Origin of the sequence: Duganella sp. Root336D2 (genome assembly GCF_001425005.1) — a bacterium.
Classification (GTDB): Bacteria; Pseudomonadota; Gammaproteobacteria; order Burkholderiales; family Burkholderiaceae_D; genus Rugamonas.
In genome coordinates, this window is record NZ_LMDB01000037.1 from 280,427 (window position 1) to 338,097 (window position 57,671).

At 63.7% G+C, this 57,671-nt stretch carries 47 protein-coding genes and 1 tRNA gene (2 of these 48 running past the window's edge); 44 read left to right on the forward strand and 4 right to left on the reverse strand.

Translation table 11 applies throughout. The features are described 5' to 3' along the window. Nucleotides 1–2,271, forward strand: the 3' portion of a protein-coding gene (locus ASD07_RS25710) for a TonB-dependent receptor (protein WP_055937182.1). 579 nt of this gene lie to the left of the window's left edge; the window shows 2,271 of its 2,850 coding nt (coding positions 580–2,850); its start codon lies beyond the left edge, outside the window; it ends in the stop codon at nucleotides 2,269–2,271. A gap of 24 nt (nucleotides 2,272–2,295) precedes the next feature. Here the strand turns inward: ASD07_RS25710 and ASD07_RS25715 are convergent, their stop codons facing one another. After that, on the reverse strand, nucleotides 2,296–3,279 hold the full coding sequence (locus ASD07_RS25715; protein ID WP_055937185.1) for a LysR family transcriptional regulator: 984 nt from the start codon (nucleotides 3,277–3,279) through the stop codon (nucleotides 2,296–2,298). 106 nt (nucleotides 3,280–3,385) lie between these two features. On the opposite strand from ASD07_RS25715, the gene ASD07_RS25720 reads away from it, so the two are divergent. Further along, a complete protein-coding gene (locus ASD07_RS25720; RefSeq protein WP_055937188.1) occupies nucleotides 3,386–4,411 on the forward strand; it encodes an NAD(P)-dependent alcohol dehydrogenase in 1,026 nt (341 codons plus the stop codon). A gap of 225 nt (nucleotides 4,412–4,636) precedes the next feature. On the opposite strand, the gene sodB is transcribed toward ASD07_RS25720, so the two are convergent. Both sodB and xseA read right to left on the reverse strand, forming a co-directional pair. Beyond that, complete coding sequence (gene sodB / locus ASD07_RS25725; RefSeq protein ID WP_055937191.1) at nucleotides 4,637–5,215, reverse strand: superoxide dismutase [Fe]; 579 nt, start codon at nucleotides 5,213–5,215, stop codon at nucleotides 4,637–4,639. A gap of 67 nt (nucleotides 5,216–5,282) precedes the next feature. Then, on the reverse strand, nucleotides 5,283–6,626 hold the full coding sequence (gene xseA, locus ASD07_RS25730) for an exodeoxyribonuclease VII large subunit (protein WP_055937195.1): 1,344 nt from the start codon (nucleotides 6,624–6,626) through the stop codon (nucleotides 5,283–5,285). A 905-nt stretch (nucleotides 6,627–7,531) separates the two neighbouring features. On the opposite strand from xseA, the gene ASD07_RS25735 reads away from it, so the two are divergent. The 21 genes from ASD07_RS25735 to ASD07_RS25830 all read left to right on the forward strand — a co-directional run bounded on the left by ASD07_RS25735 (nucleotide 7,532) and on the right by ASD07_RS25830 (nucleotide 31,605). Next, entirely contained in the window at nucleotides 7,532–8,137 is a 606-nt protein-coding gene (locus ASD07_RS25735; RefSeq protein ID WP_055937198.1) for a MotA/TolQ/ExbB proton channel family protein, read from the forward strand. A gap of 21 nt (nucleotides 8,138–8,158) precedes the next feature. Then, nucleotides 8,159–8,578, forward strand: a complete 420-nt coding sequence (locus tag ASD07_RS25740; protein WP_055937552.1) for a biopolymer transporter ExbD — start codon at nucleotides 8,159–8,161, stop codon at nucleotides 8,576–8,578. Further along, a complete protein-coding gene (lpxK, locus tag ASD07_RS25745) occupies nucleotides 8,578–9,633 on the forward strand; it encodes a tetraacyldisaccharide 4'-kinase (RefSeq protein ID WP_055937201.1) in 1,056 nt (351 codons plus the stop codon). Before ASD07_RS25740 ends, lpxK begins: the two co-directional genes overlap by 1 nt. Then, nucleotides 9,614–9,790, forward strand: coding sequence for a Trm112 family protein (locus tag ASD07_RS30460; protein ID WP_082507565.1), 177 nt, complete (start codon nucleotides 9,614–9,616; stop codon nucleotides 9,788–9,790). Before lpxK ends, ASD07_RS30460 begins: the two co-directional genes overlap by 20 nt. Before the next feature lie 3 nt (nucleotides 9,791–9,793). Further along, the gene (kdsB, locus tag ASD07_RS25750) at nucleotides 9,794–10,552 is read left to right on the forward strand and encodes a 3-deoxy-manno-octulosonate cytidylyltransferase (RefSeq protein WP_055937203.1); all 759 of its coding nucleotides are present in this window, start codon (nucleotides 9,794–9,796) and stop codon (nucleotides 10,550–10,552) included. A 78-nt stretch (nucleotides 10,553–10,630) separates the two neighbouring features. Then, the gene (gene adk / locus ASD07_RS25755; RefSeq protein ID WP_055937206.1) at nucleotides 10,631–11,287 is read left to right on the forward strand and encodes an adenylate kinase; all 657 of its coding nucleotides are present in this window, start codon (nucleotides 10,631–10,633) and stop codon (nucleotides 11,285–11,287) included. Between the two features lie 157 nt (nucleotides 11,288–11,444). Further along, on the forward strand, nucleotides 11,445–13,652 hold the full coding sequence (locus tag ASD07_RS25760) for a sodium-translocating pyrophosphatase (RefSeq protein WP_055937209.1): 2,208 nt from the start codon (nucleotides 11,445–11,447) through the stop codon (nucleotides 13,650–13,652). A gap of 56 nt (nucleotides 13,653–13,708) precedes the next feature. Further along, entirely contained in the window at nucleotides 13,709–14,197 is a 489-nt protein-coding gene (locus tag ASD07_RS25765) for a hypothetical protein (RefSeq protein ID WP_055937214.1), read from the forward strand. Between the two features lie 63 nt (nucleotides 14,198–14,260). Further along, nucleotides 14,261–15,022, forward strand: coding sequence for a 3-hydroxyacyl-CoA dehydrogenase (locus tag ASD07_RS25770; RefSeq protein ID WP_055937216.1), 762 nt, complete (start codon nucleotides 14,261–14,263; stop codon nucleotides 15,020–15,022). A gap of 39 nt (nucleotides 15,023–15,061) precedes the next feature. Further along, on the forward strand, nucleotides 15,062–16,810 hold the full coding sequence (ggt, locus tag ASD07_RS25775; protein ID WP_055937218.1) for a gamma-glutamyltransferase: 1,749 nt from the start codon (nucleotides 15,062–15,064) through the stop codon (nucleotides 16,808–16,810). Nucleotides 16,811–16,885: 75 nt separating this feature from the next. Continuing rightward, on the forward strand, nucleotides 16,886–18,055 hold the full coding sequence (locus tag ASD07_RS25780; protein ID WP_055937221.1) for a patatin-like phospholipase family protein: 1,170 nt from the start codon (nucleotides 16,886–16,888) through the stop codon (nucleotides 18,053–18,055). A gap of 58 nt (nucleotides 18,056–18,113) precedes the next feature. Next, on the forward strand, nucleotides 18,114–22,292 hold the full coding sequence (locus ASD07_RS25785; protein ID WP_229207288.1) for a hybrid sensor histidine kinase/response regulator: 4,179 nt from the start codon (nucleotides 18,114–18,116) through the stop codon (nucleotides 22,290–22,292). A gap of 18 nt (nucleotides 22,293–22,310) precedes the next feature. Then, complete coding sequence (locus ASD07_RS25790) at nucleotides 22,311–23,018, forward strand: response regulator (protein WP_055937224.1); 708 nt, start codon at nucleotides 22,311–22,313, stop codon at nucleotides 23,016–23,018. Nucleotides 23,019–23,106: 88 nt separating this feature from the next. Beyond that, nucleotides 23,107–24,750 (forward strand): AMP-binding protein, encoded by a 1,644-nt coding sequence (locus tag ASD07_RS25795; protein WP_055937227.1) that lies wholly within the window; start codon nucleotides 23,107–23,109, stop codon nucleotides 24,748–24,750. Nucleotides 24,751–24,758: 8 nt separating this feature from the next. Next, nucleotides 24,759–27,140 carry a bifunctional salicylyl-CoA 5-hydroxylase/oxidoreductase gene (locus tag ASD07_RS25800; RefSeq protein WP_055937230.1) on the forward strand — a complete coding sequence of 794 codons (2,382 nt, stop codon included), beginning with the start codon at nucleotides 24,759–24,761 and terminating at the stop codon, nucleotides 27,138–27,140. Nucleotides 27,141–27,143: 3 nt separating this feature from the next. After that, the gene (locus ASD07_RS25805; protein WP_055937233.1) at nucleotides 27,144–27,923 is read left to right on the forward strand and encodes an SDR family NAD(P)-dependent oxidoreductase; all 780 of its coding nucleotides are present in this window, start codon (nucleotides 27,144–27,146) and stop codon (nucleotides 27,921–27,923) included. Between the two features lie 13 nt (nucleotides 27,924–27,936). Further along, entirely contained in the window at nucleotides 27,937–28,422 is a 486-nt protein-coding gene (locus ASD07_RS25810) for a MarR family winged helix-turn-helix transcriptional regulator (protein ID WP_055937236.1), read from the forward strand. Continuing rightward, a complete protein-coding gene (locus tag ASD07_RS25815; RefSeq protein ID WP_055937239.1) occupies nucleotides 28,419–29,273 on the forward strand; it encodes an enoyl-CoA hydratase family protein in 855 nt (284 codons plus the stop codon). The genes ASD07_RS25810 and ASD07_RS25815 overlap by 4 nt, the downstream gene beginning before the upstream one ends. Before the next feature lies 1 nt (nucleotide 29,274). Further along, nucleotides 29,275–30,435: an acyl-CoA dehydrogenase family protein gene (locus ASD07_RS25820; RefSeq protein ID WP_055937242.1), complete on the forward strand. Its 1,161-nt coding sequence runs from the start codon at nucleotides 29,275–29,277 to the stop codon at nucleotides 30,433–30,435. Between the two features lie 9 nt (nucleotides 30,436–30,444). Beyond that, nucleotides 30,445–30,837, forward strand: a complete 393-nt coding sequence (locus ASD07_RS25825) for a RidA family protein (protein ID WP_055937246.1) — start codon at nucleotides 30,445–30,447, stop codon at nucleotides 30,835–30,837. A gap of 42 nt (nucleotides 30,838–30,879) precedes the next feature. Next, nucleotides 30,880–31,605 carry a PEP_CTERM-anchored TLD domain-containing protein gene (locus tag ASD07_RS25830; RefSeq protein WP_055937249.1) on the forward strand — a complete coding sequence of 242 codons (726 nt, stop codon included), beginning with the start codon at nucleotides 30,880–30,882 and terminating at the stop codon, nucleotides 31,603–31,605. A gap of 61 nt (nucleotides 31,606–31,666) precedes the next feature. Here the strand turns inward: ASD07_RS25830 and ASD07_RS25835 are convergent. Next, nucleotides 31,667–31,741: transfer RNA gene (locus tag ASD07_RS25835), tRNA-Arg, on the reverse strand. 79 nt (nucleotides 31,742–31,820) lie between these two features. Between ASD07_RS25835 and ASD07_RS25840 the strand changes: the two genes are divergently transcribed. The 21 genes from ASD07_RS25840 to ASD07_RS25940 all read left to right on the forward strand — a co-directional run. After that, entirely contained in the window at nucleotides 31,821–33,734 is a 1,914-nt protein-coding gene (locus tag ASD07_RS25840) for an ATP-binding cassette domain-containing protein (RefSeq protein ID WP_055937252.1), read from the forward strand. Nucleotides 33,735–33,862: 128 nt separating this feature from the next. Continuing rightward, nucleotides 33,863–34,606, forward strand: a complete 744-nt coding sequence (locus ASD07_RS25845; protein WP_229207289.1) for a CAAX prenyl protease-related protein — start codon at nucleotides 33,863–33,865, stop codon at nucleotides 34,604–34,606. Nucleotides 34,607–34,629: 23 nt separating this feature from the next. Further along, nucleotides 34,630–35,817 (forward strand): XrtB/PEP-CTERM-associated polysaccharide biosynthesis outer membrane protein EpsL, encoded by a 1,188-nt coding sequence (gene epsL / locus ASD07_RS25850; protein ID WP_055937255.1) that lies wholly within the window; start codon nucleotides 34,630–34,632, stop codon nucleotides 35,815–35,817. A gap of 15 nt (nucleotides 35,818–35,832) precedes the next feature. Next, nucleotides 35,833–37,215 (forward strand): undecaprenyl-phosphate glucose phosphotransferase, encoded by a 1,383-nt coding sequence (locus tag ASD07_RS25855; protein WP_055937259.1) that lies wholly within the window; start codon nucleotides 35,833–35,835, stop codon nucleotides 37,213–37,215. Between the two features lie 60 nt (nucleotides 37,216–37,275). Next, the gene (locus ASD07_RS25860; RefSeq protein ID WP_229207290.1) at nucleotides 37,276–38,157 is read left to right on the forward strand and encodes an EpsD family peptidyl-prolyl cis-trans isomerase; all 882 of its coding nucleotides are present in this window, start codon (nucleotides 37,276–37,278) and stop codon (nucleotides 38,155–38,157) included. A gap of 21 nt (nucleotides 38,158–38,178) precedes the next feature. Then, nucleotides 38,179–38,970, forward strand: a complete 792-nt coding sequence (gene epsE / locus ASD07_RS25865; RefSeq protein WP_055937262.1) for a polysaccharide export protein EpsE — start codon at nucleotides 38,179–38,181, stop codon at nucleotides 38,968–38,970. 9 nt (nucleotides 38,971–38,979) lie between these two features. Beyond that, complete coding sequence (gene epsF, locus ASD07_RS25870) at nucleotides 38,980–40,386, forward strand: chain length determinant protein EpsF (protein WP_055937264.1); 1,407 nt, start codon at nucleotides 38,980–38,982, stop codon at nucleotides 40,384–40,386. Nucleotides 40,387–40,397: 11 nt separating this feature from the next. Further along, a complete protein-coding gene (gene epsG / locus ASD07_RS25875; protein ID WP_055937267.1) occupies nucleotides 40,398–41,270 on the forward strand; it encodes a chain length determinant protein tyrosine kinase EpsG in 873 nt (290 codons plus the stop codon). Between the two features lies 1 nt (nucleotide 41,271). Next, entirely contained in the window at nucleotides 41,272–42,156 is an 885-nt protein-coding gene (gene xrtB / locus ASD07_RS25880) for an exosortase B (RefSeq protein ID WP_055937270.1), read from the forward strand. Further along, nucleotides 42,153–42,839 carry an exosortase-associated protein EpsI, B-type gene (epsI, locus tag ASD07_RS25885; protein ID WP_055937273.1) on the forward strand — a complete coding sequence of 229 codons (687 nt, stop codon included), beginning with the start codon at nucleotides 42,153–42,155 and terminating at the stop codon, nucleotides 42,837–42,839. Before xrtB ends, epsI begins: the two co-directional genes overlap by 4 nt. Nucleotides 42,840–42,849: 10 nt before the next feature. Further along, the gene (locus ASD07_RS25890; RefSeq protein WP_055937276.1) at nucleotides 42,850–44,382 is read left to right on the forward strand and encodes a hypothetical protein; all 1,533 of its coding nucleotides are present in this window, start codon (nucleotides 42,850–42,852) and stop codon (nucleotides 44,380–44,382) included. A 152-nt stretch (nucleotides 44,383–44,534) separates the two neighbouring features. After that, complete coding sequence (locus tag ASD07_RS25895) at nucleotides 44,535–46,910, forward strand: heparinase II/III family protein (protein ID WP_229207291.1); 2,376 nt, start codon at nucleotides 44,535–44,537, stop codon at nucleotides 46,908–46,910. 25 nt (nucleotides 46,911–46,935) lie between these two features. Continuing rightward, nucleotides 46,936–48,444, forward strand: a complete 1,509-nt coding sequence (locus tag ASD07_RS25900; protein ID WP_055937280.1) for a lipopolysaccharide biosynthesis protein — start codon at nucleotides 46,936–46,938, stop codon at nucleotides 48,442–48,444. Continuing rightward, nucleotides 48,441–49,562: a glycosyltransferase gene (locus ASD07_RS25905; protein WP_055937283.1), complete on the forward strand. Its 1,122-nt coding sequence runs from the start codon at nucleotides 48,441–48,443 to the stop codon at nucleotides 49,560–49,562. The genes ASD07_RS25900 and ASD07_RS25905 overlap by 4 nt, the downstream gene beginning before the upstream one ends. Further along, nucleotides 49,559–50,533, forward strand: a complete 975-nt coding sequence (locus tag ASD07_RS25910; protein WP_055937286.1) for a glycosyltransferase — start codon at nucleotides 49,559–49,561, stop codon at nucleotides 50,531–50,533. The genes ASD07_RS25905 and ASD07_RS25910 overlap by 4 nt, the downstream gene beginning before the upstream one ends. A 3-nt stretch (nucleotides 50,534–50,536) precedes the next feature. Then, the gene (locus ASD07_RS25915; RefSeq protein ID WP_055937289.1) at nucleotides 50,537–51,790 is read left to right on the forward strand and encodes a glycosyltransferase; all 1,254 of its coding nucleotides are present in this window, start codon (nucleotides 50,537–50,539) and stop codon (nucleotides 51,788–51,790) included. Then, nucleotides 51,771–53,117, forward strand: a complete 1,347-nt coding sequence (locus ASD07_RS25920; RefSeq protein ID WP_055937292.1) for a phenylacetate--CoA ligase family protein — start codon at nucleotides 51,771–51,773, stop codon at nucleotides 53,115–53,117. The genes ASD07_RS25915 and ASD07_RS25920 overlap by 20 nt, the downstream gene beginning before the upstream one ends. Next, entirely contained in the window at nucleotides 53,114–54,181 is a 1,068-nt protein-coding gene (locus ASD07_RS25925; protein WP_055937295.1) for a glycosyltransferase family 4 protein, read from the forward strand. The genes ASD07_RS25920 and ASD07_RS25925 overlap by 4 nt, the downstream gene beginning before the upstream one ends. Beyond that, nucleotides 54,178–56,136, forward strand: a complete 1,959-nt coding sequence (locus ASD07_RS25930) for an alginate lyase family protein (RefSeq protein WP_055937298.1) — start codon at nucleotides 54,178–54,180, stop codon at nucleotides 56,134–56,136. The genes ASD07_RS25925 and ASD07_RS25930 overlap by 4 nt, the downstream gene beginning before the upstream one ends. Continuing rightward, nucleotides 56,133–57,443 (forward strand): nucleotide sugar dehydrogenase, encoded by a 1,311-nt coding sequence (locus ASD07_RS25935; RefSeq protein ID WP_055937302.1) that lies wholly within the window; start codon nucleotides 56,133–56,135, stop codon nucleotides 57,441–57,443. The genes ASD07_RS25930 and ASD07_RS25935 overlap by 4 nt, the downstream gene beginning before the upstream one ends. Then, nucleotides 57,427–57,671, forward strand: partial view of a glycosyltransferase family 4 protein gene (locus tag ASD07_RS25940; RefSeq protein WP_055937305.1) — the beginning only. It continues 997 nt past the right edge of the window; 245 of the gene's 1,242 nt are visible here — the first part of the coding sequence; it begins with the start codon at nucleotides 57,427–57,429; the stop codon falls past the right edge of the window. Before ASD07_RS25935 ends, ASD07_RS25940 begins: the two co-directional genes overlap by 17 nt.

Consider the following 57,671-nt stretch of genomic DNA (forward strand, 5'->3'; position numbering starts at 1 on the left):
CAGCTCAGCGCCATGTTAAGCAACCGCTGGCAAACCGGCGTCGGCGAATTCGGCGCCCTGGTCAATCTGGCGGCTACCAGGACGAAATACCGCAATGAAAGCGTGACGCCGGGTGCCATGGTGCCGTTTACCAGCCCGAATGCCGCTGAAGTTCCCGCCGGTTACACGCCCTTGCAGCGCATCTTCGACAACAAAATCTGGACGCCTGGAACCCATGCAGGCTTGCCGATGGCAGAAGGTTCAACGCTGGATTTCGACGGCAAAGCCTATCCTTATTACCTGGCGCGCGACGCCGTTTTCCAGAGCGACGTGCAGGGCGAGCGCAAGCGTCCCGCCGCCAATATCGCCTTGCAGTGGAAACCGGACAGTGATTCGGTCTACACCTTCGAATCGATGTACAACGGTTATCGCAACAAATCCTTCAACCGGCTGCTGTTCAGCTTTGTTGACTGGTGGGGGGACCTCGGCAGCAATCCGGCGGGGACGATCACGACGTTCCCGGGAACGAACGTGATCAAGAGCCGTCATGTGAATAACGTCTACGGCTTCAACAGCGGCGACTACACCACGTCGGCAACCGATTCCCGCGTTTATGCCGTGAACGGCAAGTGGAACCTTGGCGACCGCCTGAAGCTCGATGGTGACCTGTCGTACCAATCGAGCAGCTATCACTCGGAATTCACCGCCACCCGGATTGATCGCGTTGCACCGTCTATCGACGTCGACTTCAATGCCGGCGGCAGCAACACGGCATTCCACTTCAATAACGATGCCGACCTGGCCGACCCGGCCAAGTGGAATGTTGCGCAGTTCTTCGATACCGCCAACCGCAATAAGGGCAGCGCTGCGACGGCAAACCTGTCGGGCGTCTACGATGCCAACTGGGGGGCGCTGGAGACGATCCAGTTCGGCGTGCGCTTCGACGACCGCAAGGCGTCCGAGGCTAACCGGACCCAATCGGGCACACTGAACCGCAACCTGGCCTCGCTGGGTCCGGAGTATTCCTCCACCAACTCGAACTTCGGCAGCGACATCTCGGATGTTCCGCGCACATGGGTCGAGCCCAACGCCTACTACATCCGCGACCATATCGACGACTGGCGCAAGCTCATGAATTCGGCCGATACGAACTTCCAGACGACGGACAAGCTGGGCCTGCAGAAGACGTTCGAGATCGATGAAAAGACGCGCAACCTCTTCCTGATGGGGAATACCCAAAACGAGCTGTTCGGCCATCGCCTGCGCGGCAATTTCGGCGTGCGCTACGTCAAGGTCGATACCGACATGACCTTCTATAAGGTGGATGCCAGCACCAAGGCGGTCACCTCGTCCAGTGCCAGCAAGTCGACCAGCAAGCTCCTGCCCAGCATGACGCTGATTTACGACGCGTCCAGGGACGTCGTGCTGCGTACCAACTACGGTGAAACCCTGCGCCGCCCGAACTTCGGTGACCTGAATCCGGTCCTGCAGCTCGCTGACGACGTTTCAAAGGTGGGATATGGCTCGGGCAGCGGCGGCAATCCGGACCTGAAACCGACGCGCTCCAAGAACCTTGACCTGACGGCCGAGTGGTATTTCCAGAAGGACAGCGCACTCTACGGTACTGTGTTCAAGCGCAAGATCGACGGCCTGGTCGTGAACTTGCGTCACAAGGTTCACGTCGATCCGGCGAACGACCCGTTCCGCAACTCGACCTCGGGCGGCGACCATACGAACGGCTATGACTACGTCATCAATTCGCCGGTCAATGCCTCCAACGGCACGATCAAGGGCGCCGAGCTGGGCTTGATCTACTTCCCGAAAGGACTGCCGAGCCTGCTCGACGGCCTGGGCTTCCAGGGCAGCTATACGCGACTCAGCTCGTCGCAGAACGTCCCCGACGCCAATGACGCCGGGGTCATCGTCGCCCAGCTCGAGACACCGTTCTTCGGCGTTTCCAGGAGCTCCTACAACGCCACCCTGGCATACGAAAAGGGCCCGGTCAGCGCGCGCTTGTCTTATGTCTGGCGCTCCGGCTTCCTGGCCAGCAACGAAGCCGCCTTGTTTGCCAATCCGATCGGCATCTGGCGTCATCCGGAAAAGAGCGTGGACTTCCAGATCTCCTACAAAATCAACGAGAACATGTCGTTCGATATCAGTGGGGTCAACCTGACCAACGAATTGCAGCAGCAGTACTACCACTTCGGCAATGCGGGTAACGCGCAGGTGAGCAATTTCGGTACGGTCCAGACCGGTCGTTCGGTCTCGGCTGGCTTGCACTGGAAGATGTAAGCCCGGCCGGCCAGGAGGATCCCGCTAGCCAGGCGGGGTCTTGGAGCGCGTGTTCGGCTTGTCCTTGCGCTGGCGTATGTGGGGCAGGGCCGGGTTCTGCTCTGCGCTTGCCAGATAGATTGGCGTGACCTCAAGCAGCGTGTCAATCGCGACGCGCAGCTTGGCGGGCATGTAAGGGGTATGGGGCCACACCAGATGCATCTGTGAGGCTTCCATTTCCCCGCAATCGAACAGCACTTTCAACTCGCCCCGTTTCACGTACGGGGCCACCAGCCAGCAGGGCAGCCAGGCGAGTCCCATGCCGCGCGCCGTCGCATCGGCAATCACCTGCAGGTCATCCAGCAGCATGCGCTGCCGCGGCAGCAGGTCGTGCGTGCGGCCATCCGGCGTCGACACCGTCCACTCCTTCACCACGCGCCCGCGCGAGTACAGGATGCCGACGTGCCCGGCCACCTCCTGCAGGCTCTTTGGCTCGCCGTGCTGCTCCAGGTAAGAAGGAGCGGCGCAGATCAGCATGCGCTGCTGGCCCAGGTGGCGCGCGGCCAGGCTGCCGCTGTTCGGCAGCGGGCCGACGCGCAGGCCAAGGTCGAAGCCTTCGTCCAGCAGGTCCACCACCCGGTCGTTGAATGAGATATCGATGGTCAGTTGCGGGTAGCGCTGGGCCAGGTCCATCATCAGCGGCGCCACGAACTGGCGGCCGAACAGCACCGGCACGCTGATGCGCAGGCGCCCGGTCGGTTCGCTGCGGCCGGTGCCGATGCAGGCCTCGCCCGCATCCAGTTCGGCCAGGGCACGCACGCAACGCTCGTAATAAGACTGGCCGGCTTCGGTCAGGTTCTGGCTGCGCGTGGTGCGGTGGAACAGGCGCACCCCAAGCCGCTCTTCCAGCCGCGCGATGGACTTGGCCACAGCGGAGCGGGTCTGGTGCAGCCGGGTCGCGGCAGCGGAGAAGCTGCCGGCCTCCACCGCCTGCACGAAGACGTTGATGCCATTCAGGCGTTCATTCATATTGTTTCCATTTAGTCGACAATATGTCGAGAAAACTCCACCACTGTGGAGTGTAGGGAAACTATATAGTTCTTCTCACTTAACCACAACCTGCAAGGAGCTCCAAATGCATGCTTACCAAATCACCCCTGGCGGCGGGATCGACAGCCTGGAAGCGATCAAGCTGCCTAAACGCGCACTGCAATTCCATGAAGTGCGCGTCAAAGTGCACGCCGTTTCGCTGAACTATCGCGACCTGATGGTGGCCCAGGGCACCTATCCGACCAGCGGCGAAGGTCCCGTCGTGCCCGGTTCCGACGCGGCCGGCGAGGTAATTGAAGTCGGCCCGGGCGCGGAGCGCTTCCGCGTCGGCGACCGTGTAGCGAGCACTTTCTTCCCTGATTGGGAAGAGGGCAAGGTCACTCCCGGCAAGACGGCGGTGACGCTGGGTGCGGGCGGCAACGGCGTGCTGGCGGAAGAACTGGTGATGCACGAAGGCGGCCTGGCTGCCGTCCCGGCGCACCTGAGTTATGAAGAAGCGGCCACGCTGACCTGCGCCGGCGTCACGGCCTGGAATGCGCTGTTCGTGGAAGGCGGCCTGAAAGCGGGCGAGACCGTGCTGCTGCTTGGCACTGGCGGCGTGTCGGTCTGGGCACTGCAACTGGCCAAGGCCGCAGGCGTACGCGTCATCGTCACCTCGTCCAGCGACACCAAGCTGGAACGGGCACGGGCAATGGGCGCCGACGTATTGATCAACTACCGCAAGACTCCCGAGTGGCAGGAAGAAGTGCTGCGCGCCACCGATGGCGAGGGCGTCGACCTGGTGCTGGAAGTGGGCGGCCAGGACACTGTGGCGCGCTCGATCGCATCGGCCAGCATGGGTGGCAAGCTGGCGGTGATTGGCGGCCTGGGTGGCGGCTTCGAAACCAGCCTGCAATTGCTCGGGATCGTCATCGGCGGCAAGAGCATGAGCGGCATCTATGTGGGTAGCCGCAAAATGCAGGAAGACTTGTCGCGCCTGGTCACCCAGCGCAACATCAAGCCGGTGGTAGACCGTGTGTTCGACATCCACCAGGCGCGCGAAGCCTACCAGCACCTCGCCTCCGGCAACCACTTCGGTAAAGTCGTGATCAGCGTCAAGCCGCGCTATTGAATAAATTCGGTGCCAGGTCTGTCATTCGGACACGCGAGCGGTTTCTTTGACAAATCTCAATACGCAATTTCGGTGGAATTCGCGTATTGAGAAGTATCAAATGGGAGCGCTGTCTGTCCAATTGACAGACCTGGCACCGAATCTTGGCACCGAATCTTTGGCACCGAATCGGGCGAAAAAAAAGCTCGCCTATCGCGAGCTTTTTTTGTTGGCGAAGAACCGCGATTAAGCGAAGTTCTGGGCCACGAAGTTCCAGTTCACCAGGTTCCAGAAGGTTTCCACGTACTTTGGACGTGCGTTGCGGTAGTCAACGTAGTAAGCGTGTTCCCATACGTCGCAGGTCAGCAGCGGCTTGTCGGCGCCGGTCAGCGGGGTAGCTGCGTTGGAGGTGTTGGCGATCTCGACGGAGCCGTCAGCCTTTTTCACCAGCCAGGTCCAGCCGGAACCGAAGTTGCCGACGCAGGACTTGGTGAATTCAGCCTTGAAGTTGTCGAAGGAACCGAACTTGGCATTGATGGCGTCAGCCAGGGCACCGGTAGGTGCGCCGCCGGCGTTGGGAGCCATGCAGTTCCAGTAGAAGGTGTGGTTCCAAACCTGGGCTGCGTTGTTGAACACGCCGCCGGAAGACTTCTTCACGATCTCTTCCAGGGACAGGTTTTCGAACTCGGTGCCCTTGATCAGGTTGTTCAGGTTGGTGACATAAGCCTGGTGATGCTTACCGTAGTGGAATTCCAGGGTTTCCTTGGAGATGTGCGGCTGCAGCGCGTCCATTGCATACGGCAGTGGTGGCAGGGTATGTTCCATGAATGTTTCCTTTTGATTGAGACGAAAAGTTATTTTTGCCGAAACGGCGACTATTGTAATACGAACGCTAGGTAAGCGTTGGCTGCACGGTGGCGACGCCGATTTCGGCGCCGCCCTCGGCCAGCCGGACGCCCAGCGATTGTCCCGGCTTGATATGCGCCGGGTCGCGCAAGACGGCTCCGGCGGCGTCGGTGACGATGGCGTAGCCGCGTTCCAGCGTGCGCTGGGGATTCAATAATTCGAGTTGTGCCGACAGCGCGTTCAGCGCATCGCGCCGCTGCAGCAGTTGCGAACGCATGCTGGCGCCGGCGCGGTGCTGCAGGGCTTCCATCGCTGCCCGCGCTTTGCTGGCGTCGGGCTTGCGCGCAGCCAGGCGGCCGGCCAGCCGGTCGAGCGTGAAGCGGGCTTGCTGCAGCGGGTTGCGCGTGGCGTGCATCATGGCGGTGGACAGGCTTTGCAGCTGCAGGCGCTGCTGTGCGATGCGGGCTGTCGGGCTGAGCAGGCGGCGCTGCAGGTTGTCCAGGGTCTGGGTGGCATCGCTGAGGGCGCGGCGCATGGCGCGGCGCAGGTCGGTGGCGTCGGCACGCAGGGAACCGAGCCAGTCGGCGCGCGGCGTCGCGGCAAGTTCGGCGGCGGCGGTCGGCGTCGCGGCGCGTACGTCGGCGGCAAAATCGCAGATGGTGAAGTCGGTCTCGTGGCCAACGCCGGACACCACCGGCATATTGCAGTTGGCCACGGCGTAAGCGACCACTTCTTCGTTGAAGCACCACAGGTCTTCCATGCTGCCGCCGCCGCGCACCACCAGCAGCACATCGCATTCCGCCCGGCGCGAGGCGGCCTCAATGGCGGCCGCAATCTGGGCGCCGGCCTGCTGGCCCTGCACCAGGGTAGGGTAGAGCACCACGTTGACGTGCGGCGCGCGCCGGCGCAGGGCGATCAGCACGTCGCGCAGGGCCGCCGCCTGCGGGCTGGTGACGATGCCGATGGTGCGCGGGAACAGGGGCAGGGCGCGTTTGCGTTCGGTATCGAACAAGCCGGCTGCGGCCAGGCGCTCTTTCAGGCGCTGGAAGGCTTCAAACAAGGAACCTACGCCGGCCCGGCGGATTGCCTCCACATTGATCTGGTAGTCGCCGCGCGGCCCGTACAGGGTGACCAGGGCCCGCACCTCAACCTTGTCGCCTTCGCGCGGCACGAAACCGGCGTACTGGGCGCGGCCGCGGAACATGACGGCGCGCACCTGGGCGGCGTCATCCTTGAGCGTGAAATACCAATGGCCCGAGCTTGCTCGAGTGAAATTCGAGATTTCCCCAGATATCCACTGCAAGGGGAAAGAGCGCTCCAGCAGGCGTGCGACGGCCTGGTTGAGGGCGCTGACTGAAATAACCTGGTTGGGTTCGGGGCTGTTGATCATTGACCTGTCCACACTTTTTGAAAGCGGTCATGCTTATGTCATATATCACTTCATATCGCAAGTATTTTTTGTAAACACCTGATTATTAAGGGTAAACGTCAATGCTTCATAAGCGGGCAATTTGCGAATTTCCTTATAGATCAAGGACTTTGCGATAGCGAACGGCTGTTACGCACAAAGATATCCACAGAATGTGTGAGGAACTTTTCGCCGTCAGAACTTGCGTGATGAAAATGTTTGCAGGGTAACTTTCATTTTAGAAATCAAGGACTTGGCACTCCAGTCTGTCCCTTGCTAACAATTTTATCCACAGAAGCTGTGGGGAAAGTTGCTGCCTCAAAATTGAGCGCAGCGTGATTGTCGTTGCATATCAAAGACTTGCATCACCTCCTGCGGCCTTGCTCACACTTTTGTCCACAGAATTTGTGCAGAAGCGGCAAAAATGTCCACTTCGGGGTCAGGAACGAATCCGGACATGACAATGCGAAATTTTTACGCATGGCAAGAAAGTCCTTATGGATCAAGTACTTCACCCCTCAAGCATAGCCTTGCTAACAATCTTATCAACAGAATATGTGAAGAAGTGCACAGCTGGGGATAAGCAGGAAAAGTGCCACTGCGCATTTTTTGTGCTTGAGAATAATTCGCTTTGCGATCAAAGGCTTAGCATATAAAAGCCGCCATTCCCCACAATTTTGTCCACAGAATATGTGTAGAACTGCCCCTTCCAGAGCTGATGAAAATTTTTGCATTAGAAAAAATCATAATCAAATCATGGGGTTAACGCAAAATAGTTGGATTGCCAACAATGTTGTCCACAGAAAATGTGAAGAATGCGCACACTTGCCTGATAGCTCTCGACACGCTACATTGCGCGTTTAGGTTTTCTTTCTTAGGAGTATGTCTTGCTCGCAATTTTCCAGGCCGCCGGCTGGCCAATCTGGCCTCTGCTGATCGCTTCCATTGTTGCCCTTGCGTTGATCGTCGAACGCCTGATGTATCTGCGCCGTTCGCGCATCATTCCGAAGACACTGCTGGACGAGGTTGTGCGCGTCTATCGCAGCGGAAACATCAACAATGAAATTATCGCCAAGCTGGAAAAATCGTCCCAGCTCGGTGTTGTTCTTTCGGCAGCGTTGCGTAATGTCAACGCCCCACGCGATGTCATGAAGGAATCGATCGAAGAGGTGGGCGGTGCAGTAGCGCACGAACTGGAGCGCTTCCTGACCACCCTCGGCACCATTGCTACCCTGGCACCGCTGATGGGCCTGTTTGGTACCGTGGTCGGCATGATCGAGATCTTCGGCTCGCAGAATTCTGCCGGCGCCAACCCGGCGCAACTGGCGCACGGTATTTCGGTGGCGCTGTACAACACCGGTTTCGGCCTGGCGATCGCGATGCCGACCCTGGTGTTCTATCGCCACTTCCGCGCACTGGTTGACTCCTTCGTCATCGACATGGAGCAGCAGGCGGTCAAGTTCGTGGACGTCGTCCACAACACCCGCAAATAAGCGGGGGACCAGTTTATGGCGATGAATTTCCGCCGCGGCCAGAAGCGCGAAGATCCCGAGATCAACCTGATCCCGTTTATCGACGTGCTGCTGGTGATCCTGATCTTCCTGATGATCACCACCACTTACAGCAAGTTCACCGAGCTGAAAATCACTTTGCCGACCGCCGAGGCGGAAAAGACGGTGGAGCAGCCGAATGACCTGAACGTGACGGTGGATGCCAAGGGCAACTACACCATCAACGGCACGCCGGTGGCGTTCCATGACGTAGCCGGCCTGGCCGAGCAGATGAAGACCGCTGCCAAGGACGCCAACCCGATCGTCAAGATCAACGCCGACCAGTTCGCGATGCACCAGATGGTGATCAACGTGATGGAAGCGGCGCGGGTGGCTGGCTTTGAGCGCGTGACCTTCGAGGCGCAGACGGCCCAGGCCAGGTAATGGCCACTTCCCTCGAGACGACCTTTTCGCGCGAGTGGCTGCGGCGGGGCGCTCTGGCATGCGCGCTCTGGCCCTTGTCCCTGCTGTTCCGGGGACTGGCTGCCCTGCGCCGCGGTCTGTATGCGGTTGGCGTCTCGCACGCCGAGCGCTTGCCGGTACCGGTCGTCGTCGTGGGAAATATCTTTATTGGCGGCACGGGCAAGACGCCGCTGACCATCTGGCTGGTGGATGCACTGCGCGCAGCCGGTTTCCGGCCGGGCGTTGTTTCGCGCGGGTTTGGCAGCAAGGATGCCGCGCCGCGCGAAGTGAGCGCCGGGTCGACGCCTGCCGAGGTGGGCGACGAGCCGGTCCTGATTGCAGCCCGTAGCGGCTGCCCGGTCTTCGTTGGCCGTGCACGTGCGGCGGCGGGCAAGGCGCTGCTTGCGGCCCATCCCGAAGTCAACGTTATCGTCACGGACGACGGCTTGCAGCATTACGCGTTGGTGCGCGACGTCGAAATCGTGCTGTTTGACGGCCGTGGCGCCGGTAATGGCTGGACCTTGCCGGCAGGGCCGCTGCGCGAAGCGCCGTCCCGCAAACGCGATTTCACCGTGGTCAATGCACCGGAATTGCCGGCGCAGCTGTGCGCCGACGTCGCGCCTTCGGGCGTGCAGGCGGGGTCTCCGTGGCAGATGCGCCTTGCGGGCGACGTTGCCGAGCGGCTCACCGAGCGCAGCGAGCGCATGACTCTGGCCGAGCTGGCGCAACGCACCGAAGCGCGCGTGGCCGCTGCGGCAGGCATCGGCAATCCTGGCCGATTCTTCGCCATGCTGCGCAGCGCAGGACTCAAGCCGCAGGAGCTGCCGCTGCCCGACCATCACGACTTTAAAGACCGTCCTTTCGCCAAAATCGAGGCCGACTTTATCCTGGTGACGGAGAAGGATGCAGTAAAATGCTGGCAAATTGAAGAATTACGCAACGATCCAAGAATCTGGGTCGTTCCAGTCAGCGCCCGTATCGACGCGGCGCTGGCCGATCAAATTGTGGAGAAACTACGTGGACGCACGCCTGCTTGATATCCTGGTCTGCCCTGTGTGCAAGGGCCCTCTGGAGTACGACAAAAAAGCCCAGGAAATGATTTGCAAAGGCGATCGCCTGGCATACCCGATTCGCGACGGCATCCCGATCATGTGGGCCGACGAGGCGCGCTCCCTGCCAGACACCACGGAGTAAACGGTGTCCTTTATCGTCATCATCCCGGCCCGCCTGGCCTCGACCCGCCTGCCCAACAAGCCCCTGGCCGACCTGGGCGGCAAGCCGATGGTGGTGCGCGTCGCCGAACGCGCCAGGGAAGCCGGTGCTGCCCGCATCGTGGTGGCTACCGATCACACCTCTATTAAAGGCGCCTGCGAACAGCACGGCATCGAAGCCTTCATGACCCGCGCCGACCACCCGTCGGGCACCGACCGCATCGCCGAAGTCGCGCGTGCCATGAATTTGCCGATGGATGCCGTAGTGGTCAACCTGCAGGGCGACGAGCCCCTGATCGACCCGCAACTGCTGCAAGCTGCAGCTGCCCGCATCGGCGTTGACGTGCCGATGTCTACCTGCGCCCACCCGCTGCACGATGCAGCCGACGCCTTCAACCCGAACGTGGTGAAGGTGGTGCTGGACAAGCAGGGCCGCGCACTGTATTTCAGCCGTGCCACCATCCCGTGGCACCGCGATGCCTTCGCCCAGGACAAGTCGGCCCTGCCGGCCGGCTACGTCCCGCTGCGCCATATCGGCCTTTACGCCTATCGAAACGACTTCCTGCAAGCCTACCCGGCGCTGGAAGTGTCGCCGCTGGAGGGGATTGAAGCCCTGGAGCAGCTGCGCGTGCTGTGGCATGGATACCCCATTGCCGTACACGTGACCGATTCCGCCCCGGCCGCTGGCGTGGATACCCCGGAAGACCTGGCGCGTGTGCAGGCACTCTACAAAAGTGGCGGATAAGCCAACTTTTGTGGTAAGTTTCTAGCAAGGTGGCTAAGGCATCATCAAAAATTATTATTAAATCGTTTAGGAACATTCATGCGTCTCATTCTGTTAGGAGCTCCAGGAGCCGGTAAGGGCACCCAGGCCAACTTCATCAAGGAAAAGTACAACATCCCGCAGATTTCCACCGGCGACATGCTGCGTGCCGCAATCAAGGAAGGTACTGAAATGGGCCTGGCCGCCAAGAAAGTAATGGACGCGGGCCAGCTGGTTTCCGACGACATCATCATCGGCCTGGTGAAAGACCGCCTGAAAGCAGCGGATTGCGCCAACGGCTACCTGTTTGACGGCTTCCCGCGCACCACCGCGCAAGCCGACGCGATGAAGGACGCAGGCGTCAAAATCGACTACGTCCTCGAGATCGCCGTGCCGGACGACCAGATCGTCGAACGCATGAGCGGCCGCCGCAGCCACCCGGCTTCGGGCCGTGTGTACCACGTCAAATTCAATCCACCTAAAGTCGAAGGCAAGGACGATGTCACCGGCGAAGACCTGGTGCAGCGTGACGACGACAAGGAAGAAACCGTCAAGAAACGCCTGGACGTCTACCACAACCAGACCGAAGTCCTGCTCGGCTACTACGGCGAGTGGGCCAAATCGGGCCAGCCTGGTGCGCCTAAATATCGCAAGATCGAAGGCGTTGGTCCAGTTGACGAGATCCGCGACCGTGCGTTCGCGGCCCTGAACAGCTAAAACTCAATGAAAAGCGGGCCAAGTGCCCGCTTTTTTGAACCGGCTTGCCGGTTTAGCGGCCCCCTGGCCGTGAAGTGTCAAAGTTTCGCAGTACGTAGTTCGGTCGTACCGAGTTCGTTTTGTAGCTTTTGATTCTAATAACGTAAGGGGGCTATTTATGGCAGCAAGTTTGTGGTTCGCGATTGCGTGTGGCGTGCTCGCGGTTGTGTATGGGCTGTGGGCGCGCAGCTGGATTCTTCGGCAGGACGCGGGCAATGCCCGCATGCAGGAAATCGCGACAGCCATCCAGCAGGGTGCTGCGGCCTACCTGGCCCGCCAGTACCGCACCATCGCCATTGTCGGCGTTGTCCTGCTGGTAGCCATCGGGGCGGCGATCGACATGAAGACCGCCATCGGCTTCCTTCTTGGCGCCGTGCTTTCCGGCGCTTGCGGCTTTATCGGCATGAACGTGTCGGTACGGGCCAATGTGCGTACCGCGCAGGCTGCGTCGGTGGGCATGAACGAGGCGCTGAATGTCGCCTTCAAGGGCGGCGCCATCACCGGCATGCTGGTGGTCGGCCTGGGCCTGCTGGGCGTGGCCGGTTTCTACTGGGTCCTCACCGTGATGGGCGCTCCGTCTGCGCCTGCCCCGTCGCTCAATGTGCATGAAGTGCTGAAGCCGATGATCGGCCTGGCCTTCGGTGCTTCCCTGATCTCTATCTTCGCCCGCCTGGGCGGCGGCATCTTCACCAAGGGCGCCGACGTCGGCGCCGACCTGGTGGGCAAGGTGGAGGCGGGCATTCCCGAGGATGATCCGCGCAATCCCGCGGTGATCGCCGACAACGTGGGCGACAACGTGGGCGACTGCGCCGGCATGGCGGCCGACCTGTTCGAAACCTATGTGGTGACCCTGATCGCGACCATGCTGCTTGGTGCGCTGATGATCACCAGCGCGCCGGCGCAGGCGGCTATCTATCCGATGCTGCTTGGTGCGGTGTCCATCATCGGTTCCATCATCGGCTGCTCGATGGTCAAGGCGAAGCCGGGCAAGAAGATCATGTCCGCGCTGTACACCGGCTTGTGGTGGGCTGCCGGCCTGTCCCTGATCGGCTTCGTGGTCGTGACCTGGATGGTGTGGCCTGACGACGACATGCGCTACAAGATGCTGGGCGCGACCGTGGTGGGCATCGTGCTGACCGGGCTGATGGTCTATATCACGGAGTTCTATACCGGCACCGAATTTACGCCGGTGCGCCATATCGCGGAAGCTTCCACCACGGGCCACGGCACCAATATCATCGCGGGCCTGGGCGTGTCGATGAAGTCCACCGCCTGGCCGGTGCTGGCCGTCTGCGTGGCGATCCTGGTTTCCTTCAAACTGGCCGGCCTGTACGGCATTGCGATTGCAGCGACCTCCATGCTGTCGATGGCCGGCATCGTGGTGGCGCTGGACGCCTACGGTCCGATCACCGACAACGCCGGCGGCATCGCCGAAATGTCGGGCATGCCCGATTCCGTGCGCGCCATCACCGACCCGCTGGATGCGGTGGGCAATACCACCAAGGCCGTGACCAAGGGCTATGCGATCGGTTCCGCCGGCCTGGCGGCGCTGGTGCTGTTCGCCGACTATACCCACGCGCTGGAGTCGCGCAACATGTCGATGACGTTCGACCTGTCCGACCCGATGGTGATCGTGGGCCTGTTCATCGGCGGCCTGATTCCCTACCTGTTCGGCGCCATGGCAATGGAGGCGGTAGGCCGCGCCGCCGGTGCGGTGGTGGTGGAAGTGCGCCGCCAGTTCCGCGACATCAAGGGCATCATGGACGGCAGCGGCAAGCCGCAGTACGACAAGGCGGTCGACATGCTGACCGCTTCCGCCATCAAGGAAATGATCGCGCCTTCGCTGCTCCCGGTGCTGGTGCCGATCCTGGTCGGCATGCTGCTCGGCCCGCGCGCGCTGGGCGGCCTGCTGATGGGTACCATCATCACCGGCCTGTTCGTGGCAATCTCGATGACCACCGGCGGCGGCGCCTGGGATAACGCGAAAAAGTATATCGAGGACGGCAACCACGGCGGCAAGGGCTCCGACGCGCACAAGGCGGCGGTGACCGGCGATACCGTGGGCGACCCGTACAAGGATACCGCCGGCCCGGCCGTCAACCCGCTGATCAAGATCATCAACATCGTGGCGCTGCTGCTGGTGCCGCTGCTGCCGGCCACGGGCATCCTGTCGGTGACCATGGCGCCGATGCAGGCGCAGCAACAGGTGGTGGCCCCGGCTTCGGCTGCGGCGCCGCAGGTTGCGGCGCCGGTTGTGGCGCCGATTGTGGCGCCAGCGGCGGCCGAGGTACCGGCGCAAGCGGGCGAGGCCCCGGCGGCCAGGTAAGCCGCGCCGCTTCCGCCTTGCGCGGCGTATGATGGCTGTACGCTGCGGAGGGCATCATGAATTTTCCACTCCTGCTGGCGCTGGCCGCCGGGCTGTCCGGCCCGGCCGCTGGCACCGAATCCCTTGAAGACTACCGGCGTTTGCCGGAGTGCCGGCTCAGCGCCGACGGCAAGCACCTGCTGCGGGAGCCTTGCCGTACCGCGCCTGCCCGCAAGAATATGCCGCGCCGGCCGGTGCCGATGACAGTCACGCCCACCCCGCGCATCGCGCCGGCGCCCGACCCCTCCCTGACCTGGGCGCCCATGCTCAGCAAACGCGATCCGCATGCGCCTCCAACAGCCATCGCTCAACTGCCGCGGGCAGGCCAGCCCTCACTGCCGCCGGCGACGCCGCTGCCCGGTCCCAGCATGCCGATCCCGGTGCAGTGCGATGCCGGCGGCTGCCGCGACGCCAGCGGCACCTATTACCACGGGCCGCCGGGGCAGGTCATCAGCCCGGGCGGAAAAGTGTGTTCCCAGAGCGGCGGATGGATGACTTGCTACTGAATTCGGCTACAATACGCCTCGATTGACGTTTACGTAACGTAAAGTGAATAGGGGAGACAAAGCATGCAAATCAAGGACCAAGTATTCATCATTACCGGCGGCGCATCGGGCCTGGGCGCGGCGACCGCGCGCATGATCGTCGACAACGGCGGCAAAGTCGTGCTGGCGGACGTGCAGGTGGAAGCGGGCGAAAAGCTGGCCGCTGAACTGGGCGCAGCCAAATTCGTCAAATGCGACGTCACGTCGGAAGCGGACGGCCTGGCCGTGGTGGCTGCGGCGACCGCCATGGGCACCTTGCGCGGCCTGGTCAACTGCGCCGGCGTGGCGCCTGCCATCAAGACTGTGGGCAAGGATGGCCCGCATCCGCTGGACTCCTTCGCGCGCACCGTCAGCATCAACCTGATCGGCACCTTCAATATGTGCCGCCTGGCTGCCGACGCCATGGGCAAGACCGAGGCGGCGGAGTGGGGCGAGCGCGGTGTGATCATCAATACCGCGTCGGTGGCCGCATTTGATGGCCAGATCGGCCAGGCGGCCTATGGCGCGTCCAAGGCCGGTGTGGCGGGCATGACGCTGCCGATGGCGCGCGACCTGTCGCGTTCCGGCATTCGTGTGATGACCATTGCGCCGGGTATCTTCGAGACCCCGATGCTGCTGGGCATGCCGCAGGAAGTGCAGGATGCGCTGGGCAAGATGGTGCCGTTCCCGCCGCGCCTGGGCAAGCCGTTCGAATATGCTTCGCTGGCGAAGTCCATTATCGAAAATACCATGCTGAATGGTGAGACGATCCGCCTGGATGGGGCGATCCGCATGCAGCCGAAGTAAGCTCGGCAAGGCGAGGGCGAATTGGTGTAGCATTTAGAAATGAAAGCCATTGCCCTCGCCCTCGCAGCGCTCTGCTGCACCAGTCTCCCGCTCCACGCCCAAGACAACCGCGCTCCTGAAATTGCCACCGGCTGGCAGGAGAAAGCCGGGTGGTCCGCGCAAAAATTCATGGTCGCCGCAGCCAACCCGCTGGCCACCGAAGCCGGCTACCAGATGCTGAAACAGGGCGGCTCCGCCGTCGACGCCGCCATCGCCACCCAGCTGGTACTGACCCTGGTCGAGCCGCAATCCTCCGGCATCGGCGGCGGCGCCTTCATGATGCATTGGGACGGCAAGAAAGTCCGCTCCTTCGACGGCCGCGAAACCGCGCCCGCAGTCGCCACCGAAACGCTGTTCCAGGACGCCAGCGGCAAGCCGTTGCCGCGCGCGGATGGCGTCGTCGGCGGCCGTTCGGTCGGCGCGCCCGGTGTGCTGCGCATGCTGGAACTGGCGCACAAGGAGTATGGCAAGCTGGCCTGGCCCAAGCTGTTCGCGCCTGCCATCAAGCTGGCCGAGGACGGCTTTGCAGTCAGCCCGCGCCTGAACGCTTTGCTGACCAGCGAACGCTACCTGCAGCGCGACCCGGTCGCTGCCGCCTATTTCTTCGATAAGGACAAGAAGCCCTGGCCCGTCGGCCACGTCCTGAAAAATCCGGCCCTGGCCAAGACGCTGCGTGAGATTGCCGCTGAAGGCGCCGATGCTTTCTACCGCGGCCACATCGCACGCGACATCGCCGCCAAAGTGCAGGGCCATCCGAGCAATCCCGGCGGCCTGACGGCAGCCGATATCGCCGGCTACAAGGCGAAGGAACGCGAGCCGCTGTGCGCCGACTACCGCGTCTACACGGTTTGCGGCATGCCGCCGCCATCGTCCGGCGGCGTGGCGATCGCACAGATCCTCGGCATCCTGGAAAACAGCAGGATCGGCGACTACGCGCCGGTCAACGGCGTGATCACGGCCGACGCCATCCACCTGATGTCGGAAGCCGAGCGCCTGGCCTACGCGGACCGCAACCGCTACGTGGCCGACACCGACTTCGTGCCGCTGCCCGGCAAGGGCGCCAGCGGCCTGCTGGATAAATCCTACCTGCGCCAGCGCGCCACCCTGATCGGCGAGCGGTCGATGGGCCGCGCCCGCGCCGGCGTGCCGGCCGAAGTCAAAGTGGCCTGGGGCGACGATACCGCGCTGGACAAACCATCCACCTCGCACCTGGTGGTGGTGGACGGCTTTGGCAACGGTATCTCGATGACGACATCGGTGGAAGACGCCTTCGGCTCGCGCCAGATGGTGGACGGCTTCCTGCTGAACAACCAGCTGACCGATTTCTCGTGGGATTCGGCCGATGAAAACGGCCCGGTCGCCAACCGCGTGCAGCCGGGCAAGCGCCCGCGCAGTTCGATGTCGCCGACCCTGGTGTTCGACAAACAGACGGGGAAACTGGTGCTGGCTGCCGGTTCGCCGGGCGGCTCGACCATCATCAACTACGTGGCCAAGGTGCTGGTCGGCACGCTGGATTGGAAACTGAACGTGCAGCAGTCCATCAGCCTGCCCAATTTCGGCAGCCGCAATGGCCCGACCGAGGTTGAAGCGGGCAGGGTGCCGGCTGAAGTGGTGGAGCAGCTGAAAGCGCGCGGCCACGAAGTGCGCCAGGTCGAAATGAACTCGGGCCTGCAAGGCTTGCAGCGCACGCCGGCGGGCTGGTTCGGCGGCGCCGATCCGCGCCGCGAAGGCATCGTGCGCGGCGAGTGACGGGCGCGCGACAGGCTAAGGGCGGGCGGGGCGCCAGGCATTCCCGCCCCGCAGCCAGCATGTTACCCTTGATAAATGGGCATGAAAAAGAAAACGGGCTTGATCCTGACGGGCGGCGGCGCCCGTGCGGCTTACCAGATTGGTGTTTTGCAGGCGATCTCCGAAATCCTGTGGGAAGAGGGATGGCCGCCGGCACGTAATCCCTTCCAGATCATCTGCGGCACTTCGGCTGGCGCCATCAACGCTACCGCCCTGGCCTGCCGTGCCGACAACTTCGGCGAAGGCGTGCAGAAGCTGCTCGATGTGTGGAGCAATTTCGAAGCGAACCAGGTCTACCGCGCCGACTCGCTGGGCGTGCTGCGTTCCGGTGCGCGCTGGTTGTCGCTGCTCTCATTCGGCTGGCTGTTGCGAAAATGGCGGGCGACGCCGCCGCAGTCGCTGCTCGATAACACGCCGCTGGTGAATCTGCTGCACCGGATGCTGGACCTGCCGCGCCTCGACAACTGCCTGCAGGAGGGCCTGCTGCACGCGGTTGCCGTCACCGCCTCGTCCTACACCGGCGGCCAGCACATCACCTTCTACCAGACCGCCGCTGAAATCGCGCCCTGGGTGCGGATGCAGCGCGTGGCCATGCAGGACCAGATCGGCGTCGAGCATTTGCTGGCGTCGTCGGCGATTCCCTTCATCTTCCCGGCCACGCCGCTGTACATGGGCGGCCACCTGGAATTTTGCGGCGACGGTTCGATGCGCCAGCTGGCGCCGATTTCGCCGGCCATCCATCTTGGCGCGCAGAAGGTACTGGTAGTCGGTGCCGGCCGCCTGACCGAACCGCCGCGCCAGATGACGGAAACGCCGCGCTACCCAAGCCTGGCGCAGATTGCCGGCCACGCCATGTCCTCCATCTTCCTGGACGGGCTGGCGGTCGACATCGAGCGCCTGAACCGCGTCAACCAGACCCTGTCCGTGCTGCCGGAGGAGTTGCTGGCCAAGACCCCGCTGCGGCCAGTGGAACTGCTGGTGATTGCACCGTCGGAACGGCTGGACGACCTGGCGGCGCGCCATATCGGCAGCCTGCCGGCGCCGATCCGCACCATGCTGTCCGGGATCGGCGCCACCGAAGCGCGTGGCTCGGCGCTGGCGTCCTACCTGCTGTTTGAATCGAGCTACACCCAGGAGCTGATCCGCCTTGGCCAGCGCGATACCCAGGCGCGGCGAGCCGACGTCCTGGCATTTTTCGGGTCGTGATGGCGACAAATAGTAAAATGGCAGCTTTTGCCCCGCTTCTTCCTGGTTATTGACCCCTGTGGCTGGAAATGTACGTCGACTGATCACGCGCCTGGCCGCACTGGCACTGGCTTGCACGCTCGCCCTCCCGGCGCTGGCGGCGCCGCCGCGCACCCTGCGTTTCGAGCAGCTGGACGTGGACGACGGCCTGGCGCAGGAATCGGTGTTGGCGATTATGCAAGACCGCCAGGGCTTCATGTGGTTCGGCAGCCAGGCAGGCCTGAGCCGCTTCGACGGCTACAAGGTCACGGTCTACCGCAATATCGTGGGCGACCAGCGCAGCCTGGCCGAGAACTGGGTTGGCGTGCTGCACCTCGATCCGCGCGGGCGCATGTGGGTGGGCACCGACGGCGGTCTTGACCTGTTCGATCCCAAGACCCAGGCATTCACCCACCACCTGCCGCGCGAGCCGGAAAAGCGCGGCAGCGGCAACCGCCATATCAAGGCCATCATCGACGACGGCCGCGATGGCCTGTGGATCGGCACCGCCGACGGCCTGCAGCACTTCGATCCGGCTTCGGGCAAGTTCGTCATTTACCATCATGAACGCACCGAAGCGGACAGCCTGGGGCATGACCAGGTCAACGCGCTGGCGCGCGACAAGCAGGGCAGGCTGTGGGTTGCCACCTCGGCCGGCGTCGACATGCTGGAGGCCGGCGCGCGCAATTTCATCCACTATCCGCTGAAGGCAGCCGGCGCACGCGGCGCGCAGTCCTTGCTGGTGGACCGCGACCAGGTGCTATGGGTCGGCACGCAGAACGGCATCGAGCGCTGGACGCTGGACGGCAAGTATCCGCAGCGGCGCGTGCTGGGGGCGGCGGAAGGCCTGCCGCAGAGTACCGTCAAGCGCATCTACCAGGACCAGGACGGCACGCTATGGGTCGGCAGCCAGACCGGCGGCCTGTTCCGCTGGCGCCAGTCGGACGACCGTTTCGTGCAATACCGCCACCAGCAGGGCGACCCGCACAGCATTGCGGACAACTATGTGTTTTCGCTATTCCGCGACAACGTCGGCACCTTGTGGGTCGGCACCTGGTATCGCGGCGTCAGCCGGGTCGACCTGGGCAGCGGCGGCTTTGCGCGCCTGGTCAAGGATCCGGGCCAGCCGTTTACGCTGACTGACAACAAGGTGCGCGCCTTGCTCGACGCCGGCGACGGCAAGATCTGGGTCGGCAATAGCGATGGCCTGAATTACTACGACCCGGTGACCGGCAAGACCGTGCTGTATCGCACCGGTACCGGCAGCGACAGCATTGAGTTCCAGGTCACGGCCCTGATGCATGACCCGCGCGACCGTAACGTGCTGTGGGTCGGCAGCCGCAACGGCGTGCGCCGCTTCGATATCAAGGCGCGCCGCTTTGGTCCGCTGATGCTGTCGCACGGCGATCCGGAGAACGACGTGATCCGCTTCCTGTTCGGCGATCGCGAAGGCATGGTCTGGGCGTCCGCCCGCAACGGCCTGCACCGCATCGACCCGTCCAGCAATGGCGTGCTGACCTTCCGTCACGATCCGGCCGACGTCCACAGCCTGGCCGACAGCGTCTCGCGCCCGGTGCTGGAAGACCGGCGCGGCAATCTGTGGATCGGCACCTTCAATGGCCTTGACCTGCTGGACCGCAAGACCGGCCGCTTCACGCACTTCCGCAACAACCCGAACGACGCGGGCAGCTTGAGCCACAACGAGGTGCACTACCTGTTCGAGGACGACGACGGCATGCTGTGGATCGGCACCGCGGCAGGCTTGAACCGCATGGAGCGGCGCCCGGACGGCAGCGTGCACTTCCGCCGCTTCCTGCGCAAGGACGGCCTGGCCGACGATGCGATCGCCGGCATCCTGCCGGACCGTGGAAAGTACCTGTGGCTGTCCACCAATACCGGCATTTCCCGCCTCGACATGGGTAATGGCCAGGTGCGCAATTATTCGGGCGTGGACGGCACTATCGAGGGCGCCTATTTCGACGGCTCCGCCTTGCGCGCGGCCGATGGCACGCTGTACTTCGGCGGCTTTAACGGCATCACCGCATTCGATCCGCAGGAAGTGCGGGAAAACAGTTCGGCGCCGACCGCGGTGATCACCGATTTCCAGATCTTCAACAAGCCGGTGCGCCCGGGCCAGGGCGGCGCCAACAGGGGCGTGCTGCAGCAGGCCATCGAATACACCAGTTCCTTGTCGCTGCGCGAAGGCGACTCCGTATTCTCGCTGGAATTCGCGGCGCTGCACTACGCCGCGCCGCAGCGCAACCGCTTTGCCTACCAGCTGGTCGGCTTCGACAAGGACTGGGTGGTGACCGATGCGGGCAAGCGCTTCGCGACCTATACCAACCTCGACCCCGGCACCTACCAGTTCCGCGTCAAGGCAGCCAACAAGGACGGCATCTGGAACGACAATGCCGCCACGCTGGAAATCAATATCGCGCCGCCGTACTGGAAAACCTGGTGGTTCCGGCTTTGCATGCTGGTGGTGGCGATGGGCGGCGCCTGGGCCGCCTACCATATGCGCGTGCGTGCGCTGCGCAGCCAGCAGCTGCAGCTGGAAAAACAGGTCAGCTTGCGCACGGCCGAGGTGGAACTGAAAAACCAGCTGCTGCAGGAGCAGAAGCGCGAGCTGGAGCAGCGCGACAAGCACCTGTCGCTGGCCAAACAGCGGGCGGAAGACGCTACCCGCCAGAAGTCCGAATTCCTGGCCAATATGAGCCATGAAATGCGCACCCCGCTGGCCGGCGTGATCGGCATGCTGGGCTTCGCGCTGCGCGACAACGCGCTGGCCGAGCGCACGCGCGAACAGATCGAGCGCGGCCAGGGCAATGCGCAGTCGCTGCTGGGGATCATCAATGACCTGCTGGATTTCTCCAAGATCGAAGCCGGCAAGCTGCATATCGAAACGATCGACTTCGCGCTGGCCAGCATGGTGGAAAACGTGGTCAGCCTGTTCGCTGAACAGACCATGTCCAATATGGTCGGCTTCGAAGTCGACTTCGCGCCGGATCTGCCGGAATTCGTGGTCGGCGACCCGACCCGCCTGCGCCAGGTGCTGGTCAACCTGGTCGGCAACGCCTTCAAGTTCACTGAGCGCGGCAAGGTGTCGCTGCGGGTGGAGCGCGAGAGCAGCGGGCCGGAAGGGCACCGCATCCGCTTTGTGGTGGAAGATACCGGCATCGGCATTCCGCCGGACGCCTTGCCGCGCCTGTTCCAGAAGTTCGAACAGGGCGACACCACCACCACCCGCCGCTACGGCGGCACCGGCCTTGGTTTGGCGATCAGCAGCCAGCTGGTGGAATTGATGGGCGGCTCGATCGATGTGGTCAGTGCCCCGGGCGCCGGTTCCAGCTTCGCCTTTACCGTTCCGCTGCGCAACGGCGTGGCGCCGCCGCTGGCGCCGCATGTCGCGCGCGAGCCGCACTCGCATCAGCTGCGCGTGCTGTGTGCGGAAGACTTCCCGACCAACCAGATCATCGTACGCATGATGCTGGAAGACCTGGGGCATAAGGTCGATATCGCCGGCAACGGCGCGCTGGCGCTGGCCGCCTGCGCCCAGCAGCGCTATGACCTGATCCTGATGGACGGCCGCATGCCGGAAATGGACGGCTCCACTGCCACGCGCCTGATCCGTTCCGGCGGCCCGCGCGAAGCGCCGGTGCTGGATCCGCACCTGATGATCGTGGCCCTGACGGCCAACGCCAGCGACGAGGACCGCAGCCGCTACCTGGCGGCCGGCATGGATGATTTCCTGACCAAGCCGATCGACGAAGGCGCGCTGCACATGCAGCTCGAACGCGCTATCGAACGCCAGCTTGCGCGCGGCATGAAGCTGCCGCGGATGCGGGCCAGCAATGAAGAACGCCCTTCGGTGGCGGAGCTCGATGCCATGTTCGGCGTGTGCGACCTGCCGCCGCCGGCGCCGATGCCGGGCCAGGCCGGGCAAGCCCTCAAGCTGCGCCTGCGCGATGCCTTCATCGCCGACTTGCCGGGTCGCCTGCGCGAAATGGACCAGGCACTGGCTTCAGCCGATGCCGATGCGGCCGGGCGCCTGTTCCATGGCATGAAGGGCAGCGCCGCCTATCTGGACGAGGCCGAGCTGCATGCGCTGTGCGGTGAACTGGAACGCGCTGCGGATCGCGCCATGTGGCCGGCGATCCGCGAAAAGCTGCCGCGCCTGCGGCTGCTGCTGGAACACGTCGTATCCCCAACGCGTCACTAAAATAAAAGCGGAGAGAGAATGAAAGTATTGGTAGTCGACGACGATGTAGTCTCACGCATGGTGCTGATGCACCTGATCGATGGTTGCGGCAAGTTCGAAATCGTCGAAGCGGAGGATGGCGCCGACGCCTGGCAGCAACTGGAGGAAGGCGTGCGCCCGGGCATCGTCTTCTGCGACCTGCGCATGCCGCGCCTGTCCGGCATCGAGCTGCTGCAGCGCGTGCGCGGCCATGGCGACCTTGCCGAAGTGCCCTTCGTGCTGGTGTCTTCCGCCACCGACAAGGAAACAGTGCAGCAGGCCACCCTGGCCGGCGCCACCGGCTATATCGTCAAGCCGTTCCAGTCGGAGCAGGTGCGCGCCCACCTTGGCGCCTTCCTCGACCAGGCGGCCAACGGCTACGAGCACCGGGCGGAGGAGCCGGCAGCCACCCTGGTGCGGCTGGGGATTGCCGCCGACCGCCTGCTGGTCTACCTGACCGGTTTCCAGAACCAGCTGACTGCGGCCGGCAACGAGATCAATGCACTGCTGGCGCACGACGAGCAGGCCGAGGTTCGCGTGCGGCTGGAGCGCCTGCATACCGGCTGCGCCACGCTGGGCCTGTACGGCGCTGCAGCATCGCTGAAGCCGTTGATGGGCGGCCACACCAGCAACGAAGCCGTGCAGGCGGCGCTGACGGACGTGATCCGGGCGGTGCTGCACCAATCCTCGCTGGTACGCCAAAGCTGAACAAGCAGGCCTTGCGGTAAATATAGTTTAAGTTTAAAGTAGTCTGCACCGCAGGCTGTACTTTCAACTGAACCTTACCCAGGCGACCATGAACAGACCCACTGCAGCAGAACCGAGCGCGCATCTCGACCAGTTCGCGCGCCAGCACCTTCCCCCGGCTGACCAATGGCCGGACCTGGTGTTCGACCTCCCCGAGTTGCAGTATCCGGCGCGCCTGAACTGCGTGGCCGAGATCCTCGATAAGGCCGTCGCTGCCGGCGGCGGCGCGCGCCTGGCCCTGCGCGGCGACGGCATCAACTGGAGTTATGCGCAACTGCAGCAGCAGGTCGACCGTATCGTCAATGTGCTGCGCGGCCCAATGGGGCTGGTGCCCGGCAACCGGGTGCTGCTGCGCGGCGCCAACCACCCGGTGATGGCTGCTGCCGTGCTGGCGGTGCTCAAGGCCGGACTGATCGCCGTTCCCACCATGCCGCTGCTGCGCGCGCGTGAACTGGGCGTCATCATGCAGAAGTCGCAGGTGCAGGCGGTGCTGTGCGCCCATGCCCTGCGCGAAGAGATTGAAGCGGTGCCAAACCGTCCCGAACGTACCCTGTGGTTCAATGTGCCGGCCGATGCGCAGGCCGGCCTTGCGCCGGAACGCTCGCTTGATGCGCTGATGGCAGTGCAGCCTGCGAGCGCAGCGGCGTGTGACACCGCGGCCGACGACATCTGCCTGATCAGCTTCACCTCCGGCACCACCGGCGTCCCCAAAGGCACCATCCATTTCCAGCGCGACGTGCTGGCCATTTGCGACTGCTTCCCGCGCCATATCCTCAAGTCGGGCGCCGCTGACCTTTTCATCGGCACGCCGCCGCTGGCCTTTACCTTTGGGCTTGGGGGCCTGCTGCTATTCCCGCTGCGCGTGGGCGCCGCGGCTGTGCTGCTGGAAAAGCTGACGCCGGAAACGCTGCTGCAGGCGATCGAAAAATACAGTGCCACCATCTGTTTTACCGCGCCCACTTTCTACCGCCAGATGGCGGCCCTGGCCGGCAAGTACGACTTGTCCAGCCTGAAGAAGTCTGTCTCGGCCGGCGAAGCCTTGCCGGTGGCGACGCGCGAAGCCTGGCAGCAAGCCACAGGGCTGCGCATGATCGACGGCATTGGCGCGACAGAGATGCTGCATATCTTCATTTCCGCTGCCGGCGACGATATTCACCCGGGCGCCACCGGCAAGCCGATTCCCGGCTATCGCGCCTGCGTGCTCGATAACCAGGGCGCGCCGGTTGGCCCCGGCATCGTCGGCCGCCTGGCTGTGAAAGGGCCGACCGGCTGCCGCTACCTGGACGATCCGCGCCAGCGCGACTATGTCCTGAATGGCTGGAACCTGACCGGCGACGCCTATGAAATGGATGCGGACGGCTATTTTTTCTACCGCTCGCGCACCGACGACATGATCATCTCCGCAGGCTACAACATTGCCGGCCCCGAAGTGGAAGACGTCCTGCTGCGCCATGCTGCCGTGGCGGAATGCGGCGTGGTTGGCAAGCCCGATGAGGAGCGCGGGCAGATCGTGGAAGCGCATGTCGTGCTGAAGCCCGGTTTTGAAGCGTCGGCCGAAATGGCGGCGCAGCTGCAGGACTTCGTGAAGGAACAGATCGCACCGTACAAATACCCGCGTTCGATCCGCTTCCTGTCGTCGCTGCCGCGCACTGAAACCGGCAAGCTGCAGCGCTTCAAACTCCGTAGCACCTGAGGAATCGCATGAATATCGTTTGTATTGGCGGCGGCCCTGCCGGCCTGTATTTCGCCCTGCTGATGAAGAAGCAGGATCCGACGCACCGCATCGTCGTGGTGGAGCGCAACCGGCCTTACGATACTTTCGGCTGGGGCGTGGTGTTTTCCGACCAGACGCTGGGCAACCTGGTGGCGGCCGACGAGAAGACGGCGCGCGAGATCCTGCAGTCCTTCAACCATTGGGACGATATCGACGTATTCTTCAAAGGGCAGAAGGTCACTTCGGGCGGCCACGGTTTCTGCGGCATCGGCCGCAAACGCCTGCTGAATATCCTGCAGCAGCGCTGCGAAGAGCTGGGCGTGGAACTGGTGTTCGAGACCGATGTGCAGGACGACCAGGAGCTGGCGGCGCACTATGACGCCGACCTGGTGATTGCCTCGGACGGCCTGAATTCGCGCGTACGCACCCGCTACGAAGCGGCGTTCCAGCCGGTGATCGAAGCACGCCAGTGCCGCTTCGTGTGGCTGGGAACGACCCGGAAATTCGATGCCTTCACCTTCGACTTCCAGCAAACAGAGCACGGCTGGTTCCAGGCGCATATCTACCAGTACGACGGCGAGACCTCGACCTTCATCATCGAGACGCCGGAATCGGTGTGGCGCGCAGCCGGGCTGGATGACATGTCGCAGGAAGAAGCGCTGGCCTGGTGCGAGAAACTGTTCGCCGAGCGGCTGGACGGGCACAAGCTGATGTGCAATGCGGCCCACTTGCGCGGCTCGAACGTGTGGATCAAATTCCCGCGTATCGTGTGCCGGAACTGGGTGCACTGGAATGACGGCGTGCCGGTGGTCCTGATGGGCGATGCCGCGCACACCGCGCATTTCTCGATCGGATCCGGCACCAAACTGGCGCTGGAAGATGCGATCGAACTGGCGCGCTGCTTCGACACGCGCGGCAGCGTACGCGAGGCGCTGGACACCTACCAGGAGGTGCGAGCTGTCGAAGTGCTGAAGATCCAGAGCGCGGCCCGCAATTCGATGGAGTGGTTCGAGAACGTGCAGCGCTACACCGCCATGGAAGCGCCGCAGTTTGCTTACTCGATGCTGACCCGCAGCCAGCGCCTGTCGCATGAAAACCTGCGCGTGCGCGACAAGGGCTACGTGGCCGGCTTCGAGCGCTGGCAGGCCGAACGCGCTTTTGCGCAAGCCGGGCTTGCGGCGCCCGTGCTGCCTGCGGGGCGCTCGATTCCGCCCATGTTCACCCCCTACAAAGTGCGTGGCCTGGTCTTGAAGAATCGCATCATGGTGTCGCCGATGGCGCAGTACAGCGCTGTCGACGGCTGTGTCGGCGACTGGCACATGGCCCACCTGGGTGCGCGCGCGATGGGTGGCGCAGCACTGGTGATGGCGGAAATGACCTGCGTCTCCGCCGACGCCCGCATCACGCCATCCTGCCCCGGCATGTATGCTCCGGCCCACACGATGGCCTGGAAGCGTATCGTTGATTTCATCCACCAAAGCACGGACGCCAGGATTGGCCTGCAGCTTGGCCACGCCGGCGCCAAGGGCTCGACCCGCGCCATGTGGGACGGCATCGACCTGCCGCTGGATACAGGCAACTGGCCGCTGGTGGCGGCTTCGCAGCAGCAATACCTGGCAGGCGTGTCGCAAGTGGCGCGCACCGCGAGCGGGGAAGACATGCGCCGCATCGAAGCCGATTTCGTGCGCGCAACGCTGGCCGCGGAGGAGGCCGGATTCGACTGGCTTGAGCTGCACTGCGCGCACGGCTACCTGCTGTCATCCTTCATTTCGCCGCTGACCAATGAGCGCGGGGACGAGTACGGCGGCTCGCTGGAGAACCGCTGCCGCTTCCCTTTGCGTGTGTTTAAGGCCATGCGGGCTGCATGGCCGGCGCATAAGCCGATGAGCGTGCGCATTTCGGCGCATGACTGGGTGGAAGGCGGCATTACGCCGGATGATGCGGTACGGATTGCGCGCCTGTTCAAGCAGGCTGGCGCCGACATGATCGACTGTTCGTCGGGGCAGGTCAGCAAGCTCGAAAAGCCGGTTTTCGGCCGCATGTTCCAGACGCCGTTTGCGGACCGCGTGCGCAATGAAGCGGGGATTCCAACGATTGCGGTGGGCTCGATCTTCGAGGCCGACCATGCCAACGGCATCATCGCCGCAGGCCGTGCGGATCTTTGCGCGGTAGGGCGGCCGCATCTCGCGAATCCCGCCTGGACGCTGGGCGAGGCGGCCAGGCTTGGCTACACGCCCGTGACCTGGCCGAAGCAGTACCTGGCCGGCAAGCAGCAGCTTGAGCGCAACCTTGAACGGGAACGCCAGCAGGCAGCCGCCAGCGCCGGGCTGTCGCCGCAGCAGGTGGCGGCCAAATTGCTGGAGGGTTGAGTGATGCAGCTCACCGGCCACCACGCTTTCATTACCGGCGGCAGTCGCGGCATCGGCCTCGCCTGCGCGCGGGCGCTGCTGGCACAGGGCGCCAGCGTGACCATCGCCGGCCGCGATGGCGCTTCGCTCGCCGCCGCCGCAGCGGCGCTCGCGGCACAAATCGATGCGTCGAGGGTGGCAACGTGCGTGCTGGACGTGACTGATGAAGCAGCCGTCCACACAGCAATCGCCGCAGCCGCGCAGCAGCTCGGCCCCATCACCATCCTGTTGAACAATGCAGGACAGGCGCAGCCCGCGCCGTTCGCGAAAACCAGCAGCCGGCATTGGCAGCAAATGCTCGACGTGAACCTGACCGGCGCCTTCCACTGCACGCAGGCGGTATTGCCGCAGATGCTGGAAAAAGGCTGGGGCAGGATCATCAACATCGCCTCCACCGCCGGCCTGAAAGGCTACAAGTATGTCAGCGCCTATGTCGCCGCGAAACATGGTCTGGTCGGCCTGACCAAGGCACTGGCGCTGGAACTGGCGACCAGGAACATCACGGTGAACGCCGTCTGCCCCGGCTACACCGAAACCGACATCGTGCAGGATGCCGTCGCCAACATCATGCAGAAAACCGGCCGCAGCGAAGAGCAGGCGCGCGCCGAACTGGCGGCCGGCAACCCGCAGCAGAAACTGGTGCAGGTCGAAGAAGTCGCCAGTGCCGTGGCCTGGCTCTGCCAGCCGGCCTCCAGCGCAATGACCGGCCAATCCATCGCCGTCGCCGGCGGTGAAGTCATGTAAGGAAACCAGAACGATGCAATTAGACCTGGAAAGCCGCCTGACCAACGACCACCACCAGTCGCTGAAACTGTGGCTGCGCATGCTCTCCTGCACCAACAAGATCGAAACCGAGATCCGCAGCCGCCTGCGCAGCGAGTTCGGCATCACGCTGCCGCGCTTCGACCTGATGGCGCAGCTGGAGCGCCATCCCGAAGGATTGCGCATGGGCGAACTTTCCAAGCGCATGATGGTCACCGGCGGCAATATCACCGGCATCACCGACCAGCTGGAGCAGGAAAACCTGGTGGCCCGCGTGCCCGACCCGAAAGACGGCCGCGCTTTCAGCGTCAAGCTTACGCACGCCGGCCGCAAAGCTTTCGCACAGATGGCCGAGGTCCACGAGAGCTGGGTCGCCGAACTGCTGCAAGAGATTTCGCAAGAAGACAAAGGACAGCTGATCGAGCTGCTGTCGCAAATGAAGGGCCACCTGTACGCCCGCGAACAAAAGGACAAACCATGAAATACCTGCAAGGGGAACCGCAACACCTGCCAGGCAACCGCGCGCAACTCGCCGGCTACCAGGCCAGGCACTTCCAGTTCACGGTGGAGCAGGGCGTCGCCACGCTCACCCTGGACCGCCCTGAGCGCAAGAATCCGCTCACCTTCGACTCCTACGCCGAGCTACGCGAATTGTTCCGCGCCCTGGCGTATGCCGACGACGTCAAGGTCATCGTTATTGCCGGCGCCGGCGAAAACTTCTGCTCCGGCGGCGACGTGCACGAAATCATCGGTCCGCTGACCAGGCTGGATATGCCCGGCCTGCTGGCCTTCACCCGCATGACCGGCGACGTGGTGAAAGCCATGCGCGCCTGCCCGCAGCCGGTAATCGCCGCCATCGATGGCGTATGCGCCGGCGCCGGCTCCATGCTGGCCCTGGGCTCCGATATCCGCCTCGGGACGGAGCGCAGCAAGACCGCCTTCCTGTTCACGCGCGTCGGCCTGGCCGGCTGCGACATGGGCGCCTGCGCCCTGCTGCCACGTGTGATCGGCCAGGGCCGCGCGGCCGAATTGCTGTACACCGGCCGCTCGATGTCCGGCACGGAAGGCGAGCGCTGGGGCTTCTTCAACAGCCTGCACGCGCCTGAAAGCCTGCTCGCTGCGGCGCAAGCCTTCGCGCAAGGCCTGGCGAGCGGTCCAACCTTCGCCCACGGCATGACCAAGAAGATGCTGCAGCAGGAGTGGAATATGGGCGTTGACGAAGCCATCGAGGCGGAAGCACAGGCGCAAGCGATCTGCATGGCCACCAACGACTTCCATCGCGCCTACCACGCCTTCGTGGCGAAACAGAAACCGGTATTCGAGGGCGATTGAAATGGCCGATAAATCCTATCTTGGCTGGCCCTTCTTCGAACAGCGCCACGCCGCGCTGGAACGCGAACTCGATGCGTGGGCCGCCGGCCATGTGCGCGACGCGCACGGCAGCGACACCGATGCCCAATGCCGTTCCCTGGTACGCGCACTGGGCGACGCGGGCTGGCTGCGCCACGCCATCGGCGGCACCGCATATGGCGGCGCGCTCGATGCCATCGATACCCGCGCCATCTGCCTGATCCGCGAAACCCTGGCGCGCCACAACGGGCTGGCCGATTTCGCCTTCGCCATGCAGGGCCTGGGTTCCGGCGCCATCAGCCTGTTCGGCAGCGACGCCAACAAACAGGCCTACCTGCCGCGCGTCGCGCGAGGCGAAGCAATCGCCGCCTTCGCCTTGTCCGAGCCGCAGGCCGGCTCGGACGTCGCCGCCATGCAGTGCGCCGCCGTGCGCGATGGCGAGCATTACGTGCTCGATGGCGAAAAGACCTGGATTTCCAACGGCGGCATCGCCGACTTCTACGTGGTTTTCGCCCGCACCGGCGAACAGCCCGGCGCACGCGGCATCAGCGCCTTCATCGTCGACAAGGACGCACCAGGCTTCGGGATCGCGGAGCGCATCAACGTGATCGCACCGCACCCGCTGGCACGCCTGAAGTTCAGCAACTGCCGCATTCCCGCCAGCCAGCGCCTGGGCGAGGCCGGGCAGGGCTTCAAGGTAGCGATGGCAACGCTGGACGTGTTCCGTACCTCGGTCGCCGCTGCCTCACTGGGCTTGGCCCGCCGCGCGCTGGACGAAGCGCTGGCGCACGCCCAAAGCCGCAAGATGTTCGGCCAGACCCTGGCCGACTTCCAGCTGACGCAAGCGAAGCTGGCGCAGATGGCCACCGGCGTTGATTCTTCCGCCTTGCTGACCTACCGCGCCGCCTGGCAGCGCGACCAGGGCCGGAAGGTGACGAAAGAAGCCGCCATGGCCAAGATGACCGCCACCGAAACGGCGCAGCAGGTGATCGACGCCGCCGTGCAAATGTTCGGCGGCCTGGGCGTGGTCAGCGAGCATCCGGTCGAGCGCCTGTACCGCGAAATCCGCGCGCTGCGGATTTATGAGGGCGCCACCGAAGTACAACAATTGATCATCGCGCGCGAACTGCTGCGCGAAGGCTAAGGAGTATCCATGCAAGTATTACAACCGCCGGGCTGGGCGCGTCCACGCGGCTATTCCAACGGCATCGCGGCCACCGGCCGCATGGTCTTTGTCAGCGGCATGATCGGCTGGGATGCAAATTGCGAATTCCAAACAGATGATTTCGCCGGACAAGTACGCCAGGCAATCGAGAACATCCTGACCGTACTGAGAGAAGCAGGCGGCGGCCCGGAGCACATTGCCCGCATGACCTGGTACGTGGTCGACAAGCACGAATACATGGGCGCCTACCGGGAGATCGGCGCCATCTACCGTGAGTTGATCGGCAAGCACTATCCGGCCATGACGGCAGTCGAAGTTGCTGGGCTGCTGGAGGCGCGTGCAAGGGTAGAGATCGAAGTCACGGCAGTCGTGCCCGCGTAGTTTTAACGAAGTGATATAGTCCGGCCGTGGAGGTGCAATGCCATGGCTAAACTTCTCGCGCGCCTGATGGGCGCTATCTTTCTGCTGGTACTATCGACGGCGCAAGGCGCAACGCCGCTATTGACTGATGCGGAGATCGCCCAGCTATCGACCTGGCTGGGTAATGGCCCGATCCGGCTGGAGCGCTTATATAAAAAGCGCGATGGGCAAACCGCAGCGGATTTCCACGCGGCAGTGGACGGCAAGGGCCGTACCTTTACCGTGATGGAAGCCACCAATGAGCTTGGGCAAATGTTCAAGGTGGGCGGCTACAACCCGCAAAGCTGGGATTCGTCCGGGAAATTCCACATCACGACCGAAGATGAAAAGCGCACCGGCTTCCTGTTCAACCTGACGTCGCGCCAGATGCATCGCCAGACACCGCGCACTTACGCGCTGGATACGGTCGGTTCCTTCCAGACCTGGAACGATGCCAGGACCGGACCGGTATTCGGCGCCGGTCACGACTTGTACGTGCCCTGGGACCTGACCAACGGCGGCTATTCGATCATGTATTCCTACATCGATCCCGAGCGCAGCAATTTCGATTCCAGCCTGCTCGATGGGCGCGACTACAAATCACCCAACGTCACCTACGGCGACATGGAAGTGTGGCGGATATTCGCGGTGCCGGAAGCGGGCACCTGGATGATGCTGCTGTCCGGGCTGTGCTTGATTGCGTACGTACGGTGCCGGTCTCCAGCAGTGGTCAAGATAATTGCCAAATAGGTAATTGTAGACTAGTGCATTGCGGACCTGTTTGTTCCCGCTTTAACCGCGCGGTTGCTGTTGGTCCCCCCGACTGGAATCGAACCAGTATCCCACGCTTAGGAGGCATGTGCACTATCCATTGTGCTACGGGGAGGACGCAAAGCGAGCGCAATTATAGCTGACGGGCTGGCAACAGGTAAAATGCGTCTTTTCCCGTCACACATCGCACCCCAATGGCTGTCATCTCATTAACATCTGCACAACTGGCTTTTGGCCACCATGCCCTGCTGGACCACGCTGAATTTTCCCTCGAAACCGGGGAGCGGGTCGGCCTGATCGGGCGTAACGGCACCGGTAAATCCTCCCTGCTGAAGATCATTGCCGGCATCCAGAAGCTGGATGACGGCCTGCTGGTCATGCAGCAGGGCCTGAAAGTCGTCTACGTCGAGCAGGAGCCGCAATTCGAGGCTGGCCAGAGCGTGCACGACGCGGTGGCATCCGGCCTGGGCGAGTTGCCGGCACTGCTGAAAGAATACGATGAGCTGACCGGCAAGTTCGGCCAGGGCGATGATGATGCGCTGATGGAGCGCATGCACGACATCCAGGTCAAGCTGGATGCAGGCGATGCCTGGAACCTGAAAAACAAGGTGGAAACCGTGCTCGGACGCCTGAACCTGGATGGCGCGGTGCTGATCGAAACCCTTTCCGGCGGTACCAAGAAGCGCGCTGCGCTGGCGCGTGCACTGGTCGGCGCCCCGGATGTGCTGCTGCTGGATGAACCGACCAACCACCTGGACTTCAACTCCATTACCTGGCTGGAATCGCTGCTGCGCGATTTCAAGGGCAGCATCCTGTTCATTACCCACGATCGTTCCTTCCTGGACAATGTGGCGACCCGCATCATCGAACTCGATCGCGGCAACCTGATGTCCTATCCGGGCAATTTCACCACCTACCAGGTGCGCAAGGCGGAACAGCTGGCCGTCGAGGAAATCGAGAACGCCAAGTTCGACAAAGTCCTGGCGGCTGAAGAAGTCTGGATTCGCAAGGGCGTCCAGGCGCGCCGCACGCGTGACGAAGGCCGTGTGCGCCGGCTGGAGCGCTTGCGCGAGCAGCGCGCCGCACGCCGCGACCAGCAGGGCCAGGTGCGCCTGGAAGTCGGCACCGGCGAGCGTTCCGGCAAGATCGTGGCGGAGCTTGAGAACGTGAGCAAATCCTACGGCGCCAAGAGCATCGTCAAGGACTTCAGCTCGATCATCATGCGTGGCGATAAATTCGGCCTGATCGGTCCCAATGGCGCCGGCAAGACCACGCTGCTGAAACTGGTCCTGGGCGAAGAGTCGGCCGACAGCGGCACGATCAAGCAGGGCACCAAGCTGCAGGTGGCGTACTTCGACCAGATGCGCGCCCAGTTGAACGACAACGCCACGCTGGCCGACACCATTGCGCCGGGTTCCGACTGGGTCGAGATCAATGGCCAGCGCAAGCACGTGATGAGTTACCTGGGTGACTTCCTGTTCGAACCGCAGCGCGCGCGTTCGCTGGTCAGCTCCCTGTCCGGTGGCGAGCGCAACCGCCTGCTGCTGGCGCGCCTGTTCGCCAAGCCAGCCAACGTGCTGGTGCTGGACGAACCAACCAACGACCTCGACATCGATACCCTGGAACTGCTGGAAGAATTGCTGGAGGATTACGCCGGCACCGTCTTCCTCGTCAGCCACGACCGCACCTTCCTCGATAACGTGGTCACGCAAGTGATCGTTGCCGAGGGCGAGGGCAGGTGGAAAGAATACGTGGGCGGCTACAGTGACTGGGAGCGCGTGCGCGATGCCAGTGCTGCGGCACAGGGGGCGAAAAAGAACGAAGCGAAGCAGGCCCCTGCGGCAGTCTCGGCGGCCCAAGCGCCAGCGCAGGCAAAAGGCAAAAAACTCAGTTACAAAGAGCAGCGTGAGCTGGAAGAGTTGCCACAACTCATTGCCAAACTGGAAGATGAGCAGACTGCGCTGAACCTCGCGCTGTCCGATCCGGACTTCTATAAGAAGACGCCGGCGGAAGCGAAGCGCCTCAACGAGCGCGTTGCGCAGATTGAGGAAGAGCTGATGAATGCGCTGGAACGTTGGGAAGCAATCGAAGGCCGCAACAACGTTTGATGTAACGCAATCCAATCTTTGCACGTTCTCACTTTCGTGCGCTTGCGCACGATTGCCCGCTGTAATATCTGACAACCTTAATGCCGAGGCAGTCCTGCCTCGGCATTTCCAACGGGAAGGCAGATATTGTGACTTTACAGCAGCCACCTAAGCGCATTTCCCAACAGCCGCAAGCGATTGCGGCTGCCGCGCCCGTGCTCGCGCTGCGCACCAATAGCGGCAGTGCGATGCCGCGCGTGCTGCCGTTTGCCACCTTCATTGTTTTCATCATCTTCGTCGACGTGCTTGAACGATTCGGTGCGCACGCGAACACCCTGCGCTGGCTGTATCCCGCCAAGATTGCACTGGTGCTGGCGATGCTGCTCGCGTGGCGCAAACATTACCGGGAGTTGCGTGAGCTGCCTGCGCGGCGCGATGCCTTTGCCGCGATCGCTGTTGGCGCCGGCGTCTTTGTTTTGTGGATCGCGCTCGATGCGGGCTGGATGCAGTTGGGAACGCCGCGCGCCTTCGATGCCGCAGGCAGCGATGGCCGCATCGATTGGCCGCTGGTTGTCGTACGTGCCTTCGGCGCAGCGCTGGTGGTGCCCTTGATGGAGGAACTGTTCTGGCGTTCCTTCCTGTTGCGCTGGCTTGAACAGCGTGACTTCCTTTTGCTGCGGCCTGCACGTGCCGGCCTGCGCGCGACGACGATTTCAGTTCTTCTGTTCGGTATCGAACATAACTTGTGGCTGGCCGGCATCATCGCCGGCATCGCCTACACCTGGTTGTACATGCGCAGCGAAACGCTGTGGACTCCCATCCTGGGACATGCCGTGACGAACGGCTTGCTGGCTGCCTGGATCATGGTGACCGGCAGCTGGACCTATTGGTAGTGTTAAATAAGGCTAAAAATAATATGCGCATCCTGCCAACTCCCTTGGCGCTGGCTGCCGCCCTGGCGTGCTGTCCTGCGCAGGCGGATATCAGCGAAACCTTCAAGCCCTTTATCAGCGTCGGCCAGACTTACGACGACAACCTGCTGCGCCTGCCGGAGAATACGCCGGATGCGATCCAGCGTTCGGACCGCTCAACCCAGGCGATTGCAGGCATCGCGCTGGAGCGCCCGATCGGCCGCCAGAAAATTACCGGCCAGGCGAAAGTCTCGCGCGTGACTTTCGATCATTACGACCAGCTTGATTACAACGGAAAAGATTTCAGCCTGGACTGGGCGTGGGTGGTCGGCAATCATTTCGACGGCAATATCGGCGGCAGCTACCAGCAGGTACTGACCCCGTTCAATGATTTCCATTCGGAACAACGCAACCTGCGCACCCAGCGCCGCGAATATGCCAACGGCGGCTGGCGCATGCATCCCAGCTGGCGCATTTACACCGGCTTCCAGCGCGACCGCTTCGACTACGAGCTGGAAGCGCAAAGCCTGAACAACCGCAAGGAAGACCGCAGCGAAGCCGGTATCGATTACCACGCATCGAGCGGCAGCCGGGTGGGCCTGGTGGCGCGCCATATCAAAGGCAGTTTCCTGAATCCGCGCCGCATTGGCGCCACCTTCCTCGACCAGAACTATACGCAGGACGAACTGAAAGCCAATGTCAACTGGCTGTACAGCGATATCACGCAATTGCAATTGCTGGCCGGCTACGCCAAGCGCAAGCACGATACCTTCACCGAGCGCGACACCAGCGGGCTGAATGGCCGTGCCACCGTGAACTGGCGGCCGCGCAGCAAGCTGCGCTTCACCGCCGAGGCCTGGCGCGAGTTTGCCGCAGTGGAAAGCATTGTGGTGAACAACAGCGTCAACAAGGGGGCCAGCCTGAATGCCACCTGGGATCTTTCAGCCAAGGTGCAAGCCAACGCTGGCCTCAAGCGCGAGAAACGGAAGTTCGAGCGCATGCCCTATGTCAGCTTCGACGGCGACCCGAGCGACACCACGCGCAGCACCAATATCGGCGTGGTCTACCAGCCCTGGCGCAAGGTCCAGCTGAGCGTTACCGGCTTCAAGGACCGCCGTACCGGCACGCCCTTGATCGGTACCGGCAGCTACAAGGCCAAGGGCGTTTCATTCATGGCGACCATGCAGTTTTAATGACAAGGAGCGACGATGACGGTAAACGATATTCCCTTGGTCTCCTTTTTCCAGCGCGTGCTCGATCCGCTGATCATTATGGGGATGCTGTATGCCACATCGATGGTGTATGGGGAGCCGTTTACCGGATATTCGCTGGTCCTGATGGTGCTGGCCTTCTTCATCTCGTCGGCGGTGTACCAGCACGTTGATCCTTACCGCACCTGGCGCAGCGGCCGCATCACGGCGTATGCGCGCGACATCTTCATGGGCTGGATCGTCACCGCCGTGATCCTGGTGTTCCTAGGCAATGTCAGCGGCCTGGCCTACCACTACGACGAAGCGGTGGTGTTCAGCTGGTTCCTGGCCACACCGTTTGCACTGCTCATGAGCCACCTGGCGGCACGCCATGTCGGCACCGATCCGGCCAAGGAAAGCGAGGTGCGTTCGGTGGTGATTGTCGGCGCCAACGAGGTGGGCACCAAGTTCGCAGGCACCGTCGAGCGCATGCCCAACCTGTTCCTCAGCGTGCGCGGCTTTTTCGACGACCGTACTGCCGACCGCCGCAAGTCCGGCCTGTCGCATCCGGTGCTGGGCAATATGGGGGAGGTCGCCAGCTTCGTGCGCGACCACCACATCAAGATGATCTTTATCAGCCAGCCGATTTCGGCGCAGCCGCGCATCCGCAAGCTGCTCGATGAATTGCAGGACACCACGGCCTCGGTCTATTTCCTGCCCGACATTTATGTGTTCGACCTGATGCAGGCGCGCTTCGACAGCGTGGGCGGCATGCCGGTGGTGGCAATCTGCGAAACGCCGTTTGTCGGCTTCGACGGCATCGTCAAGCGCGCCAGCGACGTGATCATCGGCAGTGCGATCCTGATGGCACTGGCGCCGCTGATGCTGGTCATTGCGCTGGCCGTGTGGATCAGCTCGCCGGGCCCGGTGATCTTCCGCCAGCGCCGCTATGGCCTGTACGGCGAGGAAATCATCGTCTACAAGTTCCGCTCGATGCGTGTGACCGAAGATGGCCCGGTGGTGCGGCAAGCCACGGCCCACGATTCGCGCATCACGAAGATCGGCGCCTTCCTGCGCCGCACCTCGCTGGATGAATTGCCGCAGTTTATCAACGTGCTGCAGGGATCAATGAGCATTGTCGGGCCGCGCCCGCATGCCGTTGCCCATAACGAACAATACCGTAAGCTGATCAAGGGCTATATGTTGCGCCATAAGGTCAAGCCGGGCATCACCGGCTGGGCCCAGGTCAACGGCCTGCGTGGCGAAACGGAGACCCTGGAAAAGATGGAGGCGCGTATCCGCTATGACCTGGACTACCTGCGCCACTGGTCGCTGTGGCTCGACCTGTGGATCGTCTTGCGGACAGTCAAGGTGGTGTTGAACCGGCAAAACGCGTACTGAGTCAATCGTGCGCGCTTGGCGCGCTATTAGAATGAGTTGCAACAGTCGAGGGAGGATATTTTGAAGCACATCAACCCGAATATGGCGTTCGCCGGCATCCTGGTTGCTCTGGTTTCAGCCTGCAGCAGCAAGGTGGAGCAGAAACCAGGCCAGGCGTTGGCCAACGTCAACGGTGAGGAAATCACCGTCATGCAGTTGAACGACGAGCTGTCGCGCAGCAATGCTCCAGCCACGCAACAGGAAGCCGCACGCAAGCAGGCACTGGAGGCGCTGATCGACCGCCAGTTGCTGATCGGCGAAGCGGCGAAAGAGAAAGTCGACCGCGATCCGCGCGTGGTGCAGGCAATCGAAAGGGCACGCTCGGTGATCCTGGCGCAAGCCTATATGCAGAAGCGCCTGGGCACGCCGGGTAAGCCGAGCGCGGCGGATGTGGAAGCCTACTACAGCCAGAACCCGCAATTTTTTGCGCAGCGCAAGCATTTCGATATGCGGGAAATCGTCCTGCCGACGCGCGAGGTGACCGATGAGTTGAAGGCGGTAATGGACAAGACCCGTTCGCTCGACGAAGTGGCGGCCTGGCTTGACCAGCACAAGGTCAAGTACCAGAAAGCCCAATTGAGCCGCAGCGGCTCGGAGTTGCCGCCTGAGCTGTCGGCCAAATTGCTGGCGCTTGCGAAAGGCCAGCTGTTCATCGTGCGCGAAGGCGAACGCAGCATGCTGGTCACCATTGCCGATATCCGTTCCTCGCCGGTGGAACTGGATGCCGCGCGGCCGCAGATCGAGCAGTACCTGGCTGCCAAGAAGGGCAAGGACGCGGCGGAGGAGGAAGTCAAGCGCCTGCGCGCCAGCGCCAAGATTGCCTATATCAACCAGCCCTCGCCAGTGGCGGACGCGGGCGCCCCGGCCAATGCCCTGGAACGCGGCGTGGCTGGCCTGAAATAACAACCAGATCGAGGAGCAATCATGAAACGACTACTGATGTGGATGGTGGCCATGGCCTTTATGCTCGGTGCAGGCCTGGCGCAGGCCGCCGACCTGACCCTGGGGGCTGGCGACGTCATCAAGGCTTCCGTGTTCGGCAACCCGGACATGGCGACGGAAACCCGGGTCAGCGAATCGGGCAAGATCACTTTCCCTTTGCTGGGGGAAGTCAAGGTCAGCGGGATGACGGTGCAGCAGGCCGAGCGTGCGATTGGCGAGCAGCTGGTGAAGAAGGGCTACCTGAAAAATGCCCAGGTCAGCATCATCGTCTCGCAGATCCAGAGCGCCCAGGTGTCGGTGCTGGGCATGGTGAACCGCCCCGGACGCTATCCGCTCGACGGCGGCAAGCGCGGTGTGATGGACATGCTGGCGCAGGCGGGCGGCTTCAATGCCGATGGCGGCGATACGGTGAGCGTGGTGCGTACCCGCGACGGCAAGACCAGCAAGACGGTGATCGACGTGGTCGACATGGTGCGCAATGGGGCGCTGGACAAGGAGATCGAACTCGGCCCCAACGATGTGATCTATGCCGAACGTTCGCCGCGCTTCTACATCTATGGCGAAGTGCAGCGTCCCGGCTCCTTCCGGCTGGAGCGCACCATGACGGTCAGCCAGGCGCTGGCGGTGGGCGGCGGCCTGACCCCGCGCGGCACTGAAAGCGGCATCAAGATCAAACGCCGCGGCGGCGACGGTGCGGTACAGGTGATCGCTGCCAAAAATGAAGACGTGGTGCAGACCGACGACGTCATCTTCATCAAGGAAAGCTGGTTCTAAGGAGGATTTATGAATTTCGCCCAGTTCCTGCTGATCCTCCAGGCGCGCAAGAAGATCGTGCTGCTGACCTTGCTGGTCACGGTGGCCGCCACCCTCGTAGTCAGCCTGCTGCTGCCCAAGACGTATGAGGCGACCAGTTCGCTGGTGATGAACTACAAGGGCGTCGACCCGCTGACCGGCATGGCCTTGCCGGGCCAGCTCATGCCCGGCTATATGGCAACGCAGATCGACATCATCAGCAGCAAGAATGTCGCGCTGCGCGTGGTGGACCAGCTCAAGCTGGCCGAAAGCCCGGCCGTCATCGCCCAGTTCAATGAGTCGACCGGCGGCAAGGGGACGGTGCGCGACTGGCTGGCCGAGCTGCTGCAAAAGAAGCTGGACATCGTGCCGGCCAAGGAAAGCTCGGTGCTGAACGTGACCTTCAAGGCTTCCGACCCGCAGTTTGCGGCGGCGGTGGCGAATGCCTTCGCCGACGAGTACCAGAAGATCAATGTCCAGCTCAAGGTGGAGCCGCTGAAGAAGGCCACCAACTATTTCAACTCCCAGTTGAAAGTGCTGCGCGATAACCTGGAGGTGGCGCAGGCCAAGCTGTCCAAATACCAGCAGGATCATGGCATCGTCAGCGTCGACAACCGGCTCGATGTCGAGTCGATGCGCCTGAACGACTTGTCGGCGCAACTGGTGGCCGCGCAGTCGCAGGCCATGGAAGCCAATTCGCGGCAGGCGGTGGCGCACGGCTCCGGCAGCGCTTCGCCCGACGTAACGGCCAGCCCGGTGATACAGAACCTGCGCGTGAACCTGGCGCAGCAGGAATCCAAGCTGGCGGAAATGGGCCAGCGCCTGGGCCGCAACCACCCGCAATACCAGAGCGCGGCGGCGGAAGTGGCGCGCCTGCGGGCCGGCCTGAACGAGCAGACCGCACTGGTCACTTCTTCGGTCAGCAACAACGCCAACGTCTTTGCCCAGCGCGAAGCGGCCTTGCGCACGGCGCTGGCGGACCAGAAGACCAAGGTGCTGCAGCTGAATCGCCAGCGCGATGAAATGAATGTGCTGAACAAGGATGTCGAGAGCGCCCAGCGTGCCTTCGACAATGCTTCGCAGCGCTCGTCGCAGACCCGCATCGAGGGCGGCAACGACCAGTCCGACGTGTCGGTGCTGAATCCCGCCGTGGCGCCGATCGAGCCGGCCGGTCCGCGCGTGGTGCTGAACACCGTGCTGTCGCTGCTGCTGGGGACCATGCTGGGCATCGGCATTGCCATGCTGTCCGAGATGTTCGATCGCCGGGTGCGGTCGGAAGCCGACCTGGCCGAGGTGGTGCACATTCCTGTGCTGGCCACGATCGACTGGAATCCGCCGCGCCAGCGCCGCTTCGGGCTGCCGCACCTGCATGCGCCGCGCACGCTGCGCCTGAATTGAGGAGGAGCTGAATGAACAGCCCATTGCATTTCAATCCCGCTTCGCCGCACGGCGTGGGCGATGCGACCATCGGCGCGCTGCTGCAGGAAGCGGGCAAGCTGACCCCGGAAAATACCGATGCCGTGCTGCGCATGCAGGAGGAAACCGGGGTCCGCTTCGGCGAAGCGGCGCAGGCGCTGGGCATGGTCAGCGCCGCCGATATCCAGCAAGTGCTGGCGCGCCAGTTCGACTATCCCTACGTCCCGGCCGGCGAGAAATACTTTTCTTCGCGCCTGGTGGCGGCCTATGACCCGTTCAGCCGCCAGGTGGAAAAGCTGCGCGCGGTGCGCGGGCAGCTGATGCTGCGCTGGTTCGCACGCGGCCACAAGTCGCTGGCGATCGTCGGGGTCGAGCCCGGTTCGGGCACCAGCCTGTTCGCCGCCAACCTGGCCGTGGTGTTCTCGCAGCTGGGGCAGAGCACGCTGCTGGTGGACGCCAACCTGCGCCAGCCGTCGCAGCACGAGATCTTCAACCTGCAGGGAAAGAGCGGCCTGTCCGACATGCTGGCCGGGCGCGCCTCCATGGCGGCGGTGACGCGTATCGATGCCTTCGAGTCGCTGGCCGTGCTGGGCGCCGGCACGCTGCCGCCGAATCCGGCCGAACTGCTGGCGCGCAAGGATTTCACCGGCCTGAATACCCAGCTCGAAGCGCTGCACGATATCGTGCTGTACGACACCTCGGATGTGCTGACCGCCCACGATGCGCTGCCGGTGATGGCGCGCGCCCGCGGCGTGCTGCTGGTGGTGCACCGTAACGCCACCTCGCTGTACGACGTGGCGGCGCTCAGCGAACAGGTGCGGTATGCCGGCGCCGAAGTCGTAGGCTCGGTGCTGCTGGAGTTCTGACATGGACCCGGGCCTGGCGATCCGCCCGCAAGCCGCGATACGCGCCGCCTTGCGTGATGCGCTGCCCGACTGGGCGCCGGTGCTGGCCGGCATGCTGGTGCTGTACGTTCCCACCTTCTACCGCCTGTTCAGCGGCTTGTGGGCCACCGAGGAACAGGCGCACGGCCCGATCATCCTGCTGCTGGCACTGTGGCTGATGTACCGGCAGTGGCCGGCCATGCTGGCGCGTGCCGATGGCCAGCCTTCCACCCTCGGCTGGCCGGTGCTGGGTGTCGGCCTGCTGGCGTATATACTGGGCCGCTCGCAAGGCATCATCGCGTTCGAGATTGCCTCCTTCATCCTGCTGCTGGCTGCGGTGCTGATGCTCAAATGCGGGCATGGCGCACTGCGCGTGCAATGGTTTGCCTTCTTCTTCATGGCCTTCATGGTGCCCTTGCCCGGTCCCCTGGTCGGCATGCTGACCATGCCGATGAAGATGGCGGTGTCCTGGGCCACCGAACATCTGATGTATGCCGCGGGCTATCCGATTGCGCGCAGCGGCGTGATCCTGCAAGTGGGGCAGTACCAGCTGCTGGTGGCCGATGCCTGCGCCGGCCTGCAAACCCTGCTGACGCTGGAAGCGCTGGGACTGTTTTACCTGAACGTGGTGCGCCATTCCTCGGCTTTCCGCAATGTGGCACTGGCCTTGCTGATCATCCCGATTTCCTTCACCGCCAACGTGATCCGCGTGATTACGCTGTCGCTGGTGACCTATTACCTCGGCGACGCGGCAGGGCAGGGCTTCCTGCATGGCTTTGCCGGCATGGTGCTGTTCATTACGGCGCTGCTGCTGATTATCGGCGTGGACGCTTTCCTGCAATGGTTCGTCAGGTGGCGCAACTCATGAAAAAATCAATGATGGTGAGCGTGGTGCTGGGTGCGCTGATGGTCTGTTCGGCAGCGGTGACGCGGGCGTTGACGCCGACCGCACGCATGGCCGACACGGCAGGGCGCTTCAGCCTGGAACAGATGGTGCCGCGCAGCTTTGGCGAGTGGCAGGTCGATACGCGGGTGATGCCGCTGCAGGTCGATCCTGCCACCCAGGCCAAGCTGGACAAGATCTACAACCAGACGCTGGGGCGCACCTATATCAACCGCAATGGCGAGCGCATCATGCTGTCGATCGCCTACGGCGGCGACCAGAGCGACAATATGGGCGTGCACAAGCCGGAGGTGTGCTACACGGCGCAGGGCTTTACCGTGCGCGATGGCGAGAAAAGCAGCCTCGATACGGGCAGCGGGGTGCTGCCGGTAAAGCGCCTGTTCGCTGTTGCCGGTGCGCGGCAGGAGCCGATTACCTATTGGATCACGGTCGGGCGCAAGGCCACCATGCCCGGTGTCGACCAGCGTTTGCAGGAGCTGCGCTACGGCTTGAGCGGCACGGTGCCGGACGGGATGCTGGTGCGGGTGTCGAGCATCGGCGCTGAAGCCGGTGCGGCTTATGCGCTGCAAGACCAGTTCGTGCGCTCCTTGCTGGCGGCGCTCGACAAGCCGGCGCGCGAGCGCCTGGTCGGCGTCTTCGGCGGCTAGGGGGAGGACGATGCGCTTGCCTTTGTTCCACCGTTCGCCAGCCGCGGCGGCCGTGCCAGCCGGCGCGCATGCCCTGGTACGCCCGAATCGCGGACTGCCCCTGATGTTGCTGCTGCCCTTTATCCTGCTGGCGATCTTCGTCGGCGTGGTCGGCGGACTTGATTCGCCGCCGCTGGTGGCCATCGTCGGCACGGCGGTGCTGTCGGTGCTGATGTTGTTCGTGCTGCCGCTGCACGGCATGTTCTGGTGCCTTTTCGTGCTGACCTTCCTGCTGCAGGGTTCTGCCGTGTATTTCCTGAAGTTGCGGCCGGCGGCCTGGCTTGCCTTCGGCCTGGCCATCCTGTTCTTCTGCCGCGCGCTACTCGACCTGGTGGTGCACAAGCGCGAACAGCGGCGCATGCGCAAGGGCGACGGCTCCACGGTTGAACTGGCGGCGCTGCTGTTCGTGGCGGCCTTTGTCATCAGCCTGGTATTCAACCGGGTCCCGAAGTCGCAGATTTTTTCGGCGGCGAAAGCCATGCTGCCGATGTTCTCGGTGCTGTTTGCGCTGTACTGGTTCCGCTGGAAGGAGAGCCACCTGGAGACCAGCTGGCGCATGATGTTCTGGGTGGTGCTGGTGCAGGTGCCCGTGGTGCTGTACCAGCATTTCTTCGTCGCCTCGGCCACTACCTTCGATTCGATTGTCGGCACCTTCGGCGGTACGCCCGGCTTTGGCGGCAATAGCGCCATCATGGTCCTGTTCACCGTGCTGGCGATGGGCTATGCCGCGGCACGCTGGAACGCCGGCCAGATGTCGGGCAAGGCGATGTGGGCGTTGCAGGCGATCGGCTTCGCCATCATCCTGCTTGGCGAAGTGAAAGCGGCCTTCATCTGGTTGCCGCTGGTGCTGGCCTGGGTGCTGCGGCGGCGCATCCTGCGCAGCATCGGCGCCTTCATCGGCTTCGCCGTCCTGGTCGCAGCCTTCGTCGGCACCACGTACACCGTGTACGAAACGCTGTATTGGGGCAAGAAGGTGCAGTCGGCGCACAATATGGCTGAGAAACTCGACCGTGGCGGCGGCTACTTCTTTGACCCCAACAACGTCAACTACCGCACCGGTGAAATCAGCCGCGCCGCCTCGCTTGCGCTATGGTCGAACGACCCGCTGGCAACGGTGCCGCGCCGCCTGGTCGGGTACGGGCCGGGCGCGTCCAAACCGTCCGGCTTGCTCGGGGCAGGGGAGGTCGCCAAACGGTACCAGCCCTTGCACCTCGATGCCACGGCGCTCGGCATTTTGCTTTGGGATGTGGGCCTATTGGGCGCTCTCGCTTACGGCTCCATGCTACTGTTTTCCCTGCTAGCTGCCTGGCGCTACGTGCGCCGAAAACAAGGTAGCGTGGCCCAGCTCGCGCTGGCCGATACCTGCGTCGCAGCCATGCTGCTGTTCCTGATGATGCTGGTCTATAACCGCGCGCTGATGGATGAACCCACCGCCCAGCTGCTCCTGATGATGTGCATGGGGACGATAGTCCAGTTGTGCCGGTTCGGCTCGTCCCAAGGCTAGGGAATCGTGTCATTTTTGGGCGACATTGTTACAAAACTTTTGTCGCACAGAAACGAATTTGTGAAATGCGTGATGTAGACTTTCCTTGTTGTGACGGATCAAATCGCGGTTAACTTATTGATTCGCAAACGAAATTGTCTGGAGAGTATCACATGAAATTCGTTAAATATTCCCTCTTGCCCTATGCTGTTTTCGCAGCGTTGACCACCTTCGCCCCCGCCAGTCGCGCTGACTGGGCGATCTCTGCCAACATCGAAGCCGTGCGCCCGGCGCCGGACAAAATGCAATTGCAGCCACAGAACCCCCCCGGCTTTTCCTGGTCGCGTTATCCGATTGCCACGTCATCGACGTGGTACCTGGTGATCATCCAGCCGCCGGGCACGGCATCGCCGGTCAAGTATGTGGTGCCGCGCAACTGGCTGCTGCCGACCCATGCGTTCCCCACTGCCGGCATCTATACCTGGAAAGTTGCGCCCTTCACCCGCACCCAGGCGATGAACGATGCCGATGCGGCAGCGCGCAGCAAGGCCAAGGCGGCCGGTTCCAACCTGGCGCAGATCGAAGCCGCGGCCGAAGCGGCGGTGGTGCCGTTGGCGGAAGCGGTGGCCAAGGACTGGTCGACGGTGCGCAGTTTCACCATCGACAGCAGCGCCACCAAATTCGAGGTGTACGACAATGCAACCCTGCGCGACAATGTGTTGCGGCATGGCCGTTCACGCATGCTGTCGCCGACTTTCCTGCCTTACCTGAAATGGAACTCGGCCATGGTCACCGAGCGCGGCGACCAGGTGCGGCGCCTGATCGAAACCGTGCAGTCGCGCATGACCATGGCGCCGGTCAAGGACAGCGACTGGCCGCTCATCAGCAGCGGCACCATGACGACGGCGCTGAGCAACCAGAATTCCGACATCCGCAATCGCATCAACCGCACTTCGCACCAGGTGGAAGCAGCGGCCCTGCTGTACCGCCTGAAGCAGGGGGAAGCGATTGCCACCGCATACCTGAACGAAGCGATCAAACGGGGCGATGAACTGGCCGCACTGAGCCCGACCGGGCCAACCAGCTATGCCAACCAGGACCAGGCTACCCGTACCATTGCCATGTCGCTGTCGAAGGCGCTGGACATGCTGTGGAATAACCTCGACGCGACGCGCAAGGCAAGCTGGCAATCGAATATTGCACGCCGCACGAGCGATATCTACAACGACCTTTCGGGCAGCAACGGGCGCATGGACCAATACCCATACGATGCGCACGGCGGCAATACGCTGGGCTTCCTGGCATTGATCGCTGCGCTGAACCTGGGCGACGTGCCGGCGGCCCAGACCTGGTTCGACTTCGCAGTGCGCACCTATGTGCACCAGGTCTACACCTGGAGCGGCCCGGAAGGCGGCTATGCCAACGGTACCGCATATGGCCAGGCCGCAGCCGACTTTTCGGTGCAGATCTGGGACCCGTTGAGCCAGGCGCTGGGGGTGTCGATCTACCGCAAGCCCTGGTCGGACGGCTTCCTGCGCTTCATGGCACACTTCGTTCCTCCTGGGGCGCCGAACCATGTGTTTGGCGATGGCCACGAGGACGTGCCGAATACCTATTTGCTGAAGGCTTTTGCTTCGCGCTTCAATACGCCGGCGGCCAAGTGGTACTACAACGGCATGGCCGGGGTGGAAGATCCGCTGACCCTGCTGCAGGCGCCATCGCCGCTGCCGGTCAGCACCGTCACGACCGCGGTGCCGCCGCCGAACGGCGCGTTCTATCCGAGCGTGGGATGGGCCGCGATGCACAGTTCCCTGGCGGACACGAAACGCACTTCGCTGTATTTCAAGTCCAGCCCCTACGGCTCGTATAACCACAGCCATGGCGACCAGAATTCAATCGTGCTCAACAGCGGGGGCAAACGGCTGCTGATCGAGGCCGGGTATTACGACTGGTACGGCTCACCGCTGTGGAGCAGCTGGTACCGCGCCACCAAGTCGCATAATGCGGTCACTTACGACAATGGCATAGGGCAGCGGATCGAGGGCAATACGGTGAACCTGGGCCGCAACGGCAAGATCACCGGCTTCTCGACTACCTCCGCCATGGACTATGTGGAGGGCGACGCCACGCCGGCGTTTGAAGGTGCGCTGTCGCTCAATCGCCGCAAGGTGTGGTACTTCCGCAGCCAGGACGCAGCGGTCGTGATGGATACGCTGACGGCGCCGGTGGCCCATGCCTGGGAGTGGAATTTCCATGCCGCGGTAGCGATCACGGTCAATTCAGGCGGCACGGCCACCATCGTCAATGGCGACCGTTCGCTGTGCGTGAGTTCGCTCACGCCGGGGGCAAGCCTGGTCAAGCGCGACGGGCCGGCGCCGCGCACGGGCATCGAGGAGCATGCGGCATTTACGCGCCCGGCTGCACTCAAGGGCGAATTCGTGGTGCTGCTGGATGTGGGCTGCAAGAAGCCGGCGGTCAATCTGACCACGGGCACCACCAGCCGCGTGCTGACGGTGGGCAGCCAGACCATCACCTTGCCGCTGCCTTGAGCCGCCAGGGGGACAGAGCCATGCTATGACAGCACCATACTCGGGTTCCCAAACGCGGCGCAATATTGCCGCCTTCCTGGTAGGCAAGGTGCCTACCGCCGTGCTGACAGCCAGCGTGCTCGGGCTGTCGGCACGCGTCCTGCCGGCTGTCGAATTCGGCCACTACGTGATCGCCATGGCGCTGGTGGAACTCGTGCTTGGCTTGTCGAGCTTTGGCCTCGACTGGGTCCTGCTGCGCTTCCTGCCTGAATATCGTTTGCGCGGCAGCCGCCATGCGCTGGCGCGCCTGGTGGTTGCCGTCGCCGCCAGCCGCCTGCTGCTGCTGGCGGTGGTTGCCGGCGGCCTGCTGTCGGCGCGCGGGCAGGGCTGGCTGCCAGCGAGCTTCCCGCCTGAGCTGGCCGGCGTGGCGGCAATCCTGCTGGTGGTGGAAGGCGTGATGCGCATCTTGCGCGACAACACGCTGGAGGCGCTGGCCCTGCAGTCGCGCATGCAAATCGTCACGCTGCTGCGCGGCGCGGTCATCGCCTGCGCCTTGCTGGCAATGGGCAGCGGCACGGCGCGCCAGCTGTTGTTGGCCGAGCTGGCAGCAAGCCTTGGTGCGCTGCTGCTGGCGGCGGGTTTCCTGGCCCATGCCGTGCGCAAGCTGCCGGCCCGGGCGCAGGATGGGTGGCAGCCGCCCAGCCGTGCGCAAATGCGTGCGGTGGCGCTGCATAACTACGCCAGCGGCATTGTCGAATACCTGTACTCGCCGTCCTGCCTGATCCTGCTGCTGGCGCGCAGCCAGGCACCGGAAGCCATGGCGGGGCTGGGATTCGTCCTGCGTTTGACGGACATCATCCGCAACTACATGCCGGGCATGGTAATTTTTTCGGTAGTGCGTTCGCGCATGATCGGCGCCTATGCCGGCAATCGCGACTACGGCGAATTGCAGCGCTGGGCGCACTTCGTGTTCAAGGTCAGCGCATTGAGCCTGCTGCCGGTGCTGGCGGTGGCCGCGGTGTATGGCGACCTGGTGCTGCAGCTGGCCAGCGGCGGCCGCTTTGGCGAGTACCGCTTGCTGTTTGCGGTGCTGTGCGGCTGGCTGGCGCTGCGCCTGCATCGCCTGATCCTCAACGTGGTTTGCAATGCGGTTGGCCTGATGGGCATGTGGGCGCTGGCGTCGCTGTGCTCCTTGCTGGTGCTGCCCCTGCTGGCCTGGCTCGGTTCGGTGGCGCTTGGCTTGTGGCTGGTGCCGGCCGCCTTGCTGGGCAATGAGCTGATCGTAAACGGGCTGGTCGTGGCCGGCATGCGGCGCCGTGGATTTGCATGGCCGCTGGGATTGCGCTGGTGGGCGCGCGCGCTGTTGGCGATTGCTGCGGCAGCCGTTGTGGCATGGCTGTTGCCGGGGCAAGGCGTGCTTGCTGCTGCTGTGGGAACCCTGCTGTTGTGCGCCGTTTTTACGGTAGCGCTGTTATTGTCGGGTGCAATTGATGAGAAAGATCGACAGCTCATCAATCGAGTGCTGGGACGCCAACTACTGCGCGAGGCTACATGAAAGTGCTTGCCATCTATCCAGGATTGAATCCTACCTTCGACGAGGTGGCGTATGTGCTGCCGCCGCTGGTTGCGAGGGGCGTGGCAGTGGAAGTCGTGACGTCGCGCGTGTCGGCGCTTAAGAGTTCGGAGCCGGGCGCGGCATACGAGAATTTCCAGGGCGTGCCGATTCACCGCATCTTCCCCAGCCTGCGTGCCTTGTCGCACGAAGCGCAGCATTACCTGCCGCAGGTGCGTGAAATCGCCGATGCCTTCAAGCCCGATGTGCTGCTGGTGAATTCCTTCCACACCTTGCCGCTGCTGGAGATGCTGCGCCCGCTGTATCCGGTGCCGGTGCTGCTGCGGGTGGAATCGGCCGATCCGGTGCAACTGCTGCGGCGGCGCTATTACGGCGGCGTGCCGGCGATCGGCCGCGTCGCCGGGCGCATGCGCTGGTGGCAGGTGTGCGGGCAGGTCGATGCGCTGATGAGCAACGATCCGGCCGACCTGCCGCAACTGGCGGCGCTCGGCTTGCGCGGAAGGCGGGCATATTACGCGGCACATTGCGCGCAGCGGCCGGCGGACTGGCGGCCGGCGCGCGAACGGCGGCAGGGGGAAATGATCTACGTCGGTTCATTGATCCGCCACAAGAATTGCGAGCGCTGGCTGGAGACTGTGCCGGCCATCCTGGAGCACACGCCGGTGGAGCGTTTCGTGGTCATCGGACGCGGGCCCTACGCCCACATCGTCAAACAATTGCAGGAGCGCCTTGGCGAGCGCGTCGAACACGTGGAAGGCGTGACCCGTGCCGAAGCCTTGCAGCGCCTGTCGTCGGCGTGGTTCTCCTATACCGAAAGCAATTCCGGCTGGGGCTTCCTGTGCGATTCATGGTCGACCCGCACCCCGGTCCTGTGCCCGCAGTCGACCTTCAGCATCGTCCCCGGCTGGACCGGCATGATGCCGCAGGACGTGCCGGCCATGCTGGCCACCATCAACCGCCTGTACGACGACGCGGAGTACTACAGCACCCTGCAGGACGGCGGCGCCTTGCGCTACGCATCCGAGCATACCGCGGACGTGGTGAGCCGGCAGTACCTGCAGATCCTGCGCGAAGTGGTGGCGGAGGGCCGGCGGCCATGATCCACGTGCTCCTGCCGCAAGCCGGCAGCTATCGCGACATCACCGGGTACCTGCGCGAGCGCGGTGCGCAGGTGACGGTCGTGGCATCCGGCGCGCAGGGCATGAGCGGCAAGCTCGCGATCGTGATGTCCATGTTGTCGCCAAAGCTGTTGCGCTGTTTCGGCTTATGGAAGCGGACGGATCGCGTACTGGTCGTCGGCTGGCAAGCCTTGCCGGTGCTGGCGCTGGTCAAGGCGCGATTGCTGCCGCGACCCGAACGCCTGCTGGTGATGAGCTGCTTCGTGCACGGCAAGCGGGCGCGCCGGCTTGCCGACCGCGTGCTGCGAGCGCTGCGCGTGCCGGGCCTGGGCTTTATCGCCTTCTCCCCGGGCGAGGCGCGCAACCTGGTGCAGAACGTCGGCATGGCGGAGCACGACGTGCATTGCCATCTGTGGCGGCAGGAACTCGATGGCCGCGCTTCGCCGCAGGGCGACGACGGCAGCATTTTCGCCGGCGGCTTTTCCAACCGCGATTACGACTTGCTGCTGGAGGCGGCCGAACCGCTGCCGGCGCCGCTGGTGATCGTGGCTTCGCAGCGCAACCAGATCCGCCAGCCGGCGCGCGGCAGCACGCGCATCCTGCGCGATTTGCCGGAGGCTGAATTTGAAGGCCTGCTGGCGCGCAGCAGCGTGGTGGCGATGCCGCTGCGCGGCCTCGGCGAAGCATGCGGGCAGAGCGTCCTGCTGCGCGTGCTGCGGCACGGCAAGCCGCTGGTGGCGACCCGCCACGAAGCGATCGAAGCGTATCTTGGCGCAGACTATCCCGGCTTTGTGCCGCACGACGATGTGCAGGCGATGCGCCAGGCGCTGGCCCATGCGCTCGAACATCCGGCTCGGCGCGAGGAGCTGGCGCAGCGCGTGCGGCTGGCCGCGGGAAAGCTGGAAGGGCGAGGCGAACCGGGCGCTGAAATTGAGCAGTTCTTGCTAGGATGAAGCATGGCCCGCCCAGTCCGCATCTTGCAGCTCGTGCCGGAACCCCTGCCGACTTTTCGCGCCGACGTGGCGACCCTGTTTGGCAAATACCTGCCGCGCCATGGCGTGCAATGCCACCTGGTCGGCAAAGGCAGCGCGGCACCAGCCGATAACCAGGGCTTCGCCTCTTCACGGCGGGCGCGGGCCGGTGCGCGCTGGAAAGCGGAACTGTCTTTTCTCTGGCTATGCCTGCGCGCCTTGCTTGGCGCTGACCGCCGCAGCCACGATGCGGTGCAAGTGCGCGATATGGTCAGCATAGGCTTGCTGGCATTGCTGGTGGCGCGCATGAAGGGATTGCCGATGATGTACTGGCTGTCTTACCTGATGAGCGAAGGACGCATCGAGCGGGCGCAGGATGAGCTGGCGCGGCTGCAGGGCCGCAGCGGCTTGCGCCGCCTGCGGGCGCGCCTCGTGCTTGCGAAGGGGCTTGCCGAGCGCTGGCTGCTGTACCGCGTGCTGCTGCCGCGCGCCGACCATGTGTTCGTGCAAAGCGAGGCGATGGCCGCCCTGGTGGCGCGGCATGGCGTGCCTGCGGGGCGCATCAGTGCCGTGCCGATGGGGGTCGACATGGAAGCGCTGGCGCAGCCCGGCTTGCGGCCGGCGGCGCGCGCTTGGCCTGGCTGGGAGGGGCGGCCGGTGGTGGCCTACCTCGGCACGCTGGACCGGGCGCGCTGCCTGGAGCGCGTGCTCGATGCGCTGGTACTGGTGCGGCGCGAGCTGCCGGATGCGAGACTGCTGCTGATCGGCAGTTCGCCGCAGCAGGACGATGTGCCGCAATTGCTCGGCGCCGCGCGCGCCAAGGGACTGGCCGATGCGGTGCAGGTCACCGGTTGGCTGCCGCCCGCGCAAGCCTGGGAATTCCTGCTCGGTGCGCAGGCCGCCATCTCGTATGTGCCGCGCGGCGCACTGTACGACGTCAGCTCGCCGACCAAGTTGCTGGAGTACCTGGCGCTGGGCATGCCTTGCGTCGGCAACGATATCCCCGACCAGGAAGCGGTGCTGGCCGCGAGCGGTGCCGGCTGGCTGGCGGCGAGTACGCCGCGGGCCATGGCCGAAGGCTTGCTGGCCATCCTGCGCGACCCGCAGGCCGCCCGTGAACGCGCCGCGGCTGGCCCGGCCTATATCGAAGCGGCGCGCAGCTACCGCGTGCTGGGCGCAGCGGTGGCGCAGCGCTATCAGAACCTGGTGGGAGGCGATCATGCTGGCCGAATTGCGTAAAGAGTTCCTGTACGGCGGGCGCGCGCTGGTGCGCGACAATGCGCTGAGCCAGCGCCTGGTGCAGCGCCTGCGCCGGCATGAGTTGATGGACGACTATGCCTTGAAGGTGCTGGGCGACCGCCTGTTGCACCGCAGCCTGCAAGCGGCCATCGGCAAGCTACCCTACTATGCGCACATCACGACCGACTTCTCGCCGGTTGAGGCGCGGCAGGCCTTGCGCGAGCTGTTCCCGATTGTCGACAAGGCGACCTTGCTGGAACATCCGCTGGCGCTGTATCCGAACCGCGGCAGCAAGCGTCCATGGCAGGCGCTGGGCAAGACCAGCGGCACCACGGGCACGCCGCTGGTGATCATCCGCAGCCTGCATTCGGTGCAGATGGAACAGGCCTTCATCAAGCGCCACTGGAGCTGGGGCGGTTATGTCGACGGCATGCCGCGCGCCACGCTGCGCGGCGACATGGTGGCCGGGCTGGAGCGGCAACGCCCGCCGTTCTGGTTCGAGAACCGCTACAACCGCCAGCTGCTGCTGTCGTCGCGCCACCTGACCGACCGCTGCATCGATCCCATCATCGACAAGCTGCGCGAATTCGCGCCGGCCATGCTGCAGGCTTACCCGTCCACCGCCTACACGCTGGCGCAGCAGCTGGAGCGGCGCGGCACGTCCTTGTCCATTCCCCGCCTGTTCACGGCTTCCGAGCCGCTGTACCCGCACCAGCAGGAACTGATCCGCGAACGCCTGGCCGGAAAGATCATGGACATGTACGGCATGGCGGAGCGGGTGGCGTTTGCCACGCAGTGCGAGTACGGTTCGATGCACGTCAATCCGGACTATTCGCACGTTGAAATCCTGGACGACCATGGCGAGCCGACCGACGGCTACGGGCATGTGGTTGGCACCACCTTGCATAACCTGGCGATGCCGCTGGTGCGCTACCGCCTGAGCGACCGTACGCGCTGGCGCCACGGCCATTGCCTGTGCGGCCGGCCGTTCCCGATGATCGAGCCGGTCAGCGGCAAGCTGGAAGACCGCATCACCGGCGGCGACGGTTCCGAAGTCAGTCCTTCGGTACTGACTTTTGCCTTCAAGGGCGTGGAAAACGTGCGCAAGTCGCAGGTGGCCCAGGTCGGGCCGGGCATCTGGGAATTGCGGCTGGTGCCCGATGTGCGCTTCTCGCAGGCGGACCAGGACAAGCTGCTGCACAACATCCGCCACCTGGTCGATGCGACGGTGCAGGTAAGGGTGGTGCTGCGCGACGAGCTGCCGAATACGGCGGCCGGCAAGTTCCGCTGGGTGGTCAATGAATGGAAGGACGGACAGCGTACATGAAAACCATCGTCATGCTGGGAACCGGGATGGACACCATGGGCGGCATCGCTTCCGTGGTGAGGGTGTATCAGCAGGCCGGCATGCTGCGGCGCTTCGGCGTACGCTACCTGGCCACGCATTGCGATGGCAGCCGGTGGCGCAAGCTGCGCGCGATGCTGGCTGCCTACGCGGCGTTTGCCGCGATGCTGTTGCGCGGCCAGGTCGGGCTGGTGCACGTGCACGTGGCTTCGCGCGCCAGCTTCTGGCGCAAGTCGGGCTTTTTCCTGCTGGCTTTCGCTGCGCGCGTGCCGGCGATCCTGCACCTGCACGGAGCGGAGTTTGCGATGTTCTACGGCGAGGAGTGCGGGCCCTGGCGCAAGCGCTTCGTGCGTTTCATTTTCGACCGCAGCACGCGCGTGGTGGTGCTGTCGGAGGCATGGCGCTGCTGGGTGGAGGGGATGTCGCGCAACCCGCATGTCGAGGCGATATACAACCCGGTGCTGCTGCCGGCCGCGAGTTCCTGGGAACAGCGGCGGCGCGGCGCGGTGCTGTCGCTGGGCCGGCTGGGGCGGCGCAAGGGCAGCTACGACCTGCTGCAGGCGGCGGCGCGCGTGGCGCCGCAGGTCGCTGTGCTGGAATTGCGGCTGGGCGGCGATGGCGAGCTCGATGCGGTGCGCCAGCGCGCCGCGCAGCTGGGTATTGCCAGCCAGCTCAACCTGCTGGGCTGGGTCGGGGCGGAAAGCCGCCGGCAGCAGCTGGCGCTGGCCTCCCTCTACGCGCTGCCCTCGTATAACGAAGGTTTGCCGATGAGCGTGCTGGAGGCGATGGCGGCCGGCCTGCCCGTGCTGGCCACGCCGGTGGGCGGCATTCCGGAAGCGGTGGCCGACGGCGTGGAGGGCTTCCTCGTTGCGCCGGGCGATGTCGATGCGCTGGCGGCGCGGCTGGCGCAACTGCTGGAAGACGATGCGCTGGCGCGGCGCATGGGGGAGGCAGCGCGGCGCAAGGTGGAATCCACCTTCAGCAGCGATGCCGTATTGCCGCGGCTTGAGCGGCTGTATCGCGAACTGGGATTTTTGCCGCAATGACTGCACTGGCCTGGAAAATCAATCGCCTCAAACTGATGGGGCCTGCCGAAGTTGTCTGGCGTATGCACCAGCTGGCGCGCCGCAAAGCCGCCGCGATGGGGCTGGGGCTGGCCAGCTATCCGCCGGTGCCGGCCCTGGATCGTTTCGGCGCCGCCTTTCTTGCCGCACCAGCGGAGGTGGAGGCCGGCGCGCTGTGCATGGCAGCCGATGCGCTGCTGGCAGGGCGCTGGAACGTGTTTGCATTGGAAGGGGCGCCGCTGGGCTTTCCGCCGCAGTGGAACCGCGACCCGCGCAGCGGCACCAGCGCGCCGATGGCGCCGGGGCCGTCCATCGATTACCGCGCCGCGTCGCTGGTGGGCGATATCAAATACCTGTGGGAGCCGAGCCGGCACCTGGAGCTGGTGACCTTGGCCCAGGCCTGGCGCTGCAGCGGCGAGCGGAAATACCGCGACGGTGCGCGCACGCTGCTCATTTCCTGGCTCGATCAATGCCCCTATCCGCAAGGCGTGCACTGGGCCAGTTCGCTGGAGCTCGGCGTGCGCCTGCTGAACTGGTCGGCCGCCTGGCAACTGCTGGACGGCAGCCTTGACGACGATTGGCGTCACCGCTGGCTGAATGCGGTCTACAAGCACTGCCACTTTATCAGCCACCACCTGTCGCGCCACTCGTCCGCCAACAACCATCTGCTCGGCGAGTACATGGGCCTGTACATCGCGAGCGTGCAATGGCCCTGCTGGCCCGAGAGCGTACGCTGGCGCGCGCGCGCCGAACGCGGCCTGGCCGAGCAGGGCTTGCAGCAGAACTGGGAGGATGGCGTCAACAAGGAGCAGGCGATCTATTATCACCACGAGGTGATGGACATGATGCTGCTATGCCAGCTCGCCGCGCAAGCCAACGGCGCCAGCTTCCCGCCCGGGTGGCTGGCTCGCCTTGAGCGCATGGCGGAATTCCTCGCGGCGCTGATGGACGTGGGCGGCAATGTGCCGATGACCGGCGATGCCGATGATGCCCGCATGCTGCGCCTGGACGCATCTGGCGCAGCGCCGTACCGCTCCCTGCTTGCCAGCGCGGCGCTGCTGTTCGGGCGCGCCGACTTCAAGGCCAAGGCCGGCGCGCTGGATGAGCGCAACCGCTGGCTGTTCGCCGATGCCGATGCGCGCTGGGCCGCGTTGCCGTCTGGCGTGCCGGGTGAACGGGAAACGCCGCGCCTGGCTTTCCCGCAAGGCGGCTATTACCTGCTTGGAAAGGATTTCGGCACGCCGCAGGAAGTGCGCATCGTGGTCGATTGCGGACCGCTGGGCTATCTCTCGCTGGCAGCGCATGGGCATGCCGATGCGCTGGCCTTCACGCTCTCCATGGGCGGGCAGGAAATGCTGGTCGATCCCGGTACTTACGCCTACCACACGCAGCGCCAGTGGCGCGACTATTTCCGCAGTACTGCGGCGCATAACACCGTGCAAGTCGATGGGCTGGACCAGTCGGAAATCGGCGGCAACTTCATGTGGCTGCGTAAGGCCAACGCTGTGGCGTTGTCGCACGACGCGACTCATTTCTTTGAGGGAAAACAAGACGGCTATATGCGCTTGCGCGATCCTGTCATGCACCGGCGCATCATTCGTTTCGATTCCCAAAAGAACGCGCTCGTTGTTGAAGATATCCTAGAATGTTTTGGCGAGCACGAGGTAGCCCTGCACTGGCATTTTGCAGAAGGCTGCCATGCCGAAACGGTTGGGCAAGCTTTGCATATCGCCAAGCGGGATAAGGGTTTGCACATGTCATGCCGGTTCGGGAATGGGCCGCAACTCCATTGCGCCAGCACGGCGCCAATCGCGGGATGGATCTCGCGCAGCTTTGACAGCAAAGCCGGCATCACGACAGCAGCGTGGCGCGGAGCGATACGCGGCACCAGCACGATCGTGACCGAAATTACCTTACTGGAAGGAGCGTCATCGTGAAGATCAGTATCTTTGGCATGGGCTATGTAGGTGCAGTTTCGGCAGGCTGCCTGGCGGCAGAAGGCCATACGGTCATCGGGGTCGACCCGAACCGCACCAAGGTTGGGCTGATCAACGAAGGACGGACGCCGATCATCGAAAAGGATATCGGCGAGATGATTGCAAATGCGGTGCGTGACGGCCGCCTGCGCGCTACCGACAGTGTGCGCGATGCCGTGATGTCGAGCGAGATCTCGCTGGTGTGCGTCGGCACGCCATCGCAGATGAACGGCAACCTCGATCTGAGCGCGGTACGCAAGGTGTGCGAGCAGATCGGCCATGCGCTGCGCGAGAAGGAGAGCTTCCACGTGGTGGTGGCGCGCAGCACGATGCTGCCCGGCTCCATGCGTTCGCTGGTGATTCCGACGCTGGAGCAGGCGTCCGGAAAACGTGCGGGCATCGATTTCGGCGTGTGCGGCAATCCGGAATTCCTGCGCGAGGGCACGGCGGTGCACGATTACCACCACCCGCCGAAGACGGTGATCGGCGAGACCGACGAGCGCTCCGGCGACCTGCTGCTGCAGCTGTATGCGGGCATGGATGCACCGGTGGTGCGCACCGACGTCGAGACGGCGGAAATGGTGAAGTACACCGACAATACCTGGCACGCGCTGAAAGTCGATTTCGCCAATGAGATCGGAAATATCTGCAAGGCGGTCGGCATTGACGGCCACGAGGTGATGGAGATCTTCTGCAAGGACACCAAGCTGAATCTCTCGCCGTATTACATGAAGCCAGGTTTTGCCTTTGGCGGCTCCTGCCTGCCGAAAGACGTGCGCGCGCTGATCTACAAGGCGCGCCAGCTCGACCTGGAACTGCCGCTGCTGAACGCCATCCTGCCATCCAACCACAAGCAGGTGGAAAAGGGCTTGAAGATGGTGATGGAAAAGCCGGGCAGGAAAGTCGGCATCCTCGGCTTCTCTTTCAAGGCCGGCACCGACGACCTGCGCGAATCGCCGCTGGTGGACGTGATCGAGCACCTGATCGGCAAGGGCTACGACCTGCGCTTGTACGACAGGAATGTGAAGCTGGCGGCGCTGACCGGCGCCAACCAGGACTACATCATGAACATCATTCCCCACATCTCGCGGCTGATGGTCGATTCGATGGATGCGGTCCTTGCGTTTGCCGACACGGTGGTGATCGGCAATGGCGCGCCGGAATTCCAGGCCGTACCTGACAAGCTGCGGCCGGGACAGCACCTGGTGGACCTGGTGCGCGTCTCGGGCAAGCAGAGCGAAGGGGCGTACGATGGCATCTGCTGGTAACCGCGAAGAGCAGCGCCGTGTGCTTATCATCGTCGAAAACCTGCCATCGCCGTTTGACCGGCGCGTATGGCAGGAAGCGACGACGCTGCATGCCAATGGCTACCAGGTAGCGATCATCTGCCCGACCGGCAAGGGTTATGAGTCGCGCTACGAGGAACTGGACGGCATCCATATCTACCGCTACAAGCTGCCGATGGAGGCGCAGGGCGCCCTGGGCTATGCCATCGA

What these genes read in the sequence shown, in the direction of transcription:
- ASD07_RS25905 (WP_055937283.1), top strand. Translation starts at nt 48,441, where the DNA reads ATGAAAGTGCTTGCCATCTATCCAGGATTGAATCCTACCTTCGACGAG.
- xrtB (WP_055937270.1), top strand. Translation starts at nt 41,272, where the DNA reads ATGGACCCGGGCCTGGCGATCCGCCCGCAAGCCGCGATACGCGCCGCC.
- epsL (WP_055937255.1), top strand. Translation starts at nt 34,630, where the DNA reads ATGCGCATCCTGCCAACTCCCTTGGCGCTGGCTGCCGCCCTGGCGTGC.
- ASD07_RS25810 (WP_055937236.1), top strand. Translation starts at nt 27,937, where the DNA reads ATGCAATTAGACCTGGAAAGCCGCCTGACCAACGACCACCACCAGTCG.
- ASD07_RS25800 (WP_055937230.1), top strand. Translation starts at nt 24,759, where the DNA reads ATGAATATCGTTTGTATTGGCGGCGGCCCTGCCGGCCTGTATTTCGCC.
- lpxK (WP_055937201.1), top strand. Translation starts at nt 8,578, where the DNA reads ATGGCCACTTCCCTCGAGACGACCTTTTCGCGCGAGTGGCTGCGGCGG.
- ASD07_RS25930 (WP_055937298.1), top strand. Translation starts at nt 54,178, where the DNA reads ATGACTGCACTGGCCTGGAAAATCAATCGCCTCAAACTGATGGGGCCT.
- epsF (WP_055937264.1), top strand. Translation starts at nt 38,980, where the DNA reads ATGAATTTCGCCCAGTTCCTGCTGATCCTCCAGGCGCGCAAGAAGATC.
- ASD07_RS25770 (WP_055937216.1), top strand. Translation starts at nt 14,261, where the DNA reads ATGCAAATCAAGGACCAAGTATTCATCATTACCGGCGGCGCATCGGGC.
- ggt (WP_055937218.1), top strand. Translation starts at nt 15,062, where the DNA reads ATGAAAGCCATTGCCCTCGCCCTCGCAGCGCTCTGCTGCACCAGTCTC.
- ASD07_RS25830 (WP_055937249.1), top strand. Translation starts at nt 30,880, where the DNA reads ATGGCTAAACTTCTCGCGCGCCTGATGGGCGCTATCTTTCTGCTGGTA.
- ASD07_RS25840 (WP_055937252.1), top strand. Translation starts at nt 31,821, where the DNA reads ATGGCTGTCATCTCATTAACATCTGCACAACTGGCTTTTGGCCACCAT.
- ASD07_RS25790 (WP_055937224.1), top strand. Translation starts at nt 22,311, where the DNA reads ATGAAAGTATTGGTAGTCGACGACGATGTAGTCTCACGCATGGTGCTG.
- ASD07_RS25910 (WP_055937286.1), top strand. Translation starts at nt 49,559, where the DNA reads ATGATCCACGTGCTCCTGCCGCAAGCCGGCAGCTATCGCGACATCACC.
- ASD07_RS25890 (WP_055937276.1), top strand. Translation starts at nt 42,850, where the DNA reads ATGCGCTTGCCTTTGTTCCACCGTTCGCCAGCCGCGGCGGCCGTGCCA.
- ASD07_RS25765 (WP_055937214.1), top strand. Translation starts at nt 13,709, where the DNA reads ATGAATTTTCCACTCCTGCTGGCGCTGGCCGCCGGGCTGTCCGGCCCG.
- adk (WP_055937206.1), top strand. Translation starts at nt 10,631, where the DNA reads ATGCGTCTCATTCTGTTAGGAGCTCCAGGAGCCGGTAAGGGCACCCAG.
- epsG (WP_055937267.1), top strand. Translation starts at nt 40,398, where the DNA reads ATGAACAGCCCATTGCATTTCAATCCCGCTTCGCCGCACGGCGTGGGC.
- xseA (WP_055937195.1), bottom strand. Translation starts at nt 6,626, where the DNA reads ATGATCAACAGCCCCGAACCCAACCAGGTTATTTCAGTCAGCGCCCTC.
- ASD07_RS25780 (WP_055937221.1), top strand. Translation starts at nt 16,886, where the DNA reads ATGGGCATGAAAAAGAAAACGGGCTTGATCCTGACGGGCGGCGGCGCC.
- ASD07_RS25825 (WP_055937246.1), top strand. Translation starts at nt 30,445, where the DNA reads ATGCAAGTATTACAACCGCCGGGCTGGGCGCGTCCACGCGGCTATTCC.
- ASD07_RS25900 (WP_055937280.1), top strand. Translation starts at nt 46,936, where the DNA reads ATGACAGCACCATACTCGGGTTCCCAAACGCGGCGCAATATTGCCGCC.
- ASD07_RS25815 (WP_055937239.1), top strand. Translation starts at nt 28,419, where the DNA reads ATGAAATACCTGCAAGGGGAACCGCAACACCTGCCAGGCAACCGCGCG.
- ASD07_RS25740 (WP_055937552.1), top strand. Translation starts at nt 8,159, where the DNA reads ATGAATTTCCGCCGCGGCCAGAAGCGCGAAGATCCCGAGATCAACCTG.
- ASD07_RS25925 (WP_055937295.1), top strand. Translation starts at nt 53,114, where the DNA reads ATGAAAACCATCGTCATGCTGGGAACCGGGATGGACACCATGGGCGGC.
- ASD07_RS25920 (WP_055937292.1), top strand. Translation starts at nt 51,771, where the DNA reads ATGCTGGCCGAATTGCGTAAAGAGTTCCTGTACGGCGGGCGCGCGCTG.
- epsE (WP_055937262.1), top strand. Translation starts at nt 38,179, where the DNA reads ATGAAACGACTACTGATGTGGATGGTGGCCATGGCCTTTATGCTCGGT.
- sodB (WP_055937191.1), bottom strand. Translation starts at nt 5,215, where the DNA reads ATGGAACATACCCTGCCACCACTGCCGTATGCAATGGACGCGCTGCAG.
- ASD07_RS25715 (WP_055937185.1), bottom strand. Translation starts at nt 3,279, where the DNA reads ATGAATGAACGCCTGAATGGCATCAACGTCTTCGTGCAGGCGGTGGAG.
- ASD07_RS25760 (WP_055937209.1), top strand. Translation starts at nt 11,445, where the DNA reads ATGGCAGCAAGTTTGTGGTTCGCGATTGCGTGTGGCGTGCTCGCGGTT.
- ASD07_RS25820 (WP_055937242.1), top strand. Translation starts at nt 29,275, where the DNA reads ATGGCCGATAAATCCTATCTTGGCTGGCCCTTCTTCGAACAGCGCCAC.
- ASD07_RS25915 (WP_055937289.1), top strand. Translation starts at nt 50,537, where the DNA reads ATGGCCCGCCCAGTCCGCATCTTGCAGCTCGTGCCGGAACCCCTGCCG.
- ASD07_RS25795 (WP_055937227.1), top strand. Translation starts at nt 23,107, where the DNA reads ATGAACAGACCCACTGCAGCAGAACCGAGCGCGCATCTCGACCAGTTC.
- ASD07_RS25855 (WP_055937259.1), top strand. Translation starts at nt 35,833, where the DNA reads ATGACGGTAAACGATATTCCCTTGGTCTCCTTTTTCCAGCGCGTGCTC.
- ASD07_RS25720 (WP_055937188.1), top strand. Translation starts at nt 3,386, where the DNA reads ATGCATGCTTACCAAATCACCCCTGGCGGCGGGATCGACAGCCTGGAA.
- epsI (WP_055937273.1), top strand. Translation starts at nt 42,153, where the DNA reads ATGAAAAAATCAATGATGGTGAGCGTGGTGCTGGGTGCGCTGATGGTC.
- ASD07_RS25805 (WP_055937233.1), top strand. Translation starts at nt 27,144, where the DNA reads ATGCAGCTCACCGGCCACCACGCTTTCATTACCGGCGGCAGTCGCGGC.
- ASD07_RS25895 (WP_229207291.1), top strand. Translation starts at nt 44,535, where the DNA reads ATGAAATTCGTTAAATATTCCCTCTTGCCCTATGCTGTTTTCGCAGCG.